The 56,226-nt window shown below is 67.6% G+C and carries 53 protein-coding genes (1 of these 53 cut by a window edge); 31 read left to right on the top strand and 22 right to left on the bottom strand.

Annotated elements, in window-relative coordinates; translation table 11 throughout:
• Positions 1-145: 145 nt before the first annotated feature.
• A complete protein-coding gene (locus WS75_RS14210; RefSeq protein ID WP_059681021.1) occupies positions 146-838 on the bottom strand; it encodes a CBS domain-containing protein in 693 nt (230 codons plus the stop codon).
• A 265-nt stretch (positions 839-1,103) separates the two neighbouring features.
• Here WS75_RS14210 and WS75_RS14205 point away from each other — a divergent pair, with 265 nt between their 5' ends.
• Together WS75_RS14205 and WS75_RS14200 are read left to right on the top strand one after the other, a co-directional pair.
• Entirely contained in the window at positions 1,104-1,373 is a 270-nt protein-coding gene (locus tag WS75_RS14205) for an E3 binding domain-containing protein (protein ID WP_059681020.1), read from the top strand.
• Positions 1,370-1,630: a hypothetical protein gene (locus WS75_RS14200; protein WP_059681019.1), complete on the top strand. Its 261-nt coding sequence runs from the start codon at positions 1,370-1,372 to the stop codon at positions 1,628-1,630. Before WS75_RS14205 ends, WS75_RS14200 begins: the two co-directional genes overlap by 4 nt.
• A 96-nt stretch (positions 1,631-1,726) precedes the next feature.
• Here WS75_RS14200 and WS75_RS14195 read toward each other — a convergent pair whose 3' ends face one another.
• Positions 1,727-2,257 (bottom strand): flavodoxin family protein, encoded by a 531-nt coding sequence (locus WS75_RS14195; protein ID WP_257129377.1) that lies wholly within the window; start codon positions 2,255-2,257, stop codon positions 1,727-1,729.
• Between the two features lie 296 nt (positions 2,258-2,553).
• The gene (locus WS75_RS32100; RefSeq protein WP_257129383.1) at positions 2,554-2,628 is read right to left on the bottom strand and encodes a hypothetical protein; all 75 of its coding nucleotides are present in this window, start codon (positions 2,626-2,628) and stop codon (positions 2,554-2,556) included.
• 244 nt (positions 2,629-2,872) lie between these two features.
• Between WS75_RS32100 and groL the strand changes: the two genes are divergently transcribed.
• Positions 2,873-4,507 carry a chaperonin GroEL gene (gene groL / locus WS75_RS14190; protein WP_059681018.1) on the top strand — a complete coding sequence of 545 codons (1,635 nt, stop codon included), beginning with the start codon at positions 2,873-2,875 and terminating at the stop codon, positions 4,505-4,507.
• A gap of 110 nt (positions 4,508-4,617) precedes the next feature.
• On the opposite strand, the gene WS75_RS14185 is transcribed toward groL, so the two are convergent.
• Positions 4,618-5,265, bottom strand: a complete 648-nt coding sequence (locus tag WS75_RS14185; RefSeq protein WP_059681017.1) for a BON domain-containing protein — start codon at positions 5,263-5,265, stop codon at positions 4,618-4,620.
• Positions 5,266-5,649: 384 nt separating this feature from the next.
• Between WS75_RS14185 and WS75_RS14180 the strand changes: the two genes are divergently transcribed.
• The 8 genes from WS75_RS14180 (at position 5,650) to WS75_RS14145 (ending at position 15,031) form a co-directional block, all read left to right on the top strand.
• On the top strand, positions 5,650-6,000 hold the full coding sequence (locus WS75_RS14180) for a hypothetical protein (RefSeq protein WP_059681016.1): 351 nt from the start codon (positions 5,650-5,652) through the stop codon (positions 5,998-6,000).
• A 69-nt stretch (positions 6,001-6,069) separates the two neighbouring features.
• On the top strand, positions 6,070-6,441 hold the full coding sequence (locus tag WS75_RS32095) for an HPF/RaiA family ribosome-associated protein (protein WP_082729594.1): 372 nt from the start codon (positions 6,070-6,072) through the stop codon (positions 6,439-6,441).
• 829 nt (positions 6,442-7,270) lie between these two features.
• On the top strand, positions 7,271-8,734 hold the full coding sequence (locus tag WS75_RS14170) for a carbohydrate porin (RefSeq protein ID WP_257129376.1): 1,464 nt from the start codon (positions 7,271-7,273) through the stop codon (positions 8,732-8,734).
• A gap of 68 nt (positions 8,735-8,802) precedes the next feature.
• The gene (locus tag WS75_RS14165) at positions 8,803-9,936 is read left to right on the top strand and encodes a hypothetical protein (RefSeq protein ID WP_059681013.1); all 1,134 of its coding nucleotides are present in this window, start codon (positions 8,803-8,805) and stop codon (positions 9,934-9,936) included.
• Between the two features lie 11 nt (positions 9,937-9,947).
• Positions 9,948-11,252: an iron uptake transporter deferrochelatase/peroxidase subunit gene (gene efeB, locus WS75_RS14160; RefSeq protein WP_059681063.1), complete on the top strand. Its 1,305-nt coding sequence runs from the start codon at positions 9,948-9,950 to the stop codon at positions 11,250-11,252.
• Between the two features lie 65 nt (positions 11,253-11,317).
• Entirely contained in the window at positions 11,318-12,352 is a 1,035-nt protein-coding gene (locus WS75_RS14155; RefSeq protein WP_059681012.1) for an iron ABC transporter substrate-binding protein, read from the top strand.
• A 2-nt stretch (positions 12,353-12,354) separates the two neighbouring features.
• The gene (locus WS75_RS14150; protein ID WP_059681011.1) at positions 12,355-13,953 is read left to right on the top strand and encodes an ABC transporter permease; all 1,599 of its coding nucleotides are present in this window, start codon (positions 12,355-12,357) and stop codon (positions 13,951-13,953) included.
• Between the two features lie 28 nt (positions 13,954-13,981).
• A complete protein-coding gene (locus tag WS75_RS14145; RefSeq protein ID WP_059681010.1) occupies positions 13,982-15,031 on the top strand; it encodes an ABC transporter ATP-binding protein in 1,050 nt (349 codons plus the stop codon).
• Positions 15,032-15,133: 102 nt separating this feature from the next.
• Here WS75_RS14145 and WS75_RS14140 read toward each other — a convergent pair whose 3' ends face one another.
• From WS75_RS14140 to WS75_RS14135, 3 genes are read right to left on the bottom strand one after another with little or no spacing between them, the layout of a single operon-like run.
• Positions 15,134-17,512 (bottom strand): exo-beta-N-acetylmuramidase NamZ domain-containing protein, encoded by a 2,379-nt coding sequence (locus WS75_RS14140; protein ID WP_373558504.1) that lies wholly within the window; start codon positions 17,510-17,512, stop codon positions 15,134-15,136.
• Positions 17,458-17,589: a hypothetical protein gene (locus WS75_RS34560; protein WP_257129375.1), complete on the bottom strand. Its 132-nt coding sequence runs from the start codon at positions 17,587-17,589 to the stop codon at positions 17,458-17,460. Before WS75_RS34560 ends, WS75_RS14140 begins: the two co-directional genes overlap by 55 nt.
• A gap of 32 nt (positions 17,590-17,621) precedes the next feature.
• On the bottom strand, positions 17,622-18,095 hold the full coding sequence (locus WS75_RS14135) for a hypothetical protein (RefSeq protein WP_059681008.1): 474 nt from the start codon (positions 18,093-18,095) through the stop codon (positions 17,622-17,624).
• A gap of 464 nt (positions 18,096-18,559) precedes the next feature.
• Between WS75_RS14135 and WS75_RS14130 the strand changes: the two genes are divergently transcribed.
• Positions 18,560-19,057, top strand: a complete 498-nt coding sequence (locus tag WS75_RS14130) for a lecithin retinol acyltransferase family protein (protein WP_059681007.1) — start codon at positions 18,560-18,562, stop codon at positions 19,055-19,057.
• 44 nt (positions 19,058-19,101) lie between these two features.
• Here WS75_RS14130 and WS75_RS14125 read toward each other — a convergent pair whose 3' ends face one another.
• From WS75_RS14125 to WS75_RS14110, 4 genes are all read right to left on the bottom strand, one after another.
• The gene (locus WS75_RS14125; RefSeq protein WP_059681006.1) at positions 19,102-19,290 is read right to left on the bottom strand and encodes a hypothetical protein; all 189 of its coding nucleotides are present in this window, start codon (positions 19,288-19,290) and stop codon (positions 19,102-19,104) included.
• Positions 19,291-19,335: 45 nt separating this feature from the next.
• Positions 19,336-20,592, bottom strand: a complete 1,257-nt coding sequence (locus WS75_RS14120) for a putative glycoside hydrolase (protein ID WP_059681005.1) — start codon at positions 20,590-20,592, stop codon at positions 19,336-19,338.
• Entirely contained in the window at positions 20,585-21,379 is a 795-nt protein-coding gene (locus tag WS75_RS14115; protein ID WP_059681004.1) for a polysaccharide deacetylase family protein, read from the bottom strand. The genes WS75_RS14120 and WS75_RS14115 overlap by 8 nt, the downstream gene beginning before the upstream one ends.
• A gap of 117 nt (positions 21,380-21,496) precedes the next feature.
• On the bottom strand, positions 21,497-22,432 hold the full coding sequence (locus WS75_RS14110; RefSeq protein ID WP_059681062.1) for a 1-phosphofructokinase family hexose kinase: 936 nt from the start codon (positions 22,430-22,432) through the stop codon (positions 21,497-21,499).
• Positions 22,433-22,640: 208 nt separating this feature from the next.
• Here WS75_RS14110 and WS75_RS14105 point away from each other — a divergent pair, with 208 nt between their 5' ends.
• A complete protein-coding gene (locus WS75_RS14105) occupies positions 22,641-24,437 on the top strand; it encodes an adenosylcobalamin-dependent ribonucleoside-diphosphate reductase (protein ID WP_059681003.1) in 1,797 nt (598 codons plus the stop codon).
• Positions 24,438-24,493: 56 nt separating this feature from the next.
• Here the strand turns inward: WS75_RS14105 and ftsH are convergent, their stop codons facing one another.
• From ftsH to WS75_RS14090, 3 genes are read right to left on the bottom strand one after another with little or no spacing between them, the layout of a single operon-like run.
• Positions 24,494-26,401: an ATP-dependent zinc metalloprotease FtsH gene (ftsH, locus tag WS75_RS14100; RefSeq protein ID WP_059681002.1), complete on the bottom strand. Its 1,908-nt coding sequence runs from the start codon at positions 26,399-26,401 to the stop codon at positions 24,494-24,496.
• A 33-nt stretch (positions 26,402-26,434) separates the two neighbouring features.
• The gene (locus WS75_RS14095; RefSeq protein WP_059681001.1) at positions 26,435-26,944 is read right to left on the bottom strand and encodes a BCAM0308 family protein; all 510 of its coding nucleotides are present in this window, start codon (positions 26,942-26,944) and stop codon (positions 26,435-26,437) included.
• A gap of 39 nt (positions 26,945-26,983) precedes the next feature.
• Entirely contained in the window at positions 26,984-27,631 is a 648-nt protein-coding gene (locus WS75_RS14090; protein ID WP_059681000.1) for a BON domain-containing protein, read from the bottom strand.
• 290 nt (positions 27,632-27,921) lie between these two features.
• Between WS75_RS14090 and WS75_RS14085 the strand changes: the two genes are divergently transcribed.
• The 10 genes from WS75_RS14085 (at position 27,922) to WS75_RS14040 (ending at position 39,604) form a co-directional block, all read left to right on the top strand.
• A complete protein-coding gene (locus tag WS75_RS14085) occupies positions 27,922-28,110 on the top strand; it encodes a DUF2964 family protein (RefSeq protein ID WP_059680999.1) in 189 nt (62 codons plus the stop codon).
• 222 nt (positions 28,111-28,332) lie between these two features.
• Entirely contained in the window at positions 28,333-29,826 is a 1,494-nt protein-coding gene (locus tag WS75_RS14080; protein WP_059680998.1) for an efflux transporter outer membrane subunit, read from the top strand.
• Positions 29,823-30,896, top strand: a complete 1,074-nt coding sequence (locus WS75_RS14075) for an HlyD family secretion protein (RefSeq protein WP_059680997.1) — start codon at positions 29,823-29,825, stop codon at positions 30,894-30,896. The genes WS75_RS14080 and WS75_RS14075 overlap by 4 nt, the downstream gene beginning before the upstream one ends.
• Complete coding sequence (rbbA, locus tag WS75_RS14070) at positions 30,893-33,715, top strand: ribosome-associated ATPase/putative transporter RbbA (RefSeq protein WP_059680996.1); 2,823 nt, start codon at positions 30,893-30,895, stop codon at positions 33,713-33,715. The genes WS75_RS14075 and rbbA overlap by 4 nt, the downstream gene beginning before the upstream one ends.
• Positions 33,716-33,717: 2 nt before the next feature.
• Entirely contained in the window at positions 33,718-34,842 is a 1,125-nt protein-coding gene (locus WS75_RS14065) for an ABC transporter permease (RefSeq protein WP_059680995.1), read from the top strand.
• 156 nt (positions 34,843-34,998) lie between these two features.
• Positions 34,999-35,220, top strand: coding sequence for a DUF2964 family protein (locus WS75_RS14060; protein ID WP_059680994.1), 222 nt, complete (start codon positions 34,999-35,001; stop codon positions 35,218-35,220).
• A complete protein-coding gene (locus tag WS75_RS14055) occupies positions 35,217-36,353 on the top strand; it encodes an ABC transporter permease (RefSeq protein ID WP_059680993.1) in 1,137 nt (378 codons plus the stop codon). Before WS75_RS14060 ends, WS75_RS14055 begins: the two co-directional genes overlap by 4 nt.
• On the top strand, positions 36,350-37,054 hold the full coding sequence (locus WS75_RS14050) for an ABC transporter ATP-binding protein (protein WP_179948907.1): 705 nt from the start codon (positions 36,350-36,352) through the stop codon (positions 37,052-37,054). Before WS75_RS14055 ends, WS75_RS14050 begins: the two co-directional genes overlap by 4 nt.
• Positions 37,051-38,136: an HlyD family secretion protein gene (locus tag WS75_RS14045; protein ID WP_059680991.1), complete on the top strand. Its 1,086-nt coding sequence runs from the start codon at positions 37,051-37,053 to the stop codon at positions 38,134-38,136. The genes WS75_RS14050 and WS75_RS14045 overlap by 4 nt, the downstream gene beginning before the upstream one ends.
• Positions 38,114-39,604 (top strand): efflux transporter outer membrane subunit, encoded by a 1,491-nt coding sequence (locus WS75_RS14040; protein ID WP_059680990.1) that lies wholly within the window; start codon positions 38,114-38,116, stop codon positions 39,602-39,604. Before WS75_RS14045 ends, WS75_RS14040 begins: the two co-directional genes overlap by 23 nt.
• Before the next feature lie 42 nt (positions 39,605-39,646).
• Here the strand turns inward: WS75_RS14040 and WS75_RS14035 are convergent, their stop codons facing one another.
• Positions 39,647-40,096: a hypothetical protein gene (locus WS75_RS14035; protein ID WP_059680989.1), complete on the bottom strand. Its 450-nt coding sequence runs from the start codon at positions 40,094-40,096 to the stop codon at positions 39,647-39,649.
• Positions 40,097-40,370: 274 nt separating this feature from the next.
• Here WS75_RS14035 and WS75_RS14030 point away from each other — a divergent pair, with 274 nt between their 5' ends.
• Positions 40,371-41,774, top strand: coding sequence for an MBL fold metallo-hydrolase RNA specificity domain-containing protein (locus WS75_RS14030; RefSeq protein WP_059680988.1), 1,404 nt, complete (start codon positions 40,371-40,373; stop codon positions 41,772-41,774).
• A 94-nt stretch (positions 41,775-41,868) separates the two neighbouring features.
• On the opposite strand, the gene WS75_RS14025 is transcribed toward WS75_RS14030, so the two are convergent.
• The 5 genes from WS75_RS14025 to WS75_RS14005 are packed head-to-tail and all read right to left on the bottom strand — an operon-like array spanning position 41,869 to position 47,017.
• A complete protein-coding gene (locus WS75_RS14025) occupies positions 41,869-42,909 on the bottom strand; it encodes a zinc-dependent alcohol dehydrogenase family protein (protein ID WP_059680987.1) in 1,041 nt (346 codons plus the stop codon).
• The gene (locus WS75_RS14020; RefSeq protein WP_059680986.1) at positions 42,906-43,937 is read right to left on the bottom strand and encodes a bifunctional enoyl-CoA hydratase/phosphate acetyltransferase; all 1,032 of its coding nucleotides are present in this window, start codon (positions 43,935-43,937) and stop codon (positions 42,906-42,908) included. Before WS75_RS14020 ends, WS75_RS14025 begins: the two co-directional genes overlap by 4 nt.
• Positions 43,934-45,754, bottom strand: coding sequence for a PHA/PHB synthase family protein (locus WS75_RS14015; protein WP_059680985.1), 1,821 nt, complete (start codon positions 45,752-45,754; stop codon positions 43,934-43,936). The genes WS75_RS14020 and WS75_RS14015 overlap by 4 nt, the downstream gene beginning before the upstream one ends.
• The gene (locus WS75_RS14010) at positions 45,751-46,497 is read right to left on the bottom strand and encodes a beta-ketoacyl-ACP reductase (protein WP_059680984.1); all 747 of its coding nucleotides are present in this window, start codon (positions 46,495-46,497) and stop codon (positions 45,751-45,753) included. Before WS75_RS14010 ends, WS75_RS14015 begins: the two co-directional genes overlap by 4 nt.
• Positions 46,487-47,017: a hypothetical protein gene (locus tag WS75_RS14005; RefSeq protein ID WP_059680983.1), complete on the bottom strand. Its 531-nt coding sequence runs from the start codon at positions 47,015-47,017 to the stop codon at positions 46,487-46,489. The genes WS75_RS14010 and WS75_RS14005 overlap by 11 nt, the downstream gene beginning before the upstream one ends.
• A gap of 190 nt (positions 47,018-47,207) precedes the next feature.
• On the opposite strand from WS75_RS14005, the gene WS75_RS14000 reads away from it, so the two are divergent.
• From WS75_RS14000 to WS75_RS13985, 4 genes are all read left to right on the top strand, one after another.
• Positions 47,208-48,047: a universal stress protein gene (locus WS75_RS14000; protein WP_059680982.1), complete on the top strand. Its 840-nt coding sequence runs from the start codon at positions 47,208-47,210 to the stop codon at positions 48,045-48,047.
• Between the two features lie 8 nt (positions 48,048-48,055).
• Positions 48,056-49,255: an acetate/propionate family kinase gene (locus WS75_RS13995; protein ID WP_059680981.1), complete on the top strand. Its 1,200-nt coding sequence runs from the start codon at positions 48,056-48,058 to the stop codon at positions 49,253-49,255.
• Between the two features lie 69 nt (positions 49,256-49,324).
• Positions 49,325-49,828: a universal stress protein gene (locus WS75_RS13990; protein ID WP_059680980.1), complete on the top strand. Its 504-nt coding sequence runs from the start codon at positions 49,325-49,327 to the stop codon at positions 49,826-49,828.
• Entirely contained in the window at positions 49,825-50,658 is an 834-nt protein-coding gene (locus WS75_RS13985) for a universal stress protein (protein ID WP_059680979.1), read from the top strand. Before WS75_RS13990 ends, WS75_RS13985 begins: the two co-directional genes overlap by 4 nt.
• 55 nt (positions 50,659-50,713) lie before the next feature.
• Here WS75_RS13985 and WS75_RS13980 read toward each other — a convergent pair whose 3' ends face one another.
• Positions 50,714-51,184 (bottom strand): universal stress protein, encoded by a 471-nt coding sequence (locus WS75_RS13980; protein ID WP_059680978.1) that lies wholly within the window; start codon positions 51,182-51,184, stop codon positions 50,714-50,716.
• A gap of 244 nt (positions 51,185-51,428) precedes the next feature.
• Between WS75_RS13980 and WS75_RS13975 the strand changes: the two genes are divergently transcribed.
• The 3 genes from WS75_RS13975 to fnr all read left to right on the top strand — a co-directional run bounded on the left by WS75_RS13975 (position 51,429) and on the right by fnr (position 55,265).
• On the top strand, positions 51,429-53,423 hold the full coding sequence (locus tag WS75_RS13975; RefSeq protein ID WP_059680977.1) for a PAS domain S-box protein: 1,995 nt from the start codon (positions 51,429-51,431) through the stop codon (positions 53,421-53,423).
• Entirely contained in the window at positions 53,420-54,067 is a 648-nt protein-coding gene (locus tag WS75_RS13970; RefSeq protein ID WP_059680976.1) for a response regulator, read from the top strand. The genes WS75_RS13975 and WS75_RS13970 overlap by 4 nt, the downstream gene beginning before the upstream one ends.
• Before the next feature lie 424 nt (positions 54,068-54,491).
• The gene (gene fnr / locus WS75_RS13965) at positions 54,492-55,265 is read left to right on the top strand and encodes a fumarate/nitrate reduction transcriptional regulator Fnr (protein WP_059680975.1); all 774 of its coding nucleotides are present in this window, start codon (positions 54,492-54,494) and stop codon (positions 55,263-55,265) included.
• A gap of 25 nt (positions 55,266-55,290) precedes the next feature.
• On the opposite strand, the gene WS75_RS13960 is transcribed toward fnr, so the two are convergent.
• Positions 55,291-56,226: the 3' portion of a zinc-dependent alcohol dehydrogenase family protein gene (locus WS75_RS13960; RefSeq protein WP_059680974.1), read on the bottom strand. 54 nt of this gene lie beyond the right edge of the window; only the last 936 of its 990 coding nucleotides appear in the window; its start codon lies beyond the right edge, outside the window — the gene reads right to left on this strand; the stop codon is at positions 55,291-55,293.

Raw genomic sequence — 56,226 nt, 5'->3', positions numbered from 1 at the left:
TTCGCCGAGCCGGTGCAGGTCGTCGCCGCGGATACCCGGGCCGCCGCCTTCGTCCCGTAGCACACTCGTGCGTCACTCGGCATCGGCGTGAGCACCGCCCTTTTCCCCGCTGATGTGTGTCGCCCGCGCGGTCGACCACTTACGTTTACATCGAGGGAAGCGTAAGAGGATAGACGAGATGGCTGATCACCTGTTTGACACCAGGTACAGTCTGGGCTGCCACGCACAGCGCTTTGCGCTCCTCTTCGCTGAAGATCACGCCCCATAGATGTACCTTGCCGTTCTTGACGATGATCTGGCCTCGAGTTAGCGCCCAGCGTTGGCCAGACATCGCATTCAGTATCGCCTCGCGTATCTCAACGTCCGCATGCACGAACGACTTCCGTTTGTCGTGCGTATCGCTGGCAAGCGCGCGCACGAGATCGGCTCGACTCACCAGGCCCGCCACCTTGCCGTTGTCGACGACCGGCACGCGCTTGATGCGGTGCCGTTCCAGCAATTCGGCAACTTCGGACAGCGGCGTGTCCTCCGAGACCGTGACGACGTCGACAGTCATCAGGTCCTTCACGGTCTGCGCGTGTTCCTTTGCATACTCGCTGGCCAATTCACGGCTGGACGCAAGAAGCTCCAGCCACCAGGAGTGGCGTCTCGCATGCGTGCCAATTTCGACGCGGTGCACGAGGTCGCCTTCGCTGACGATCCCGATCAACTTTCCGTCCGCATCGATTACGGGAACCGCGCTGATCGAGTGCTCCGCGAGCAGCTTTGCGGTCTCCCGAACGCTCATCTCCGGACTGGCGGAAATGACCGAGGTCGTCATCACGTCACGCGCTCGCATAAGGTTGCTCCTTCAATGCGTTGGCCCCTCGTCGGCTCGTCCGCGGCGAAAAGCTGCGCGCACTCACTGAGACCGGCTGGCCTGCTAGATGAATGCTTCACTCGGAAACCCGGGACAAGCTTGAGCGATATCAACCGGCAGCCGATTGCACGGCAGATGCGGCGATCCCGGCGTTCAAGCTGCGTCGTGATCCGCGATCAACGGTTCTTTGCACTTGCGACGCAAGTGTTCGCCACGGTCGAATCGGGAGTCGGACGGGCAACGCATGGCGCCCCCGATCCCGGATGTGCCAGCCGCGCGCAAGCTTGCGCAGCAGCACCCGGTCGATTCCGACAGTGTGACGGGCACTGGCCCGACAGGCTCGGTGACGCTTGCGGACGTCGAACGGGCAATCGCGGCGGCCGCCACGCCCCGGCGAGCGCTCTCCGGCAACGAGACGGGTTATCGCGGCTGCGTATCCGACGGCCATCGCGGTGCGCGGTTCCTGGTTGAACTGGGTGAATTGCTGCAGCACCCCGAGGAGTCGAACCGATGAACAATGCAGACATCCTTTCGGTCGTACTGGAAACGCTTGCATCCGTCGCGCCGGAACTCGACCCGTCGACGCTGCGTGCGGATCGTCCGCTGCGCAGTCAGGTCGATCACGATTCGATGGACTGGCGCAATTTTCTGACGGGCCTTCATGCGCGGCGGAAGGTGGATATCCCGGAGCGCGACTATGGTCGCCTGGTTATGCTCGACGAGGTCGTCGGCTATCTCGCGGCCGCAGACGCACACCGACCGGTGTCTTGAGGCCTGTCCATCGCGCAAGCTGGCGTTTGCGCCGGCGTCGGGACGTCCGCCGCACCGTTACACGAGGGCGCACGGAACCGTGCGCCCTCGCATGCTTCAGCGCGCCGCAGGCGTCGCGGCCGCTTCCGCCAGCCTGCGCGCTGCCTGTTCGGCAAATGCCGCCAGAATCGGGCTGGCATCGCCATGCAACGTTTCGCGCGGCGTCACGCGACATTCGGCGAGCGGCGACTTGCGTGCCAGCGTCCGCATTTGCGTTAGTGCGGAGTCCGCACCACGTTGCGCGAAGCTGCAAAAGAATGCGACACGCGGCAGGCGCCGCTGATTCGCGACGAGATACGCCCGCACCGGCGACGATACGCAGCCTGCCCAGACCGGGGAACCGATCACCACGAGATCGTACGCGGACGGGTCGCGCTTCGCCGCGACGATCTCCGCCGGCTTCTGGTTGATTGCCTCGACGAGCGAACGCAGATAGCCGAACGGGCCCGCGCGATCGCGTGTCACGACGATTTCCTCGACGTCGGCGTCGAGCATCTCGGCCAACGCGGACGCGGCCCGGCGGGTCGTGCCGGTGCGCGAATAGAATACGACGAGAACCTTGCCGGCATACATGACGACCTCCCTCATGCACGCTTGTCGGGTGGCGCGTGCGTCCGTTGAATCCATTCGCCATGACGCGCGGGCGATCTGCAGAAAATCGGTCCCGTGTGGGCGGATTGCACGCGACGGTGCAACAACTGGCGCAATGGCGCCGTGGCGGATATCCCGGTTATCGGCTCTGCATGCACGGCGAATGCAGGATCGCCTTTCATCGACCGTCCGAATGTCGGTGTTTCACGGCATGATCGAGCGGTCAAGAAGAAAACGGAAAGCATGAGCACCGGCGTCCCCCGGCATGCGTCGGTGGATGCCCGCAACCTGTTTCAGCCTGCCTTGACCTCGATCTTCTTCTCGGCCTTGCGCGTTTCCGGCGTCTTCGGCAGCGCGACCGTCAGCATGCCTTTCTGGAACGATGCCTCGATCTTGCTTCTGTCATTCTCGATTGGTGATGACCGCGGCACTTGACGGAGATCAACGCTCACGATCGAGAGACCGAAGGCGCTTGGGCGAGCACACGCGGTGCGAAACGCATTGTGCTCGTTGACCCAGGTCAATCGGCACGACGCGCCGGCAGGTGGAATAGCGGTACCGGCCGCCGATCCCGACGCGTCGTGCCCGGCTTCGTCGCACAGGAGGTGTATCGTGCCCGCAAAATCGCTTGTCTTTCACCAGGATGCTCGCCAACGGCTGCTCAAAGGCGTCAACGCGATTGCCGAGGCAGTCAAGATCACGCTCGGCCCGGGCGGGCGCAACGTGATCGTCGAGCGGGCCGGCGCCGCGCCGCTGGTCGCGAACTCGGGCGTCGTCGTCGCCGGCGCTGTCGACCTGCCCGACCCGTTCGAGGAAATGGGCGCCCAGTTGTTGCGCGAAGTGGCGACCCGCACGAGCGAAGTCGCCGGCGACGGCACGACCACTGCCACCACCCTGGCACAGGCAATCGTTGCAGAAGGCATCAAGTGCGTCACCGCCGGGCACGATCCGATGGCGCTCAAGCGCGCGATCGAAGCGGCCGGCCGCGACGTGGTTGCCGAACTACACCGCTTGTCGAAACCGTGCGCGAGCGCGGACGAGATGCGCCAGATCGCGACGATTTCCGCCAGCGGCGACAGCACGATCGGCGCGCTCGTCGCACAGGCCGTCGAGCGAGTGGGCAGGGACGGCGCGATCAGCATCGAGGACGGCACGAAGCTCGACGACGAGCTCGAGACGGCGGACGGCTCGCTGATCGATCGCGGCTATCTGTCGCCGCTGTTCGTCGATTCGGACGATCATCGCGTCGTCCTTGACGAGCCGCGCATCCTGCTCTGCGACATGAACATCAGCGCGATCGCACAACTGCTGCCGGTACTCGAGGCGCTCAGCAGCACCGGCAAGCCGCTTCTCGTCGTCGCGAACGAAGTGGAAGGCGAAGCGCTGGCGACTCTTGTCGTCAACCACCTGCGCGGCACGCTGAAATCGTGCGCGATCCGCTCGCCCGGATTCGGCGAGGCACGTGCCGAGCAGCTTGCCGACCTCGCCGCGCTCACTGGCGCGACGGTCATTTCCGCTCAGGCCGGCCGGACGCTCGAGCGCACGACGCTGGACGATCTCGGTGCCGCGCGGCGCGTCGAGATCACGCGCGAGACGACGACCGTCATCGCCGGGCGAGGCGAACGCCAGCACATCGACGACCGCGTCCAGGCGCTGCGAACACGTATCGGGACGACACCGGCCGGATACGAGCGCGACGCGCTGACGCGCCGGCTGACGAAACTCGCGGGCGGCGTCGCGGTGATTCGCGTCGGCGCCGCGACGGAAACCGCGCTGCGCGAGCGCAAGAATCGCTTCGAGGATGCATTGCACGCGACGCGTGCCGCGATGGAGGAAGGCATTGTGCCGGGCGGTGGCGTCGCACTGCTGCGTGCACGGCGCGCGCTTGAAGGCAATGGCGCATACCTGACAGATGTGCAGCGCACCGGCGCGCGGATCGTGCACGACGCACTGGCGTCCCCGCTGCGTCAGATCGCCGAAAATGCCGGAGCGGACGCACAGGCCGTCGTACACGCGGTCGATGTCGCAACCGGTGCGTTCGGCTATGACGCGGCGACGGCGACATATGGGGACATGATTGCTGCCGGAATCGTCGACCCAGTCAAGGTCGCGCGTTCGGCGCTACGGAACGCGATCTCGGTCGCGTCGCTGCTGCTCACGACCGATTGCATGATCGCGCATCGCCCACGCACGGCCCCATCACCGGGCACCGCGCAATCGGGAAACTGGGGCGACGAACTCCGCTGAGCCATTCGCATGCCGCCGGTTGATCTCGTACGACTCGCCAGCAGCCGGGTATTGATTCAAGCCACGTATTGCGTCAGTTTTACTGAATAGTGAGTCAGATATCCGTCAGGTCAGCCAATCGTCAGATGATCGACAACTTCCCGGACACCCTTGACTGACCATGCCGCACCGCACGCGGCGCGTTTTTCCGCCATCGAATCGACCGTGCCGGTCAGCGTGACGACACCGTTCGCGACCTCGATGGAGATCGCCGCACATTTGCGCTGTGCGCGGCGAGCCAACGCATCGGCAATCTCGGTGCAGATGTCCCCCGAGGTATGGGCCGCGCGCACTTGAATGCGGTTTGCGACGCCGACGACGCCGGCCATCCGGCTCACCAGCGCCTCTGCCGCTTGACGCTGAAAACCCCACTCCACCTCGCCGTCGAGCGTCACGCGGCCATGGTCGACCTCGACACGGATCGACTGGTCCTGCAACGCTTCCTGCCAGTCGAGCGCGGACATGATCCTGGCTTCCAGTTCCGCGTCCGGGCGACTGGCTGACGGCGCGGCGATTTCGAGTTCCAGCAGCAGCACACGCACGCCGCCGACGCGCTGGACCGCCTTCTGCGCCGCGAACTTCTGCGCCCAGCTCGAGACCATGCCAAGCAGCGTCACCGCACCGTCGCGCACCGTGACCTCGATCTGGCGCGCGTCGACAGCCGGATCCCGGGACAGTTCCTGTTCGACATCGTATTTGAGTTTCGCGTCGGACTTCATGTCGGTCTCCTGTCGGACTGCCTGTTCAGCGGATCGGCTTCGCGTCGATGGCACGATCGGAATTGCTCTCTTCCAGCCGATCACGGGGCGCGATATCGCGGCGCTCATGTCGCCGATCGGTCGACCGATGCCGGTCGTAACCGCGTCAGGCTCGCATTCACAATGAAGGGTGCCGTACGCACGCCGTTGATGTTGGTCAAACCTTGTCGTTCGCGTTACGCCCTGGCCTGGACACTCTCCCGATGAAATCGCCGCGTTGCCGCGGGCCGACGCGGTCTATGAAAGTCGCCGTTGATGCGTATCAAGCGGCGGTCGCCCCGGAAGCCTAGGCTGAAAACGTGGACGACATCGTCCTGACGTATGCGTTCAGGTTGGGAGGCAACCATGCAGACCGGACATCATTTCCTACCCGAGTTTCGGCATGCGACCTTGCCGACCTATTTCGTTTCCTACGTGTTTCCCCTGCTGCTGGCCGGCTACGAGGTGTATCGCATCAGCTATTGGGTGAGCCGGCATGGCTGGAATTTCGCGCAACTGCCGCAGGCCGGCTACGAGTTCACGCTGATGCTGTTCGTATTTGCACTGCAGGTGATTCTCGACGGGTTGTTCTTCATTACGGCATGGTCAGGCAAGCATCCGGACGTCGGGCATCGGCTCGCGAACATGACGCTCGGTGTTCTGTGCTCGGCAGTGGTCATCGCGTTCGATGTCGCTCTTCAGATCGCCACGTTCTGAATCGGAATCGCTGGACCGCCGGCACGACGAGGCACGACCGGCATTCATCAACCATCAACGGATCAAGCAATGAAGCCACCTTACGAACTGGTATTTCAAGGCATGCCGCGCTCGGACGCGCTCGAGGCAGAAGCCGCCCGCCATGTATCCAAACTCGATCGACTCCGGCTGGACATCTCGCATTGCAGGGTCAATGTCGTGCTGGACGAGAAGCACGATCATCAGGGGAAACCGTTCAATATCCGGATCGAAATCACGATTCCCGGACATCAACTGGTATCCAGCAAAGAACACGACGAGGACGTCTATGTCGCGCTGCGCAATGCCTTCAGCAACGTCACGAGAATGCTCGAAGACACGGGACGCAAGCAGCGAGGCCGCGGCAAACGGCACGATGAACATCCGGCCGGTCCTGCCACGCAATCCGAGGCGCACAAATAGCGTGCAGTTGCGCGATCGTGCGCCCGTGGACAGCCGCGCAACGCGCGCGCCGATCGGTGCCTGCCACGATGGTGCGCAGACGCTCCATCGCGAGTCCGACTGAAACTAGCGCCCGTTCCGGCATTCTGTCGTCCATCCTCCGCATGTGGAGCCACGGCATGCGTCGCGCATGAGGCAGGCCGTAGAAAATGGAAGCCAACGTTTCCTAAAATCGGGAAGCGGAGGCTCTCGCCTGGAAGCGGACGTACTTGCGGCACATCAGCGAACTCGGGAAAGCTTCGGGCCCGAGCGCCTGCAGCAACATCTCGAGGAACGCGGCGTGCGAACCGGAGCGCTTCTATCTGAATCAGACCGCTGCTTAACCCGTTGGCCTCCACGCATTCCGTCCGACCTCAAACGGGGGCCGGGTGTTTGTCGATGAGTGGTTTCGGTGCGTGGTGCATGCGGATCTCGATCCGGCCGCTCCCGGACGAAAATTCTGCCTGGGTTGCATAGGGCTCAGTGTCTCGCCGTGGTCAGACTCGTTCGACACTGCATCGAATAGCTTTGCCGGCCGGCAGGTGATATCTCGATCCGTACGATCATATTGCCCTGATGTTTACAAAAATATTCAATCCGAAAGCCTGCGAGCCGACATTTGAAAGGAATGCGATTGTATTTGGTAATGTAGATGCGAATCATTCGCGTTTACATTGACTTTCGCATTTAACACTCCGACAATGCGGCCCGTCGCGTTCATCTCAGTGCCCCATCAATGGCGCCGAGCGTTCATGGAGCGCGTTAAAGCAGAACTATAGACAAGTGGACTCAGGGGTTGGATATGAAGGTTATGTTGTTGCACGGACACCGCGCACTCGCCAGAATGCGCCCCGCTGCCTGTGCAGTTGCCGTCGCGTGGGCATCGCTGGCGAGCACGGTCGCATTCGCCGGCACGCCGGTCGACGCGCAACCCGAATCGCCCGAGGCTGACCTCGCAATCCAGGCAAAGCCGACCAACATGCTGACCGGCATCTGGACTCGCCAGAGCCTGCTCGGCGACATGGGCGGCATCCGTCCGTGGCTCGGCAAATACGGCGCAACGCTGCAGATCACGGAAACGAGCGAATATCTCGCGAACCTGCGCGGCGGCCTGAAGCGCGGCGGCACCTATGATGGCCTGACGACCGCGACGCTGTCCGTCGATACCCAGAAGGCGATCGGCCTGCCGGGCGGCACGTTCAATGCCAGCGCGCTGCAAATTCACGGCCGCAACTTGAGCCAGTACAACCTCGGCACGCTCAACACCGCGAGCGGCATCGAAGCGCAGGACACGACGCGCCTGTGGGAGCTGTGGTACCAGCAGTCGTTCCTCGACAAGCGCGTCGACGTGAAGATCGGCCAGCAGAGCCTGGACCAGGAATTCATGGTCAGCACGTATGCGAACACGTTCGTCAACACGATGTTCGGCTGGCCCGCGCTGCCTTCGTACGACCTGCCCAACGGCGGTCCCGCGTACCCGCTCGCGGGCCTCGGCGTGCGCGTGCGCGCGCAGATCACGCCGAAGCTCACCGCGCTCGCAGGCGTGTTCGACGGCGATCCGCTCGGCAACAACCCGAGCAACCTGAGCGGAACCAACTTCAACCTGCACAACGGCGCGCTCTATATCGGCGAGTTGCAGTATGCGCTGAACCAGCCGTCCGACGGCGAGATGGACACCGGCCATTCGAACGGGCTGCCCGGCACGTACAAGATCGGTGTCTGGTATCACAACGGCCGCTTCGCAGACCAGCGCATCGGCACCGATGGCCTGTCGCTCGCCGATCCCGCCTCGGCCGCCAATGGCACCGCGCAGCAGCACCATGGCAACTACAGCTTCTACGCGGTCGTGGACCAGATGGTCTGGCGTCCAGACCCGACCGGGGCGAGAAGCCTCGGCGTGTTCGCGCGCGTGATGGGGGCACCGGGCGACCGCAACTTGGTGAGCTTGTCGGCCAACGCGGGGATCGTGCTGAAGGCGCCGTTCGAAGGTCGCGATAACGACAGCGTGGGTCTGGCCGTCACCTACATCCAGGTCGGCAATCATGTGACGTCGCTCGACCGCGACCAGCTCGCATTCTCGGGCGGCCCGTACGGCGTGCGCACCCGTGAGACAACCGTCGAGGCGACCTACCAGTATCAGGTCAACCCGTGGTGGGTCATCTCGGCGGACGCGCAGTACACGTTCAATGCAGGCGCCGGCCAGAATCCGAACGACCCGACCCAGCCGCTGCGCAATACGTTCGTGCTCGGCGCGCGCACCGTCATCACGTTCTGATGTCGCCGTCGTCCGCTTTGCGCCCATTTCCGCGCGCCGGCCTCAGGCGCGCTCCCAGGAGACTCCAAATGATCGAATCCGTCCCGCTTCGTCGCCTCGTGACGGGTGCACTCGCCGCGGCCGCACTGACGGCCGCTGCCGGCGCACTCGCCGAGCCGCAAGGTTTCCTCGAAACGCTGCACCGCCATACGACACTCGTCAACACCGTCCCGGACAACGGCGACCAGAACCCGTACGCGATCGCGGTCGCGCCGGTGTCGGCCGGCACGATCCAGGCGGGCGACGTGCTCGTCGACAACTTCAACAACTCGGCGAACCTGCAAGGCACCGGCAGCACGATCGTCAACTACCGCCCGTCGACGAAGCAGATGAGTCTGTTCGCGTCGATTCCGCGCGACCTGAAGGCGTGTCCGGGCGGCGTTGGCCTGTCAACCGCGATGACGATGCTGAAATCCGGCTGGGTGATCGTCGGCAGCACGCCGAGCAACGACGGCACGACCAACACCAAGGGCGCCGGCTGCCTGATCGTGCTCGATCCGCAAGGCAAGGTCGCGTCGACGTGGTCGACGCCGAACATCAACGACCCGTGGGGCAACATGGCCGTGGTCGACCGCGGCGACAGCGCGACGCTGTTCGTCAGCATGGCCGGCTTCGGCGTGGGCGGCGCGGACGGCAATCCGCCTGTCTACAAGCAAGCGACCGTGCTGCGTCTCGACCTCGACGTGCCGGCGGGCAAGCCGCCCGTGATCAAGCAGGAAACGGTGGTCGCGAGCGGCCTCGGCGCGCAGGCCGACAAGGGCGTGTTCCTGGTCGGCCCGACGGGCCTCGCGCTGTCCGGCGACCAGAAGAAGCTGTACGTGTCGGACGCGATCGGCAACCGGATCGTCGAGATCGACGACCCGCTCACGCGCGACACCAGCGCCGGCGTCGGCCGCCAGATCACCGCCGACGGCTTTCTGCGCCGCCCGCTCGCGCTTGCGACCGCGCCGAACGGCCACCTGCTCGCGACCAACGCGCAGAACGGCCAGGTCGTCGAGATCGACCCGGTCGCCGGCAAGCAGATCTACGCGCGCTGGATCAATACCGACAAGGCACAGACGCCCCCCGGCAACGGCAACCTGTTCGGCATCGCCATGACGCCGGAAGGCGACGGCTTCTACTACGTCGCGGACGACGTCAACACGCTGCTGCTCGCGAAGTAATGGAGCCGACCATGACAGACGATTCCAACCAGCCACCCCGCCCCGCGCGGCGCGGCTTCCTGAAGGCGGGCGGCGCCGCGATGGCCGCCGGCCTCGCGGCGGCGTCGATCCCGGCCGCGAAGGCCGCGGATGCGCCGGCACCCGCCACTGCACCCGCTTCCGCGCATGACGGCGTTGAGCCGTTCTATGGCAAGCACCAGAGCGGTATTACGACGCCGCAGCAACGTCACGCGTATTTTGCGGCGCTCGACCTGACGACGGCCCAGCGCGCGGACGTCATCGCGCTGCTGAAGACCTGGACCGACGCCGCCGCACGGATGACGCGCGGCGACACCGCGCAGGCGCTCGTCACGACCGGCGGCGACGAGGTTGCGCCGGCCGATGGGGGCGATGCGCTCGGCCTCGGCCCCGCACGCCTGACGATCACGTTCGGCTTCGGCCCCGGTATGTTCACGCTCGCCGGCAAGGACCGCTACGGCCTCGCGAAGCATCGCCCCGCCGCACTCGTCGACCTGCCGCGTTTCAACGGAGACCAGTTGTTGCCCGAGAAGACCGGTGGCGACCTGTTCATCCAGGCGTGCGCCGACGATGCGCAGGTTGCGTTCCACGCGGTGCGCCAACTCGTGCGCCTCGGTGCAAAGGCAACGCAAATGCGCTGGGGCCAGGCCGGCTTCACGTCGGGCAAGCCCGGCGAGACGCCGCGCAACCTGATGGGCTTCAAGGACGGCACGATGAATCCGCCGATGTCCGATCCGGCCGCGATGAACAAATTCGTGTGGGCTGGCAGCGAAGGCCCGGCGTGGATGAATGGCGGCACCTACACGGTCGTGCGTCGGATCCGCATCACGCTCGAGCACTGGGACAACACGGAGCTCGGCTTCCAGGAGCAGGTGGTCGGCCGTCACAAGTACAGCGGTGCGCCGCTCGGCCAGAAGAACGAGTTCGAGGCACTCGATCTCGACGCGGCCGACAAGGACGGCAACCCGGTCATCCCCGAGAACTCGCATGCGCGCCTCGCGTCACCGCAGTTGAACGACGGCGCGCAGATCCTGCGCCGCGCGTACTCGTACAACGACAGCACGAACTTCTACATCGAGCGTTGGCCGCCGTGGCGCCAGCAGACCGAGTACGACGCGGGGCTGATGTTCGTCGCGCACCAGCGCGACCCGCGCAAGGGCTTCATTCCGATCAACGAGAAGCTCTCGAAGCTGGACATCATGAACCAGTTCACCACGCACGTCGGCAGCGCGATCTTCGCGTGCCCGCCGGGCGCGCAACCGGGTTCGTACATCGGCGCCGCGCTGTTCGAGGCGTGACGACGCACAATGCAAGCCCAGGCAGGCCTTCCCGGCCCGTCCGGGCGCACTCAGCTAAAGACACAATGAACACTTCTTCCGTTAGCCGTCCGCTGCGGCATCTGATTTCTGCGGCCGCCGCCGCGCTCATGCTGACCGGCGCGCTGCACGTCACGCGCGCGCACGCCGCGACGCTCACGCTGTACAACGCGCAGCACGAGCAGGTTGTCAACCAGCTCGTCAAGGACTTCGAAGCGCAGAGCGGCATCACCGTGAAGGTACGTTCGGGCGAGGGCCCTGCGCTCGCGGCGCAGCTCGTGGCCGAAGGCGACCGCACGCCGGCAGACGTGTACTTCACCGAGAACTCGCCGGAGCTCATGCTGCTCGACCACAAGGGCTTGCTTGCCAAGACCGGCAGCGCTGCGCTCCAGTCGGTGCCCGCGCGCTTCAATCCGGCCGACGGCAACTGGGTCGGCGTGCTCGCGCGCGAGAACGTGCTCGTCTACAACACCGCGAAGATCCAGCCGCAGCAGTTGCCGGCATCGCTGCTCGATCTCGCGAAGCCCGAGTGGAAGGGCAAGGTCGGTGTCGCGCCGAGTGACGCGGACTTCTTGCCGGTCGTGAGCGCGGTGCTCGCGCTGCACGGCGAAGCCGCGACGCTGCAATGGCTGAAGGGCCTGAAAACCAACGCGCAGATCTTCGACGACGACGAAGGCGTGACGGCGGCGGTCAACCGCGGCGGCGTCGTGACCGGCATCATCAACAACTACTATTGGGACCGCCTGCACGCGGAGCTTGGCGACAAATCGACCCGCAGCGCGATCCACCACTTCGGCAACGGCGACGTCGGTGCAGCCGTCAACGTATCGGGTGCCGCGGTGCTGAAGGCGTCGAAGCACCAACCGGAAGCGCAGAAGTTCGTCGAGTACCTGGTCAGCGAGCGAGCGCAGAAGTTGATGGCCGGCGGCCATGTCAGCTTCGAGTATCCGCTGCGTCCGGGCGTCGCGCCCGATCCGATCCTGAAGCCCTTCAACGAACTGAGCCCGCCGGCGCTGACGTTTGACCAGCTCGGCGATGACAGCCAGGCCGGCAAGCTGCTGCGCCAGGCAGGTCTCCTCTGACCATGGGCGACGCCGTGTCCCACACGGCGAGTGCCACGTGCGACGGCAAACGCGCCGCGACACGGCGGCGCCCGTCGCGCTCGCTCGTCGCGGCCGCCGCGTGTGGGCCGCTCGCGATCCTGCTGCCGCTCGGCTTCACGCTGTATCGCGCAGCGACCTTCGGCTTCGACGACGCGATCGAGCTGTTGTGGCGGCCGCTCGTTGGCGAGCTGCTCGTCAATACGCTGTCGATCACGCTCGCCGCGACCCTCGCGTGCGCGCTGCTCGGCACGGCGCTCGCGTGGTTCATCGAGCGCACTGACCTGCCGGCGCGACCGCTATGGACGGCGATCGCGGCCGCTCCGCTCGCGGTGCCGCCGTTCATCACGAGCTACGCGTGGGTGTCGCTGAGCCTCGACCTCCAGGATTTCCTCGGCGCGCTGATCGTGCTGACGTCCGCCTATTTCCCGCTCGTCTACCTGCCGGTGGCGGCGGCGCTGCGCGAACTCGATCCCGCGCTGGAGGAAAGCGCGCGCACGCTTGGTTGCTCGCCGTGGCATACCTTCTTCCGCGTCGTGCTGCCTCAACTGCGGCCTGCGCTATGCGGTGGGATGCTGCTCGTCGCGCTCGGCGTGCTGTCCGAGTTCGGCGCATTCCAGTTGGTGCGCTTTCGCACGTTCACGACCGAAATCTATGCGGAATACCGCACCGCGTTCGACGGTGGCGGCGCATCGCTGCTCGGCTGCGTGCTGATTGCGCTATGCCTGCTGTGCCTCGCGATCGAGGCGCGCGCGCGCGGCCATGCCGGCTACGGTCATACGCACCGCGCCGCGCGCCGGGTCGCGATGCGCTATCCGCTCGGACGCTGGCGCGGGCTCACCGTCGCGGTGTTCGCCGCGCTCTCGGCCGCGACGCTCGGCGTGCCGCTCGCGATGATCGGCTACTGGCTCACGCAACAGGGCGCAGCCGCCGTGACGCCGGCCGACGTGTCGCCCGAGCTGCTGTGGCAGGCCACACTCGCGTCGAGCGACTATGGCCTCGCGGCCGCGGCCGTCACGACTGTGCTCGCGCTGCCGCTCGCATTCCTGCTGGTGCGCCATCCGGGCCGCGTCGCGACGCTGCTCGAACGTACGGCGATGACCGTGCAGGGCGTGCCGGGAATCGTCGTCGCGCTCGCGATCGTGTCGATCACCGTGCGGTTGCTGCAGCCGCTCTACCAGAGCGCGCCGGCGCTCGTCGCCGCCTACGCAATCCTGTTTCTGCCGCTCGCGGTCGTCAGCGTGCGCGCGGCGCTGTCGCACGCGCAGGTCCGGCTGGAGGAAACCGCGCGCGCGCTCGGTCTCGGCTGGCGCGCAACGCTCGTGCGCGTCGTGCTGCCGCTCGCGGCGCCCGGCCTCGGCGCAGCCGCGACGATGGTATTCATCTCCGTCGTGACGGAACTGAACGCGACGCTGCTGCTGTCGCCGATCGGCACCCGCACGCTTGCAACCCAGGTGTGGAGCGATACGGCGACGCTCGCGTTCGCTGCCGCCGCCCCGTATGCGGCGCTCCTCGTCGCGCTGTCGCTCGGCGCATCGGGATTGCTGTTCCTGCTGCTCGGCCGCGCATCGGTGCGCGACTGAGCGCCCTCTCTTTTTCCCTGCCCCGACTATGAGCGAAGTACGCATCTACGGCCTGTCCAAATCGTTCGGATCGCATACGGTACTGCACGATATCGACCTCTCGGTGCAGCGCGGCTCTCGCCTGGCGCTGCTCGGCCCGTCCGGCAGCGGCAAGACGACCCTGCTTCGCGTGCTGTGCGGCTTCGAGTGTGCCGAGCGCGGCACCGTGGAGATCGACGGACGCCGCGTGGCTGGGCCCGACATGCACCTGCCGCCCGAACAGCGCCGGATCGGTTACGTACCGCAGGAAGGTGCGCTGTTTCCGCATCTATCGGTGGCCGACAATATTGCGTTCGGGCTGCCGCGCGCGGCGCGGCGGCGCCATCATCGCGTCGACGCATTGCTGGAGATGGTCGGGTTGCCCGCGTCGTATGCGAGCCGCGCGCCGCAACAGCTGTCCGGCGGGCAGCAGCAGCGCGTCGCGCTGGCGCGCGCACTCGCACCCGAGCCATCACTCGTGATCCTGGACGAACCGTTCTCGGCGCTCGACACGTCGCTGCGGCACGAAACGCGCTGTGCGGTCGCGGATGCGCTCGCCGCGGCCGGCGCCACGTCGGTGCTCGTCACGCACGACCAGCCCGAAGCGATGACGCTCGGGGACGAGGTCGCGGTCCTTTGGCAGGGACGGCTCGTGCAGACCGCCACGCCGCAGACGCTGTACCGGCGCCCTGTCACGCGCGAGGTCGCGTCGTTCGTCGGGCAGGCCGTGCTGCTTCCCGGCCATGTACGCGACGGACGCATCGTCTGCGCGCTCGGCCAGCTGGCGCTCGTTGCACCGCTGCCCGATGGGCCGGCCGACGCGATGCTCCGGCCGGAGCAGATCCTCGTCTTCCCGAGCACGCACGAGGGTAGCGCAAATGGCTGCGCGGCGCGGATCGAATCCGTGCAGTTTGGCGGACAGACCGCCGAAGTCGTCGCGCGTCTGCTGGATTCGCTTGACACACTCGTGCGCGCACGAGTGCCCGGCCACCGATGCCCGGCCGTTGGAGAGCATGTGGTGCTGACGGTCGACGGGGAAGTCATGGCCTACAAAGACTGACGGCGCTTGCCCAAATCGTCTGGAGCGGTCTACGCCAGTAAAAAGCACTGACATCAAGACGATCCCGATCGGCGTCACGTTCGCCGCCTGTTTTCCATCCGTTCAGTACAGCAGAAATGCTGCTCTCTCAGGCGCGAACGCCGCGTTCTGCGCGACAACCACGCGCTCGATCTCGTCGAGCGACCGCCCTGCCTCCAGCATGTCCGCCACCTCGCGCGAACCGACCGATGCACGGATCGCATCGATCCGGAACCGCGCCGGATAACGCCGGTGCAGCGCCAGTGCGAGCGCCAGCCCGATCTCGCCCGGCCGCGCCGCGCCGGGCGGCCGTTCGATGCGCACCCCTTCGCATACCCTGCCGCGATACGGCCCCTCCGCAGGCACGAAACGGACCGTCGAGAACGTCGCGTCCAGCCGCATCGCGCGAAGATCGCCCGCGAGGATGCGCCCGTCGATCCACGGCGCGCCGACCACGTCGAACGGTGTCTCGGTGCCGCGCCCGACACTGACCGCCGCGCCCTCGATGAGCCCCGTCTCCGGGTACAGCGCCATCGCGGCGCCATCGCGCAGGTTCGGCGATGGAGGCACCCGGCCGAGCCCGGTATCGCCAAAGCGCATCGCGCGCACGTAATTCGCCATCGGCACCACGGTCAGCGCCGCACCGATATGCAGGCGGTCATTGAACAGTCGCGCCAGTTCGCCGAGCGTCATGCCGGGCTGGAGCGGCAACGGGTAATAACCGGTGAACGTGGCCGGCCCGGCATCGGCCACGGGGCCGCCGACCACATCGCCGCCCAGCGGGTCCGGGCGGTCGAGCACGAGCACCGGGCGATGCGCGGCGGCGCCGGCCTCGAGCGCGTAACCGAGGGTGGCCAGGTACGTGAAGAAGCGTACGCCTGCGTCCTGCAGGTCGAGCACCAGCACGTCGGCATCGGCGAGCAGTGCGGGCGCGATCCTGCGGCGATCGCCGTAGAGACTGTGAACGACCACACCGGTCGCGGCGTCGACCGTGTCGCCGAACGTCTCGTCGACGTCGGTGCCGAGCCCGTGCTCGGGCGCGAACAGCGCGACGAGCCGCGCGCCCGGTGCCTGCGCGAGCAGGTCGACCGTGCGCCGGCCGAACCGGTCGAAGCCGCTGCGGTTAGTCACGAGCGCAATGCGCTTGCCTGCGACGGCCGCGAAGCCGCTCGCCGCGAGCACGTCGATGCCGGCCAGAACCGGCCCGCGAGATACCGGCAACCGTGCGACCTGCGCGAGCGCCGCCGCCATCGAGGGCACGCGCGTCGCGATCCACGACGACGTCACGGGCGCGGCCCCGCTCGAGACGATGCCAAGCACGAGCGAGCGCAGTGGCATCGCCGTGCCGGTTTCGTCGGGATACAGCCGGCTCGTGAGCACGATCGCGAAGCGGCGCGTCACGGGATCGATCCACAGCGCCGTGCCCGTGTAGCCGAGGTGTTGCAGCGCGCCGACCGGCGGCAGCCGGTAGCGGTTCGCGACGAGCGGCGGCCCGACCGCCCAGCCGGGCGTGTGCAGGTCGCCTTCCGCGTCGAGCGTGGCCGGCGTCTCCAGCGCGGCCACGCTGCGCTGCGTCAGCACGCGCACCGGGCCGAGCGCACCGCCGTTCAGCAGCATGCGCGCGAAGCGCGCCAGATCGTCCGCACTCGCGAACAGGCCCGCATTGCCGGCAACGCCGCCCATCGCGGCCGCGACGGGATCGTGGACGCTTCCCCGGAGCAGGCGGCCATCGCGAACGATGGTGGGCGCCACGCGCGCGAACAGTGGCGCTGGTGGCCGGAACGCGGTGCTCGCCATCCCGAGTGGCGCGAACACATACGCGGCGCACCACGCGTCGAGCGGCCGGTGCGACACACGCTCGACGATCTCGCCAAGCACCACGTAGTTGACGTCGCTGTAGCGCACCTGTGTGCCGGCCGGCGTGCCGGGCGTCATCGCGACGATGTCGGCCAGTACGGCGGCACGGCTGCGCAGCGCCCGGGACGACGACACGCCGGCCGGCAGCCCCGACACATGCGCGAGCAACTGGCGGATCGTGATGCCGGCCTTGCCGTGCGCGCCGAACGCGGGCCAGTAGCGTGCGGCCGGCGCGTCGAGGCTCACCATGCCGCGCTCCGCGAGTTGCATGATCGCGACCGCCGTCGCCACCGGCTTGGTCAGCGACGCAAGATCGAAGACGGTATCGACCGTCATTGCCTCGACCTGCTCGCCCGTCACGCGCAGGCCGCGCGCGACACGCACCCGCACGCCGTTTGCGTCGCCTGTCACGACCACCGCGCCGGCAAGATGGCCATCGGCGATCTCGGCCGCGATCGCCTCGTCGATCGCGGCGGTCTGCTGCTGCGCCACGGCCGTGTCGGATTCCGCGTGCGCACCGGCTGACGCAAGCGTGAACAGCAGCGCGCCGGTCAGCGCGGCAGCACAGCGGGATCGTAGCGATCGAGCCTGTTCCACGGCATCCATTCCTTCGTGCCGAGCGCATCGGCGGAGTCGAGCGGCGAGCGGAGGCCCGCGACGTCGATGACGCGAGCGCCGCGCATCGCCGTCGCGCGGCGCCTGAGCGAACGCGCGGCTAGCGGGCCGGTTGCTCCTGCGATCCGGAACATTCGCCACACAGACGCATCGCGCCCTGTCGTTCGGGGTTGCGCCAGTAAAAGCGCACATCGACGGCGCCGCGCACCGGTACGACGACGTGCCGGACTTCCTGAACGGCCCTGTCGCGCGCGGACACGGTATATCGCCCCGGCGGCACGCGCGCGAACAGGAACGGGCCCATCGTGTGTGCGTCGAGAATCGTCGACTTGCCGGACGACAGCGTGACATCGACATCGGAAAGATAATGACCCCTCTTCGAGGTGAACGTGATCCGCAGGTTGTAGCGCGGCGCGACATCGCGAAATGCCGTGACCTCGTCCTGACCGATTCCGCCGGTGATATAAGCGACACCGTTGCGCACGATAGGCTCGGTCGACGTTTGAGCCAGCACGTTCGCACCGATGTTCAGCAGACAGGCTGCCAGCAGCATCTTCACGGTTCCGGTCCACATCTTCACTCTCCTGATTGAGCACGCATGGCTGCGATGCCGCCCGTTCACGCGCGGAGCGGGCTGCGTGCGATGACGTCGCGCAGTTGTGTCGACGACGATGTCAGCGTCGCGCGGAACGTCGATTTCCCGTTGACTCAAGTCAAGTGCGCGCCTGTCGAATCCGAACGAAGTCGGATGGGTTCCCGCGAGACAGTCATCGCACCTCATCTACCCGTGCGGCACGCGTGAAAACAGGGAGGAGCGGCATATTGACGGCGCAATCGTCCGTGACGGCTGTCAGCCGATATTGCATGTCCCGTCGGAAATTTCCGACACGGCGGCCCGACGTCGGACAGCAAGTTCAGGCCACGCTGATTGTCCCGTGCGGTTTCACTGTCAATACTGGAGACGTGACAGGACGCAACGTGTTTCGCGGCCGGCGCGTGACTCTTCCGCCCCGCCGCCGCAGGACCGAGGAGCTCGCGATGATCGATTCGACCGCAGCGCACGCCGACGACGCCACGCTGGATGGCGAACCGCCGGTCGGTGCCCACCTCGTGACCCGCCGCCCCGGCTATCTCCATCACGGGATCTACATCGGCGGCGGCAACGTGATCCACTACGCGGGATGGTCACGCCACGCGAGCGTCGGACCGGTCGAGGTCGTCACCCTGGACAGCTTCCGTGCCGGCTTCGGGCTCGCGGTCATTCGCCACGCGCGCACGCTGTACGACGGAACGGAAGCCGCGCGCCGCGCGGCATCGCGCCTTGGCGAATGCCAGTACCGGCTGCTCACGAACAACTGCGAGCATTTCTGCCTGTGGTGCCTGTTCGGTGTGGGGCGGAGCGAGCAGGTCGCATCGTGTCTGCGCAACCCGGTGCACGGCATCGCGGTCGCCGTCATGCTGATGGCGTGCGTTCTGGCCGCGCGACTGCATCCGGCGATGGCCGGGCGCGAATACCCGGCACGGTATACGGCCTAGTTTCGACGGCAGGGCCGTCGTTCAGTCATTCGTCAACTTGACCGTCACCCGCGGCCACGAAAGACAGCATGCGCACGCCCCCACCGTTTCGCCTGCGCGATCGCAATGCGGATCGCGCTGCCCTCGGTGCGTCCCTGCCGCAGCAGCGCGTTGGCAATCTCGATCGCCTTGCCGCGAACCGGCGGCGGCATATTCCGCATCGAAGGCGGATAACGCTCGTCATTCCACGGCATGATCGATTCGGCTCCTGAACGTTCGTGCCGGTCCGCCGCTGCCGCTCAGCGCGGCAACGCGGCGGGATCGTAGCGATTGCGCGGATTCCACAGCATCCAGCCGTCCGTGCCCGCCGCATCGGCCGCGTCGGCCTGTGCGCGGATCTCGTCGGCATCGAACGGCCGGCGATCGAACGCATAGTCGCGAAACGCCTGGAGCCACGGCCGAAACCGGACACCGTCCAGCCCGGTCCGGCGCTTCGCCTCGGCCAGCGACCGCGCGACGATCTCGCCGGCATGTTCGGTGGGCTTCCGGCAGCCGGGCAAGCCCCACGTAAAGCCCGATGGATAGAGCATCGGCGACACATAGTCTACGACCGGTCCGAGCGCATCGAGCCGCTGCCCGATCGAGGTGTCGTCGCTGTTCCAGCAGACGTACCCGAAAATATCCGCCGACACGTAGAGGTTATACGGACGCAGCCGTTCCCGCGCACCGATCAGGAATCCGGTGATCGCCTCGACCCGATTGGCCTCGGTATTGGGCTCTGCGAACCGAAGGCCGTTGGCGTCGGGAAAACGCAGGTAGTCGAACTGGATCTCGTCGAAACCCATGCGGGCGGCCTCTTCCGCGACGTCGTAGTTGTGTTGCCAGGCCGCGCGCGACGTCGGGTCGATCCAGCGCTGATGCTCGCGGTCCAGCCAGATCTCGCCGGCTGCATCGCGCACGGCCCACTCGGGATGGGCGCGAGCCAGCGGGTCGTCCTTGAACACGACGATGCGGGCAATCAGGTAGAGACCGCGCGCATGGAACGTCCGCAGCAGCTCCGGCAGATCGGGCGGACGAACGATGGCGCCGGCGACATTGCTCGCGGCACCGGAGATCTCACGCGCCAGGCTGCGATATGGCGTTACGCCGCTGTCGCCCTTCACGTCGATGACGAGCGCGTTGATCGCCGTCTTGTCCTGAAGGGACAGCGCCGTCTCGCGCAGCGTGCGGTCCGCGACGCCGTATGCGGACAGATAGACGGCTTTCGGACGCACCGGCGTCATGCGGATCGTCTGTGTGCCCCCGGCGGGTGCCAGTGTGACTTCGGTTCGCGCGTAGCCCGGCGCACGCACGCTCAGGCGTGTAACCGCCGCGTCGATCTCCAGTGAAAACGCGCCATCTCGATCCGCGGTCCGGTTCGCGCCCGACGCATGGCCGATCGCGCCGGCGAGCGGGTGCCCGTTCGTCGCATCGACGACGGTGATCGTGACGGGCGTCGCGTGGGCGGCGAATCCGGCGAACGACACGAGCAGAGAGGCGATCAGGCGTTCAATCACGACTTCCCCCGGCGGTTCTCAGCAATCCGTTCATGCATCGTGTGTCGCAGGCGTCCGTCATCAGATAGCGCGGCAGCGCCATTGCCGGGTCGGTCACGCGCACGGGGCGCGCATCGAGCGTGAATGCCGCGATATAGCCGTGGCGAGCGGCCAACTGGTCGGTCTGCGCATCATGGACGCCGAACGGCCAGGCCAGCATCCGGACCGGCTTGCCGGTTTCGGACTCGAGCCGTTCGCGGGACCGGCTCAACTGGAACGACACGAAGCGCAGGTAGTCGTCCGGCGTGAGGCGGGCGCGTTCGGTGCGGAAATTCGGATGCCAGTACGTGTGGGACTCGATGTCGAACCCGCCGGACTGCCCGAGCGTGCGCAACTGGTCCCATGTCATCGCATAGCTGGCGTTGGAAATGGCCGAGGGATAGATGAACAGCGTGACCGGCATGGGATGTGTAGCCAGCAATGGGCGCAGCACGTCGTAGACGGAGCGATGGCCGTCGTCGACGGTGATCGCGACCGCGCGCGCCGGCACGGCGTCGGCTTCGCCGCCATGCCATCGCACGACGTCGGCGAGCGGCACGATGCGGTAGCCGTTCGCCTCGATCGCCTGCAGCTGGTGGCGGAACGTTTCTGTACGCACCGTCATCGAATCCAGTCGCGCGGTGGCGAACCGATGGTAGACCAGGATCAGCACACGCTGCGATGGCGAATCGACGGTCGCGACGTCGGCGCGCGAAACCGGCGGCACGCACGACAACAGGAGCAGGCAGGCGAGCAGGCGAAAGGCCATGGCGGATCTCGTGGAATGGCTGCCCCATTTTTCGCGATCGCGGCGCGAAAACCGCTGAGCCAGATCAACGATTGATCGTGCGAGGCGCGATCGTGCGCGCGTCAGGCCGCCTGGTCGTCAGCTTGCCTGCGCAACCAGTTCGGCGTGAATCCGTTCGACGTCGTCGCGCGTGCACAGCGCCGTGCCCGGATGCTCGACCGAAGCAGCCGATGCCGCCAGCGCATAGCGGCACGCTTCGTCGAACGGCACGCCGCGCGCCAGCGCCCAGACCATGCCGCCGACGAAACTGTCGCCCGCGCCGACCGTGCTGCACACCGCTGCCGGCCTGCCGGGCAGGCGCCGCGCGCCGTCGCGCGTGACGACCCATGCGCCGCGCGCACCGAGCGTCAACGCGACGATGTCGGCTTGCCCGCGCGCCACGAGTTCGCTCGCCTTCCGGCATGCCGACGTGTCGTCGAGCGGTTCGCCGGCCAGCGCGCTCAGTTCGGCGAGACTGGGCTTCACGAGATGAACACCGGCCTCGAGGGCCGCTTGCAGCGCCCGGCCCGCCGCATCGACCACGACCCGGCTGCCCCTTTCCCGGGCCGTCCGCGCGAGCGTTGCATACAGGTCGTCGGGCACGCCGGGCGGCAGGCTGCCGCTCAGCACGAGATAGCGCGGCGCAGGTTGCATGGCGTCGATGCGGGCTGCGCAGTCGCGCCACTCGGCCTCCGTGACCAACGGCCCCGGCATCAGGAACCGGTATTCGCGCCCGGTCGCGGTCTCGGTCACGCAGACGTTCTCTCGCGTCTCGCCGGCGATCCTGATGCGCACCGCCGGCAGGCGCTCGGCTTCGAGCAGCAGCGTCAATACGTCGCCGGTCGGCCCGCCCGCCAGGTACAGCGCGACGCAATCGCCCCCGAGGCGGTAAATGGTTCGGGCGACGTTGATCCCGCCGCCGCCGGGGTCGCGCCGCGGCCGTGCGCAGCGCAGCTTGTGCGTATCGACGATGTGCTCGACGGACGTCGCGACATCGACGGCCGGATTCAAGGTAACGGTAACGATATCGGTCATGTGCGTGGTTCGCAGTCGATGGCTGGCGCGGCGGCGCGGCGATTCGCGGCAACCGCCGCGTGCCGGCCGTGGCTCCACCTTACGTTCGACGCCGGTGACGGCGTTGACCGCCGTCAAGCGATGTCGCGAACGGACCCGGTTGCGCTCGATCAACGACACGTTCGGGCAGGCTCCTACAGTGAATCATTCAACGTCGCCGAGCCCCGTCATGGACGAGCAGCCGCTTTGCACCACCGTGTTCGCCGAACGCTACGCGCAGCCCGGCGAGACGTCTCGTGCGGCCGTCTTCCATCGCGTCGCCCATGCACTGTCGCTCGCCGAGCCGGCCGAGCTCCGCGCACAGGTGGAGCGCGCGTTTTTCGTGAACCTGCAGCGTGGCGCGATCGGCGCGGGCCGCATCCTCGCGAATGCCGGCGCGCATACCGGCGGCACGATGATCAATTGCTTCGTCCATCCGCTCGCGATTCCGGCCGACACGCCCGTTGATGCCCTCGACGCAGCGCTCGCGCATGCGCTCGACGACGCACGGGTCACGCTGTCGATGGGCGGCGGCATCGGCTACGACTTCTCGCCGGTGCCGCCCGCCGACGCGTACGAACGGCGCCTGTCATCCGGGCGCGGCGCATGCGCGGCGATCGACCGCTTCGATACGATGTGCCGGGCTCTGCCGTTTTCCGGCCCGCGCCGGGGCGCACAAATGGGTGTGCTGCGCTGCGATCATCCGGACCTCGTCGCATTCGTCATGGCCAAGCGCGGGCGCTCGCGCTGGCCGACGTTCAACCTGTCGGTCGGCGTCACGGACGCGTTCATGGAGGCGGTCCGGCACGACCTGCCGTGGGCGCTCGTCCATCACGCACCGCCAGGCTACGTATCCGGCACGCCGCCCGGGCGGCCGGACGGACGTTACCTTTACGCGACGGTTCAGGCCCGCACGCTCTGGCACGAGATCGTCAACGCCGCGCGCGACAGCGCCGAACCCGGGCTGTTGTTCCTCGACACGATCCGCGACGCGAATCCGCTGCGCGAGCACGAGCGGATCGACGCGACGAACCCGTGCGGCGAACAGCCGCTGCCGTCCTACGGCAGCTGTGTGCTCGGGCCGATCGACCTGTCGCGGTTCGTTCTGCATCCGTTCGGTGTCGACGGGAAGCCGCGCTTCGACTTCGCGACACTCGCCGACGCGGTGCGCATCCAGGTCCGCATGCTCGACAACGTGCTCGACCTGACCGCGTGGCCGCTCGCCGCGCACGAGCACGAGGCGCGGCGGACACGGCGCATCGGGGTCGGCGTGACCGGGCTGGCCGACGCGCTGATGATGCTGCGGCTGCGCTACGACAGCGTGGAAGCACGCACGCTCGCACGCGGGATCGTGCTGACGATGCGCGAGCATGCGTTTGCCGCATCGGCCGCGCTTGCAGCCGAGCGCGGCGTGTTTCCGGCCTACGACCCGGCCGCCTATCTGACCGGCCCCGCGTATCGCACGCTGTTGCCGCTGAAGGTGCATCACGCGATCGCGCGGCACGGGCTGCGCAACAGCCATCTGCTGTCGTTCGCGCCGGCCGGCAGCGTGAGCCTCGCGTTCTGCGACAACTGTTCGAACGGGATCGAGCCGGCCGTCGGCTGGACGCAGCGTCGCATGGTTCGCACCGCCGACGGGGAGGTCCGGTCGTTTCGGGCGGAGAATCACGCTTACAGGCTGTTCCGCGAGCTGCATGGCGAGAGCGTCAAGCTGCCGGGCTATTTCGTCACGGGCGCGGAGATCGCGCCGGCGGATCATGTCGCGATGCTCGCGGCGCTGCAGCCGTGTGTCGACGCCGGTATCTCGAAGACCGTGACGATGCCCGGCCAGTGTTCGCTCGCGGAGGTCGACGCGTTGTTCTTCCAGGCATGGCGCGACGGGCTCAAGGGCATCACGGTTTTCCGGCCCGATCGGCGGCTCGCGTCGGTTGTGACCGATGACGCGGCGCACGTGCGGCGCGACGGCCCTGTCTGCATCGGTTGTTGAACGATGACGATAGCCGGCGGCAGGTGTCCGGCGGCACGATCGCGGCGGTCGTGCCTTCAGGCGGAGACGCCCGTGGTCGTTTCCGAGTCGGTTTCCGCCGGCCGGGGCGTGTCGCCGGCATCGTCCGCCGGCGCGATGAGCGCCACCAGCATGTCGTGATCGATCGATTCGTGCTGCAGCAAGCTGCGCGCGATCCGTTCGAGCGCATCGCGGTGTTCGCCGAGCGTTACCGTGACCCGCGCATGCGCATCCTCGAGCAGCGCGCGCACCTCTTCGTCGATCAGTTGCGCCGTGTGCTCGCTGCAGTGACCGTCGCCCGGCGTCCACACGCCCGGCGCCGCGCCCTGGCGCGCGCCATCGTCGAGCGTCGCGAGGCCGACCTTCTCGCTCATGCCGTACTGCATCACCATGTGACGGGCCAGCGCGGTCGCCCGCTCGAGATCGTTCTGCGCGCCGGTCGACACGTCGCCGAATACGATTTCCTCGGCCACGCGTCCGCCGAGCAATACGTCGAGCCGGTCAAGCAATTCGCTCCTGCGCAGCACATAGCGATCCTCGGTCGGAACCTGCTGTGTGTAACCGAGCGCCGCGATGCCGCGCGGGATGATCGACACCTTCTTCACGGGATCGCAGTGCGTGCGGCTTTGCGCGACGAGCGCATGCCCCGACTCGTGGTACGCGATGGTCCGCTTTTCCTGTTCGTTCATCACGCGGCTCTTGCGCTCCATGCCGGTCATCGCGCGATCGATGGCTTCGTCGAAATCGGCCATCCCGATCGCGGGCTTGCCCAGTTCGGCCGCATGCAACGCGGCTTCGTTGACGACGTTCGCGAGATCGGCGCCGACGAAGCCCGGCGTGCGCTGCGCCAGCTCGGCCAGGTCGACTTCCGGCGCGAGCTTCACGCGCTTCGTATGCACGGCCAGGATCTGCTTGCGCCCGTTCAGGTCCGGCCGGTCGATCGCGATGTGACGATCGAAACGCCCGGGGCGCAGCAGCGCGGGATCCAGGATCTCCGGCCGGTTGGTCGCGGCCATGATGATGACGCCCGAATTGGCCTGAAAGCCGTCCATCTCGACGAGCAACTGGTTCAGCGTCTGCTCGCGCTCGTCGTTGCCCGACATCAGGCCGACACCGCGCGCCTTGCCGAGCGCATCGAGCTCGTCGATGAACACGATGCACGGCGCGCTCTGCTGCGCCTGTTCGAAGAGATCGCGCACGCGCGCCGCGCCGACGCCGACGAACATCTCGACGAACGCCGAGCCGCTGATCGTGAAGAACGGCACCGCGGCCTCGCCGGCGACCGCACGGGCCAGCAGCGTCTTGCCGGTACCGGGCGCACCGACGATCAGCACGCCCTTCGGGATCTTGCCGCCGAGCCGCTGGTAGCGTTCGGGGTTGCGCAGGAACGCGACGATCTGCTGCAACTCGGCCTTCGCCTCGTCGATGCCCGCGATATCGTCGAACGTGATGCCGGTTTCCTTCTGCATGTATACGCGGGCGCGGCTTTTGCCCATGCCGCTCAGGTCCCTCATCCCGCCCGGCCTTCGCATCATGAAATTCCAGATCAGGACGAAGCCGATCAACGGGAAGATCCACGACGCGAGTGTCCCGATCCAGCCCGTATCCGTCGCGCCGCGGTAGCGAATCCCGGCAGTCGTCAGCGTGGCGACCAGGCCTTCGTCGCTCACCCGGTTCGTCGTGAAGCGCCACGGCGGGCCGGCTTGCTTCACCTCGGCCGCGTCGGACGCGGGCAGCGCGGCGCCGGCCTCCGGCATGCGCAGCGTGCCGGAGATCGACGATTGGCCGATCTCGAGATCGTCGACGAGCCGTGCGTCCACCAGGTGGTGAAAATCGCTGTAGGAAATCGACGTCGCCGCCGGCTGGCGCGCCAGCAGTTGAACCGCGACCAGCACGGCGAACGCGATCGGGATCAGCAGCCCGGAGTAGTCGAATGATTTTTTCATGGGATCGAACCTGACCGGTGGACTACCGCCCGCTCACGCGTCGTCGCGCTTCCAGTGCGCTCGCAGCATGTCCTCGCCGTCGCGATAGTTGATCTCGAGATCGCCGTGGTGCGCATGCAGCAACGCTTCGCCGAGGCGCCGGACCATATGCACGCCCGTCGTTCGAACGATGAGCGAATCGTCGGATTTCTCGATGTCCATGATGCGTTCGAGCGCGTGCTCGCTCGTCTCCAGATCGGCCTGACGCTCCAGCAACTCGAGAATCGTCGACCGGTGCGCGCGCAGATACTCGCCGTTCAACACCAGCTCGCCCGCTGGCACGTTTTCCCGCATGCGCTTGCAGGCCGGGCATTCGAGCTGGCGCCGGTCGAGCGTGGTCGCGGACCAGGTCCAGCGGCCCGCGTCGCAAACCGCGCCGCAGCCTTCGCAGATGCGGTCGCCTGTCGGCCGCTTCGGATCACGGTAACTGTCCTTCGTATGCGGCTGCATGCGCTTGTCGCGGCGCAGATGGTTCCGGCCGGGGCCGGTATGCGAACGGTTCATCGCAGTTTCTCCTGGTAGTAGACAGCACGTGCAAGGCGGTCAGGAAACGGTCAGCCGGTCGACGACCTGCCGGACGCCCTTCACCGACCCGGCCGCACCGCATGCGGCGCGCTTTTCGGCCAGCGACGCGACCGTGCCCGTCAGCGTGACGATGCCGTCGGTTGCATCGATCAAAATTCCCGCGGTTTCGCGCTGCGCACGGCGCGCAAGCGCCTCGGCGATCCGGGCGCCGACGTCCGGCACCGTATGGTCGGCGCGCACCCGGATGCGGTTCGCCACGCCGACGACGCCGATCATCCGGCTCACCATCGCTTCCGCCGCCCGGCTCTGATACGCATGATCGACTTCGCCGTCGAGCGTCACGCAGCCGTGATCGACCTCGACGCCGATCTTGAGATCGCGCAGCGCATCCTGCCATCCGAGCGCGAACGTGATCGCGATCGCCAGTTCCTGGTCCGCGCAGGCGCTCTCCGGCGGGGCGACGTTAAGTTCGAGCACCAGCGCGCGCGCATCGGCGATGTGCAGTGCCGTTTTCTGCGCCTCGAGCTTCTGGGCCCAGCTGTCGACCGTGCCGCGCAACGTCACGATCCGGTCGCGGACCTCGACGTCGATCCGGCGCGCGTCGATCGCCGGATTCCAGAACAACGCCTGCTCGACATCCTGCTTGAGTGCTGCATCGGACTTCATGTCGGTCTCCCGTCGGCCCGTGCCGGCCGCAAAGCTTGCGAGCGGATGCGTGCGGCACCGTGTTCAGCATCGCGCACGGCCGCGCCGGCGGCTTGACGAGGATCAATCAAAGGCGGGCTGGCGGCGGAGTCTGGCGGGCAGGCGATGGCCGGTTTTGCCCGTTGACTCAGATCAACCGCGCGACGAGGCGCGACGCGATCATGAATTCGCGGACGTCGCGAAAACCGCGGCAACACGGACGTTTCGCATTCGTACGACCGTCGACGTCCACCGCTTTCCGGGAGACCGTCATGATCCGCAAGCCGTACCGCATCGTGCTCGCGACGCTCAGCGTGTTCATCGCGATTGCGTCGCTGGTCGGCATCGTTCACGGGATGCTGTTCGACGAGAAAGTGTTCAGGTACTCGATCGTCACGCTGATCTCCAGCATCCTCGCGTTCGTCGTGCTGCTCAATCCCGGCCCGGGCGACCGCCCGTGACGGGTACCGCGCGGTTCGGTCCGGCACGCCATCGCGAAACCGGCCGACGCACGCTGCGACACGTGCGTCAAGCGAGGGACCGCTCGAAACGCATTCCCGCCCGAGTGACACAGATCAAGGGGAAACCCGGTATTCGTCGGATATAAGTGAATCCGAATCGGCGACGCCTGAGCGGCGGCGCCATCCCGTATTCCTGCATTTCCGTATTCGACGAGGCATCCCATGCGCGCTGCCGCGCCTCCCGTTCGCTTTCATCCTGCCGTCGTGCGGCGCCTGCGTGCCATTGCGCTCGCGGCGGGCATGGGTCTGCTGTCGGGATGCCTGTCGCTTGCGCCACCGGACGAGCGTCCGGACGCACCGATTCCCGCATCCTTTCCGGATCCTTCCGCCGACGCGACAGCGGCGGCGCCCGTGCCCGAGTGGCAGGCTTACTTCGTCGACGCGCGCCTGCGTGCGTTGATCGGGCAGGCGCTCGCCAACAACCGGGATCTGCGCGCGGCGGTCGCACGCGTCGAGCAGGCTCGCGCGGTCTATGGCATCCGCAGCGCGGATCAATGGCCGACGATCGGTGCGGGCGCGGCCTATGCCCGGTTTCGCACGCCGGGCGGCTTCCTCTCTCCGGCGCCCGTCATCAGCCAGGTGTATGAAGTCCAGCTGGCCGAGACGCAATGGGAGATCGATTTCTGGGGCCGCGTGCGCAACCTGAAAGCAGCGGCGCTCCAGCGCTACCTCGCGAGTGATGCGGCCCGGCAGGCGGTGACGCTGAGCGTCGTCACCGGCGTAGCGGACGCGTATCTGACGCTGTGCGAGATCGACGAACGCATCGCGCTGACCCGCGCGACGATCGACACACGCCGCGAATCGCTGCGGATTTTCCGGCTCCGTCACGCGGCCGGCGCGATCTCGCGCCTCGACCTGACGCAATCGGAGATCCTGCTGCAGCAGGCGGAATCGCTCGGCGTCCAGTTGCAGCAAGCCCGCGCGGCGGCGGCCGATGCGCTCGCGTTGCTCGTCGGTGCGCCGCCCGCGGCGGCCGCCACGCCGCTGGCGCTCGACGACGGTGCGGTGCTGCCGTCGCTCGCCCCCGGCCTGCCTTCATCGCTGCTGACCCGGCGTCCGGACGTGATCGCGGCCGAGCACGAACTCCAGGCGACCCGCGCGAACATCGGCGCGGCGCGCGCGGCGTTCTTTCCGCGCATCGCATTGACGAGCGCGATCGGTTCGGGAAGCAGCGCGCTGCATGACGTGCTGTCGTCCGGCGCGGGCGTGTGGTCGGTGATTCCCAACGTCACGCTGCCGCTCGTCGACGGCGGCCGCAATCGGTCGAATCTCGCGCTCTCGCACGCGCAACGCGACGAGGCGCTCGCGCAGTACGAGAAGACGCTGCAGCGCGCGTTCCGTGACGTGTCCGATGCGCTCGCGGCGCGCCACTGGCTGGCCGACCAGGTCGCCATCGAGCGCGCCACGCTGGCGTCGCAGGCCGAGCGGGCACGCCTCGCGAAGCTGCGCTACGACAGCGGGGCGACCCGCTTCCTCGAAGTGCTCGATGCGCAACGGGACCTGATGAACGCCGAACAGCAGCTGGTCATGACCCGTCGTGCGCTGCTCTCGAGCCGCGTCGCGCTGTACGGCGCGCTCGGCGGCGGCGTGATCGACACCGGCAAGACCGCCGCGGCAACGGCTCCTCTTTCGACAGACTCGGACAACACACCATGAAAACCATCCCGCGCCCTCTTCTGATCGGTGTCGGTGCGGCCGTGCTCGCGATCGGCCTCGCGTACTACGGGTGGACGCGCTGGCGCGACGGCCAGACGGATGCGGGGCTCGTCAGCGGCAACGGCCGCATCGAGGCGACCGAAATCGACGTCGCGACCAAGCTGCCGGGGCGCGTCACTGCCATGCTCGTCGACGAAGGCGACTTCGTGACGGCCGGCCAGCCGCTCGCACGCATGGACGTCGTCGTCCTGCAGGCGCAGCTCGACGAGGCACGGGCGCGGGAGCAGCAGGCGGTGAACACCGCGGCGAGCATCGACGCGCAGGTCGCGCAGCGTCGCAGCGACAAGGCCGCGGCCGCGGCCGTCGTCGTGCAGCGGGAAAGCGAGCTGGACGCGGCCACGCGGCGGCTCGCGCGGTCCGAAACGCTGTCGCGCGACGGTGCGTCATCGATGCAGGAGCTGGACGACGATCGCGCGCGCGCCGGCAGCCTGCGCGCGACGGTGAACGCCGCACGCGCCCAGGTGGAAGCGGCGCAGGCCGCCGTCGACGCAACCCGGGCCCAGCTCGTCGCGGCGCGCTCGGCCGTGACGGCCGCGCAAGCGACCGTGGCGCGCGTGCAGGCCGACATCTCGGACAGCCAACTGACTTCGCCGCGCGACGGGCGCGTCCAGTACCGGATTGCCGAGTCGGGCGAGGTCCTGCCGGCAGGCGGCAAGGTGCTCAACGTCGTCGACCTGTCCGACGTCTACATGACGTTCTTTCTGCCCGAAGCGGTCGTCGGCCGGGTTCCGCTCGGCGCCGACGTGCGGATCGTGCTCGATGCGGCACCGGAATACGTGATTCCCGCACGCGTGTCCTATGTGTCGAGCACCGCGCAGTTCACGCCGAAGACGGTCGAGACGGCCACCGAGCGGCAGAAGCTGATGTTCCGGGTCAAGGCGCGCATCGATCGCGATCTGTTGCAGCGCCACCTGAAACTCGTGAAGACCGGGTTGCCGGGCGTCGCATGGCTGAAGACCGACCCGCACGCGGGCTGGCCGGATCGCCTCGCGATCAGGGTGCCGCAATGAATGCGACGACGCCCGTCGACACGGATACGGGATCGATCGACGGTTCGTCGGTGTCGGCCGATTCGCGCATGGTCGCCCGGCTGTCCGGCGTCTCGCTGCGCTACGGCGACACGTACGCGCTCGACGACGTGACCCTCGACATCCCCGCCGGCTGCATGATCGGGCTGATCGGGCCGGACGGCGTCGGCAAGTCGAGCCTGCTCGCGCTTGTGTCCGGCGCGCGCGCGATTCAGCAGGGCCGCGTGTGGACGCTCGGCGGCGACCTGTCGTCGGGCCGACATCGCGCGCGCGTATGCCGGCGCATCGCCTACATGCCGCAAGGCCTCGGCCGGAACCTGTACGCGACGCTGTCGGTCGAGGAAAACCTGCAGTTCTTCGCGAGACTGTTCGGCCACGATGCCGCGGAGCGCCGCCGCCGGATCGACGCGCTGACGCGCAGCACCGGCCTGCAGCCGTTCCTGGATCGCCCGGCCGGCAAGTTGTCCGGCGGCATGAAGCAGAAACTCGGCTTGTGCTGCGCGTTGATTCACGATCCCGACCTGCTGATCCTGGACGAACCGACGACCGGCGTCGATCCGCTGTCGCGCGCGCAGTTCTGGGAGCTGATCGGACGCATTCGTGCCGCCCGCCCGGCGATGAGCGTGCTGGTCGCCACCGCGTACATGGACGAGGCCCGACGTTTCGACCAGCTGATCGCGATGGACGCGGGCCGCGTGCTGGCAACCGGCAGCCCCGGCGAGCTGCTCGAACGCACCGGTTGCGACACGCTGGAAGCCGCGTTCATCGCGTTGCTGCCGGAGGCCCGCCGGCGCGGACACCAGCCGGTCGTGATCGAGCCGTTCCAGCCCGATCAGGCGGCCGGTTACGCAATCGAGGCCGACGCGCTGACGATGCGGTTCGGCGATTTCGTCGCGGTCGATCACGTGAGCCTGCAGATCCGCCGCGGCGAAATCTTCGGCTTTCTCGGCTCCAACGGCTGCGGCAAGTCGACGACCATGAAGATGCTCACCGGCCTGCTGCCCGCGTCGGAAGGCACGGCGACGCTGTTCGGCCGGCCGATCACCGCGAACGACATCGACACGCGCAGGCGCGTCGGCTACATGTCGCAAGGTTTTTCGCTCTACGGCGAACTGACCGTCCGGCAAAACCTCGTGCTGCACGCGCGCCTGTTCGGCGTACCGGAACCGGATGTGCCTGCACGCGTGACCGAAATGATCGCGCGCTTCGGGCTCACGGACGCCCTCGACGCGCTGCCCGAGCGCCTGCCGCTCGGGATGCGGCAGCGGCTGTCCCTCGCGGTGGCGATGGTGCACAAGCCCGAGTTGCTGATCCTGGACGAGCCGACGTCGGGCGTGGACCCGGTCGCACGGGACGACTTCTGGCGGCTGATGATCGAGCTCGCGCGCAACGATCGCGTCACCATCTTCATTTCGACGCACTTCATGAACGAGGCCGCGCGATGCGACCGCATCTCGCTGATGCATGCGGGCCGCGTGCTCGCGAGCGCCGCGCCCGAGGAACTGGTGCGCCTGCGCGGCGCGGCTACGCTCGAGGACGCGTTCATCGGCTACCTGAGCGACGCGCAGAAAGCGGATGGCGCGGGCGGTTCGGACGGCACGACGGCCGATGCGCCGTCCGACGCCGGCTGGCTCGCCGCGCCGCCCGCTGCGGCGGCCGCCGGCGATGCGGCGGCATGGTTCAGCCCGGCGCGCGCCGGCAGCTATCTGTGGCGCGAAGTACTGGAACTGAGACGCGACCCGTTACGCGCGACGCTGGCGCTGTTCGGCTCGCTCGTACTGATGTGCGTGATCAGCATCGGGATCAGTCTCGACGTCGACAACCTGACGTTCGCGGTGCTCGACCGCGATCAGTCGATCCTGAGCCAGGACTATGCGCAGAATCTCGCCGGTTCCCGCTACTTCGTGCCGCGCGCACCGCTCGCGGACGACCGCGACATCGAGCGCCGCATGCGCAACGGCCAGCTGTCGCTCGCGCTCGAGATCCCACCCGGCTTCGCGCGCGACGTCGCGCGCGGCCGCCGCGTGGAGATCGGCGCATGGGTCGACGGCGCGATGCCGATGCGCGCGGAGACGATCCGCGGCTACGTGGCCGGCATGCACGAAAACTGGCTGCGCGACCAGGCGAAGCGCCGGCTCGGCGTGTCGCTCGTCCCGGCCGTGGACATCGCGATCCGCTATCGCTACAACCCCGACGTCAAGAGCCTGCCCGCGATGATTCCGGCGATCATGCCGATGCTGCTGCTGATGCTGCCCGCGATGCTGACCGCGCTCGCCGTCGTGCGGGAACGCGAGCTCGGGTCGATCGTCAACCTGTACGTGACACCCGTCACGCGTGCCGAATTCCTGCTCGGCAAGCAGGCGCCGTACGTCATGCTGGCCATGTTGAACTTCCTGCTGATGGTCGTGCTGGCCGACGTCGTGTTCGGCGTGCGGATCAAGGGCAGTTTCGCGACGCTGGCGGCCGCGGTGCTGATATTCAACGTCGTGGCCACCGGCATCGGGCTGTTCGCGTCGACGTTCACCCGCAGCCAGATCGCCGCGATCTTCATGACGATCGTCGGCACGCTGATTCCCGTCGTGCAGTTCTCGGGCCTGCTCACGCCGCTGTCGTCGCTCGAGGGCAGCGGCAAGTGGGTCGGCACCGTCTATCCGGCCACCTACATGCTCGCGATCAGCCGCGGCGTCTACAACAAGGCGCTCGGGCTGGCCGACCTGTCGTCCCAGTTCTGGCCGATGCTCGCGGCCGTGCCGGTCATCCTGGTCATGACCGGCGTGCTGCTGCGCAAGCAGGAGCGCTGACCATGTCCCGCCTGCTCGTCGTTTTCCGGCTCGGGGTCAAGGAACTGTGGAGCCTCGCGCGCGACCCGATCCTGCTCGCGCTCATCATCTATACGTTCAGCGCGTCGATCTACGTCGCCGCCACCGCCCGCCCGGAAACGCTGCACAAGGTGCCGATCGCGATCGTCGACGAGGATGCGTCGCCGCTGTCGGCGCGCATCGCGGCGGCGTTCTTCCCGCCGCAGTTCGCGCCGCCGCCGATCGTCGACGCCGGCGCGGCCGATCGCGGGCTGGACGACGGCGACTACACATTCTCGCTCGACATTCCACCCGACTTCCAGCGCGACGTGCTCGCCGGCCGCCACGCGACGGTCCAGCTCAACGTCGATGCGACCCGCATGACGCAGGCGTTCACCGGCGGCGGTTACATCCAGCAGATCGTGGCGGGCGAGATCGATGCCTTCGTGCAGCGCCATCGCGGCACGTCCTTGCCGCCCGTCGATCTCGCGATGCGGATGCGCTTCAACCCGAATCTCGACGAAGTCTGGTTCGGCGCGCTGATGGAGCTGATCAACAACGTGACGATGCTGTCGATGATCCTCACCGGGGCCGCGCTGATTCGCGAGCGCGAGCACGGCACGATCGAGCATCTGCTCGTCATGCCGGTGAGCGCGGCGGAAATCATGCTCGCGAAGGTCTGGTCGATGGGGCTCGTCGTCGCGGCGGCGGCAGTCGCGTCGCTGACGCTCGTCGTGGGCGGCGCGCTGCACGTGCCGATTCCCGGGTCCGTGCCGCTGTTCGTGGCCGGCATGGCGTTGCACCTGTTCGCGACCACGTCGATGGGGATCTTTCTCGCGACGCTCGTGCGCAGCATGCCGCAGTTCGGCATGCTGCTCGTCCTCGTGCTGCTGCCGCTGCAACTGCTGTCGGGCGGGCTGACGCCGCGCGAAAGCATGCCGCCCGTCGTGCAGGACATCATGCTGGCCGCGCCGACCACCCATTTCGTCGAGCTCGCGCAGCGCATCCTGTATCGCGGTGCCGGGCTCGATGCGGTGTGGGCCCAGTTTGCCGCGCTGTTCGCGATCGGCTGCGTGCTGTTTCTCCTTTCGCTGACGCGATTCCGCAAGACGATTGGTCAGATGACTTGATCGACGCGTCGCGCCCGCGACGCCGGGATTTGTCCGTTGATACAGATCAATCGTGCCGGAGCGCGGCACGCGATCATGACGCCATGTCTTGCGCAACCAGTGGCAGCTACGTTGACGGCAACGCCGTCAACGGCGGCCGCTTCCCGGGAGAACGTCATGATGGGACTGCCATACCGAAGCGCGCTCGCGACGCTCTGCGTGTTCATCGCGCTCGCTTCGCTGCTGGGCGTCGTGCATGCGATGCTGATCGACGAGACGGTTGTTCCGTACGCAATCATCGCGCTGGTGTCGGGCGTCGTCGCGTTCATCGCGCAGCTCGATCCCGCGTCGTCCGCACATCGGCGGCACGGACGGGACGCGCTGGATTCGTCATCGTGAACGGTATCCTCCGGCTCGCGTTCAAGCTGCTCGTCAACGACAGTGCGAAATTCACCGCGTTGACCGTCGGCATCACCTTCTCGGTGCTGCTGATGATCGAGATGACGTCGCTGTTCGCCGGCATCCTGAACAAGTCGTCGGCGTCGGTCATCAACATTGGCGCGAAGGTCTGGGTGATGGACCCGGCCGTGAAGACGATCGCGAACAGCATCGGCATGCCCGACTACGTGCTCGACGCCGTGCGCAGCATCGACGGCGTGAAGTATGCGGTGCCGCTCTACTCCGGCGGCGCGCTCGTCAAGCTGCGCTCCGGCACCTATCAGGCCGTGACGGTCGTCGGCCTCGACGACGCCAGCCTGCTCGGCCGCCCGACGATGCTGCAGGGCCGCATCGAGGACATCTACGCGGAAAACGGCTTCATCGCGATTCAGGATCCGGAGTTTCCGAAGCTCGAAAATCCGTCGGTCGGCACAGATTTCGAACTGAACGATCATCGCGGCGTGATCGTCGGCATCGCGAAGGTCGCCGCGAGCGGCCTGTTCGGCACGCCGACGCTCTACACCACGTACGCGCGCGCGATCCGCTACATTCCGTCGCCGCGCTTCACGACCTCGTACATCCTCGTCGAGCCGAAGTCGGATGCGGACGTTGCACACATCAAGGCGGTGGTGACGTCGCTCGGCTATCGTGCATACACGCGCGACGAATTCATCGCGCAGATCGCGCGCTTCTACAAGTACGAGACGGGCCTTGGCACCAACATCATGCTGATGACGATCATCAGCTTCATCATCGGCCTGTCGATTTCAGGGCAGACGTTCTACGCGTTCATCCTCGAGAACCTGGACAAGTTCGGCGCGCTGAAGGCGATCGGCGCGAAGAGCCGCGAACTGGTCGCGATGATCCTGTTCCAGGCGACCTTCACCGCGCTGACCGGCTACGGTATCGGCGTCGGGCTGTGCGTGCTGATGATCACGCTCGCCAAACTGAGGATTCCGGACTACGCGGCGCTGATTACTTACGGCAACCTGTCGCTCGCGTTCGGCATGGTGGTCGTGATCGCAACGATCTCGAGCTATCTCGGCGTGCGGCGCGTGCTGCGCATCGAGCCGTTCGACATCTTCCGGGGCTGACGATGGCCGGCATCGCGATCGACGCCCACGGCGTCAGCAAATGGTTCGGCGAAGGCGACGCGCGCACGCAGGCGCTGCGCGACGTATCGATCCAGGCGAACTTCGGCGAGATGCTGCTGATCGTCGGGCCGTCCGGCAGCGGCAAGACCACGCTGCTCAGCGTGATCTCGGGCATCCTTCGGCCCGACGACGGCTCCGTGTCGATCGACGGCATCGACCTGTGGGCGCAGTCGAACGATTCGATCGCCGATTTCCGGCTGAACCGGATCGGCTTCGTGTTCCAGGACTACCACCTGTTCCCGCGGCTCACGACCGCGGAAAACGTCGCGATCCCGCTGATCCTGAAGCGCCGGCCGTGGGATGAAGCGATCAAGGAAGCGCACGCGTACCTGGACGTCGTCGGGCTCGCGAACCGCGCGCAACTTCCGCCCGTCAAGCTGTCCGGCGGCGAGCAGCAGCGCGTCGCGATCGCGCGCGCGATCGTCAGCCAGCCCGACCTGCTGATCCTCGACGAGCCTACCGCGTCGCTCGACGGCGACACGGGCCGCATGATCATCGACTTCGTCAAGCACAAGGTGCTGAGCGACACGCGCTGCATCGTGATCGTCACGCACGACGCGCGGATTTTCGAATACGCGGATCGCATCCTGCGGATGGAGGACGGCAGGCTGAGCGGGATCGAGCGCGGAGGTGCGCGATGAAACACCGGCTCGTGTTCGTGCTGGCCGTGCTCGGCTTCCTGGCAAGCATCGCCGCCGCGTGGCTCTACGGCCGCCAGGAGCCGCCGCAGCCGCCGGTATTCAAGCCGGCCGCCAATCCGTATGCGCGCGGCGTCTATGCGAACGGCATCGTCGAGAGCGAGCAACCGGCCGGCGCGAACGTGAACGTCTATCCGGACGTCTCGGGCGCAGTGACGCGCATCCTCGTGCACGACGGCGATCCGGTGAAGGCCGGCGACGCGTTGCTGACGATCGACGACGCGGTGCAGCGCGCCACCGCCGCCCAGCTCGCGGCGCAGGCCGACGCGGCCGTCGCCCTGCTCGACGAACTGAAGGCCCAGCCGCGCCGCGAGGTGCTCGACGTGGCCAGTGCGCAGACCGCGGCCGCGCAGGCGAGCCTGAAGCTCGCCCAGGACCAGTACGACAAGCAGCGGCACGCGTACGACATCGATCCGAAGGCGGTGAGCCGCGACGCGCTCGACACGGCCGCGAACGCGGTGCGCGTCGCGGCGGCCAACCTGGACGTCGTGACGCGGCAGTATCGTCTGACGAAAGCCGGCGCCTGGAACTACGACGTGCGCAACCAGGAAGCGCAGGCCGTCGCGCTGCGGCGCGCGGCGGATGCGGCGGCCGCCCTGCTCGCCCGCTACACACTGCGCGCGCCGGCCGACGGCACGGTGCTCGCGATGAACGCGGCCGTCGGCTCGTACCTGACTTCGCAGGGGCTGTACGACACCTACACGCAGGGCAACGCGCCCGTCGCGGTGCTCGGCACACCGGTCGACCGGCTGCAGGTGCGCTGCTACATCGACGAAATCCTGATCCACCAGCTACCCGACCTGCACGCGTTGAAGGCGCACATGTTCGTGCGCGGCACGTCGGTCGAGGCCGATCTCCAGTTCGTGCGCGTGCAGCCGTACGTCACGCCGAAGATCGAGCTGTCCGACCAGCGCACCGAGCGCGTCGACGTGCGCGTGCTGCCGGTCATTTTCCGTATCGTGCCGAACAGGAACGTGCGGCTGTTTCCCGGGCAGATCGTCGATGTCTACGTCGCAGGCAAATAACGGAGCCCGTCGTGCACGGGCGCTGCGCCGCGGAGCCGGCGCGCTGGCCGTCGCCGTGCTGCTCGCCGGCTGCATGGTCGGGCCGAATTTCGTCCCGCCGCCCGCGCCGCGTGTCGGGCGCTTCGTGCCGCCCGACGACCCGCGCGCAGCGTCCGGCCCCTGGACCGGCGATGGACGGACGCAGGCCTTGTCCGCGGATACGGCGCTCACGCGCGACTGGTGGACGCGCTTCGGCAGCCGCGCGATCGACTCGACCGTCGACGCAGCACTGACCGGCAGCCCGACGCTCGATCTCGCCGAAGCGACGCTGCGGCGCAGCGAGCACGCGCTGCGGGCCGGCCAGGGGATCTTTTTTCCGCAGGTGGATGCACAGGCCGGCGCGTCGCGCCAGCGCGCCACGCCGCTGCGCACCGGCCAGGCATTGCCGGCATCGATCTTCAACCTGTTCACGCTGTCGGCGACGGTCAGCTACACGCTCGACCTGTGGGGCGGCGAACGGCGCCAGGTCGAAGCGCTCAAGGCCGACGTCGATGCGCAGCGGCAGGCGCTGGCGGGCGCGTATCTGATGCTGACCGCGAACGTCGTCAATACGATGGTCGCGCGCGCGGCCTATCGCGACGAAGCCGCGGCGACGCGCGAGATGATCGGCCTGCTCGACGAGCAGATTCGTCTGACGCGCGTGCAGGTGGCGGCCGGCGCGGCGGCCTACGTCGCGGTGCTGACGCTGGAATCGCAGCGGGCATCGCTCGAGGCGACGCTGCCCGCGCTCGACCAGAAGCGCGCGCAGGCCGACGATCTGCTCGCGCTGCTGGCCGGCCGCTACCCGGTCGACTGGCAGACGCCGGACCTGTCGCTCGACGGGATCGAATTGCCCGCCAGCCTGCCCGACACGGCGCCGTCGTCGCTGGTCCGCCGCCGCCCCGACATTCTGCAGGCCGAAGCCCAACTGCACGTGGCCAGCGCGCAGGTCGGCGTCGCGACGGCCGCGCTCTACCCGAACCTCACGCTGTCCGCATCGGGTGGGTTCGAAAGCGTCGTCGCCGGCAAGCTGTTCGCGCCGGCCGGCCGCGCATGGAGCGTCGGCGCCGGACTCACCGCGCCGCTCTTTCACGGCGGCACGCTGCTGAACCAGCGGCGCGCCGCGCAGGATGCGTATGACGAAGCCGATGCGACCTACCGCCAAGTGGTGCTGTCGGCGTTTTCGCAGGTGGCCGACACGTTGCGCGCGCTTGCGAACGACGCGGCGGCGCTCGATGCGCAGGCGCGCGCAATGGCTGCTGCCCGTGACGCGCTGAAGCTCACGCAGGCCGGTTACGACGCGGGGATCGCCGGTTACGTCCAGTTGCTGGTCGCCGACGTGCAATACCATCAGGCGCGGATTGCGTGGCTGCAAACGGTCGCGCAGCGCCTGCAGGACACGGTCGCGTTCTACGTCGCGCTCGGCGGCGGCTGGGGCGACGCGGGCTGACAGGCGCGCCGCACGGGTATTCAGCTCCGTTTTCAGGTCCATTCAGGCCGTCTGCGGCGCGACGTCGGGCCGCTGCCACGGCGGCAATTCCGCCCAGCCGAGCGGCCCGTAGACGGTGCCGCCGGCGGCCTCGATCCTCTCGACGAACGTGGCGAGCGTCGCCCCGGCCGGCACGGTCAGCGTCAACGCATCGACGAAATCCTCGCTGCGCAGCCATGGCGCCGCGCCGTGGTTGATCTGCTGGACGCTCCACGCATGCCCGTGCCGCCCGGCCTCGGGCGGCAAAAGACTCGGCGCGTCGAACGCGACCCGGAGCAATTGCGCGCGCGAATCGCTGTACGGCGGTTTCGCGGCATCCTGGTACGGCACGTCCGCCCAGCGCTCGCCGCATTGCTCGTCGAGCGGCAAGATTGTGAACCACGCCCACGGCGAGCGGACGAAGCACAGCCGGTAAAGGGGCCCGGCGCCATCCAGATTGGCGATCAACGTCATGATGGGTTCATCCCGAAAGACTCGTGATGCCGATACGCGGCACGCGCACGGCATGCGCGGATAACGGGGTCACGACACGACCCCGCCTGCGCGCACGAAATCACTATCCTGCCGCCGCCGCGGCTCAAGGTTGATCGTCGTCAAACCGCGCGCCGTCGGGGAATCTCGCGCGGACGGCATGGGGATCCATCAATTCCTGATTTCGGTCAACCGCCGCGCGCGCGTTCGGCATGTAATCGACTTACTGTTCCGTCGACTCCCGGTGAGGCAATCCATGAAACTGACATTTCTCGGCGCGACCGAAACGGTGACCGGCTCGAAGTATCTGGTCGAGCACGGCGGCCGGCGTGTCCTGGTCGATTGCGGCCTGTTCCAGGGGACGAAGAACCTGCGGCTGCGCAACTGGCGGCCGCTGCCGCTCGCGCCCGACACGCTGGGCGCGGTCGTGCTCACGCACGCGCACATCGATCACACCGGCTATCTTCCGGTGCTGGTACGCGAAGGCTATCGCGGGCCGGTGTACTGCACGGCGGCCACTGCCGAACTCTGCGACATCATGCTGCGCGACAGCGCGCGGCTGCAGGAAGAGGAAGCCGACTTCGCGAACCGGCACGGTTACTCGAAGCATCATCCGGCGCAACCGCTCTACACGCTGGACGACGCGCAGCGCGCGCTACGCCTGCTGAAGCCCGTCGCCTTCGACGAATGCACGGCGCTGGGCGGCAGCCTGTCGTTCCGCCTGCTACCGGCCGGGCACATCCTCGGCGCGGCGAGCGTCGTGATGCACTGGGATCACAAGGTGCTCGCGTTCTCGGGCGACCTCGGCCGGTATCACGACCCGATCATGCAGCCGCCGCGCCCGCCCGCGCATGCGGACTATCTGGTCGTGGAATCGACATACGGCGACCGGCTGCATCCGGCGTCGGATCCCGAGAACGAACTGGCCGCGATGTTCGACAAGACCTTCGCGCGCGGCGGAGTCGTCGTGATGCCCTGCTTCACCGTCGGCCGCGCGCAGGAAATCCTGCACTACATCGCGCGGCTCAAGGCGTCCGGCCGCATGGCGCGCGTCCCGGTGTTCCTCGACAGCCCGATGGCGACGGACGTGACCGAGATCTATCGCCACCATATCCTCGAGCACCGCCTGACCATCTCCGACGCGAACGCGCTCGGCCACGCGGCGACGATGATCCGCTCGATCGACCAGTCGAAGGCGATTGCCGAACACCACGGCCCGATGGTCATCATCGCCGGCAGCGGGATGGCGACGGGCGGGCGCGTGCTGCATCACCTGACCCGCTATGCGCCCGATGCGCGCAACACGATCGCGCTGGTCGGCTACCAGGCCGCCGGCACGCGCGGCGCGGCGCTGGCGGCGCACGAGCCGACGCTGAAGATTCATGGCGAGTACGTCCGCGTGCGCGCTCAGGTCGAGTCGATCACGACGCTGTCGGCCCATGGCGACTACGAAGAGATTCTGAAGTGGCTCGGCACGATGCAATGCGCGCCCGTGCGGACGTTCGTCACGCATGGCGAACCCGCTGCTGCGGACGCCATGCGCCGGCGCATCGCGGAGAGCCTGCACTGGCGGTGCGAGGTGCCGACCTACGGGCAGTGCGTCGATCTGGACGAGGCTGAATCCAGCAACACGCAGGAACCCGCCGCGCTGTCGTCCTGACGGCCGGCGAATCGCGGACGAATCGCGGGCGAAATGCCCGCCGCGCGTGACGGGAGGCGGAGGCCGCCGGTTCCCGCCGCGCACGGCCCGGCAATCAGCCGACTTCGATGATGACCTTCAACGCGTGGGTTTGCGCGGCGCGCCCGAACGTGTCGTACGCGCGTTCCACGTCGTCGAGCGAGAACCGGTGCGTGATCAGGCGCGCCGGATCGAGGCGTCCGGCGCCCACGGTTTTCAGCAGCATCGGCGTGCTGACCGTGTCGACGAGCCGCGTCGTGATCGAGATGTTGCGATCCCACAGCTTCTCGAGGTGCAGGTCGGCCTTGACACCGTGCACGCCGACGTTCGCGACGACCCCGCCGGGCGCCACGAGCGACGTGCACATCTCGAACGTCGCCGGAATGCCGACCGCTTCGATCGCGCAATCCACGCCCACGCCGTCGGTCAGCTTCATGACTTCCGCCACCGGGTCGCCGCTGCTGCCGTCGAAGCAGTCGGTCGCGCCGAAACGCCGTGCAACCTCGAGCCGGTTGCTGTCCGGGTCGATCATGATGACCCGCGCGGGCGAATAGAACTGCGCGGTCAGCAACGCGGCCAGCCCGATCGGCCCCGCGCCGACGATCGCGACCGAGCAGCCCGGCTGCACCTTGCCGTTCAGCACGCCGCATTCGAATCCGGTCGGCAGGATGTCGGACAGCATCACGAGCGCGTCCTCGTCCGAAACGGCCGGAATCCGGTACAGGCTGGTCGGCGCATGCGGGATGCGCACGAACTCGGCCTGCGTGCCGTCGATCCGGTTGCCGAGTATCCATCCGCCGGTCGTGCAATGCGAATACAGTCCGCGGCGGCAATACTCGCAGCGGCCGCACGACGAGATGCACGAAATCAGCACGTGATCGCCCGGCTTCAGCGAATCGACCGCGGCGCCGACCTGCTCGACGATGCCGACGCCTTCATGACCGAGAATGCGGCCCGGTTCGCACGTCGGCACGTCGCCCTTGAGAATGTGCAGATCGGTGCCGCAGATCGTCGTGCGCGTCACGCGGACGATCGCGTCGGTGGGCGATTGCAGTTCCGGTTTGGGCCGCCGTTCGAGCGCCTTGCGCCCCGGGCCGTGGTAAACAAGTGCTTTCATCGCGATTCCTCCATCGAAAGGGGGGCCTGTTCAGGCATCGGGGCGGCGTCAGGCCGGACCTGAGCCAGCAACACCGCGAGCGCACACGAGGCGACCCGGACGGCGACGCCGTCGGCGCGGCTCGTCAGCACGATCGGCACGCGCGCGCCCACGACGACGCCCGCGTTCGCGGCACCGCCCAGGTATTCGAGCTGTTTCGCGAGCATGTTGCCCGCTTCGATATCGGGCACGACCAGGATGTCGGCACGGCCGGCAACCGGCGAGTCGATCCCCTTCTCGCGCGCGGCCCGCTGCGATATCGCGTTGTCGAACGCGAGCGGGCCGTCGACGATCGCCCCCGTGATCTGCCCGCGCTCGGCCATCTTCGCCAGGGCCGCCGCGTCGAGCGTCGAGCGCATCGCCGGATTGACGGTCTCGACCGCGCACAGCACGGCCACGCGCGGGCACGCAACGCCCAGCGCATGCGCGACGTCGATCGCGTTCTGCGTGATGGACGCCTTCTGCGCGAGATCCGGTGCGATATTGACGGCCGCGTCGGTCAGCAGGAACGGGCGCGGATAGGCGGGCGCCTCGATCAGGAAACAGTGAGACATGCGCTTGTCCGTGCGCAGGCCCGATTCCGCGGCGACGACCGCGCCCATCAGCTCGTCGGTATGCAGGCTGCCCTTCATCAGCGCGCCGACGCGGCCCGACTTCGCGAGCTCCACCGCCCGGGCCGCCGCCGCATGGCTGTGCGGCACGTCCTCGATCGCCCATTTCGCCAGATCGACGCCCGCCTCGGCCGCCACGCGCGTCACCTTCGCACGCGGCGCGACGATCAGCGGCTCGATCGTCGCGCCCAACGGCGACGCATTGATCGCGGCAAGCGCGACGAGACTGGCCGCGTCGCACGGATGCACGACGGCCACCTTCAGCGGCGGCGCATGGCGCGCGCGCTCGATCAGTTCGGGAAGTTCGCCGTCCGCGCGCGGCAACAGCCCGGGCAGGCACGCGCCGACGGACACATCCGGATGCAGGTTCATGTTCATGTCTCGAGCACGTAGGTGCCGGGTGCCGCGCCGAAGCCGGCGGCCGGCACCCGCGCCGGCACGTCGCCCGACGAATGCGCGCGCAACCAGTCGTGCCAGCATGTCCACCACGATCCGTCGACTGCGGGCGTTTCGCGCACGAAATCATGCCGGCTGCGGTAAGGCGCGCCGGGCTCGCGCGTCGCGCAGCGATAGTGGCGCCCCGGATGCCCGGGCTCGGACACGATGCCGGCATTGTGGCCGCCGGAGGTCAGCACGAACGTCAGCGCGTGGTGCGTGAGCAGATGCAGCTTGTAGACGGAATGCCAGGGCGACACGTGATCGCGTTCGGTCCCGACCACGAACGTCGGCGCGTCGATATCCGACAGCGCGACCGGTCGGCCGTCGACGCAATAGCGGCCGGCCGCGAGATCGTTGTCGAGAAAGAGCCGCGTCAGGTATTCCGTATGCATCCGATACGGCATGCGCGTGGTGTCCTCGTTCCACGACATCAGGTCATTCGGCTTGGTGCGCTTGCCGAGCAGGTATTCGCTCATTAAGCGCGACCAGATCAGGTCGCGCGCGTTCAGCAGCTGGAACGCGGCGGACATCTGCGCGCCGTCCAGGTAGCCCTGCCGCCACATCAGCGCATCGAGCGCGGACAGTTCGCTCGCGTCGATGAACAGGCCGAGTTCGCCGGGTTCGCTGAAATCGGTCTGGGCCGCCAGCAACGTCACGGACCGCAATGCGTCGTGCTGCCGCCCGTCGCGCGCGAGCGCCGCCGCACCGATCGCCAGCAGCGTGCCGCCGAGGCAGTAGCCGACCGCGTGGACGGCTTCGCCGCAGATCGACCGGACGGCGTCGAGCGCCGCCATGCACCCGTCACGCAGATAATCGTCGAGCCCGAGCTCGCGCGCCTCCGCGCCCGGATTGCGCCACGACACGGCAAACACCGTGTAGCCGGCGTTGACCAGGAAGCGGATCAGCGAATCGTGCGGTTGCAGGTCGAGGATGTAGTACTTCATGATCCACGACGGCACGATCAGGATCGGCTCGCGGGCCACGGTGGGCGTCGTCGGGTCGTATTGCAGCAGCTCGCACAGCGCGTTGCGCCACACGACGCGGCCCGGCGTGATCGCCACGTCGCGCCCCGGCAGATAGCTGCGTGTGTCGCGGGCCCGCGTGCCGCTCGTGCGATCGAGCAACGCATTCGCGTCGTCCAGCCAGTGCCGGAAGCCTGCCGCGAGATTCGCGCCGCCGCTGCGCATCGTCGCGTCGAGCACGACCGGGTTGGTCGCCAGGAAATTGCCCGGCGAGCACGCGTCGAGCCACTGTCGCGCGATGAATCCGACCAGTTCCTCGTGGTGCCGTTCGACACCCGGCACGCCGCGCGTCGCGTCGCGCCACCAGCGCTGGATCGACAGGAAGCCGTCGCGATACGCGCTAAACGGCCATCCGGCCCACGCGGGCGCGGCGAAGCGCGGATCGGCCTGCCCGGCGTGCACGGCCAGGCCGCTCGTGTCGGCCTCTTCGGCCTCGCCCTTGCCCCGGCTTGCGGCCGGTGCAGCGGCAGCCAGCCACGCCTGCGTCGCAAGCTCGAAGCATTTTCCCGGCGACACGGCCAGATGCGCGCCCCAGTCGAGCATGGCCAGCGCGATCGACACGGGCGACAACCCGAAGGTCATCGCGGCCACGTTCGCATGCGCGGCGCGGTTCCATTGTTCGGCGGGCGACGTGCTGACCGGCGTGCATTCGGCCGTGTGCGATGCCGGTTCGCTCGTACCCGTTGGCCGCATCGATTCGTGCTCGATCGGCAAGCGCATGACGGATGCTTTCATCGCATGTGCATGCCGCCGTTGACGTCGAATTCCGCGCCCGTCGCGAAAGCCCCCGCGTCGGAACACAGGAAGGCGACGAGCTCGGCGATTTCGCCGGGGTTGCCAAGGCGGCCGACCGGAATCTGCGGCAGGATCTTCGTGTCGAGCACTTCCTTCGGCACCGTCTCGAGCATCGCGGTCGCCAGATAGCCAGGCGCAACCGTGTTGACCGTGACGCCGTGGCGCGCGAGCTCGAGCGCCAGCGCCTTCGTGAAGCCGTGGATGCCAGCCTTCGCGGCCGCATAGTTCGCCTGCCCGTATGCGCCGCGCGAACCGTTCACCGAGCCGATGTTCACGATCCGCCCGAAGCCGGCCTCGATCATCCCCGGCACGAACGGCTTCGTCATGTTGAACATGCCGTCGAGGTTGGTGCGCAGCACCGCATCCCACATGCTCTTGGTCATCTTCACGAAGGTGGCGTCGTGCGTGATCCCGGCGTTGTTGACGAGCACGTCGACGCGCCCGAACTCGGCCAGCACGCGGGCCCCGCAATGCTGGCACGAATCGTAGTCGGCGACGTCGACCTCGAACGCATGGAACGTCCTGCCCGCCTCGCGTTCGTGCGTGAGCCACGTCGCGACGTGGTCGTTGCCTTCCGTGTGCGACACCGCCACCGTCATGCCGGCATCGTGCAGGCGACGGCTGATCGCGGCGCCAAGCCCGCCCATGCCTCCCGTGATGAATGCGACACGCTCAGCACGCATGGCCGTTCTCCAGTGCGCCGGCGATGCCGTTCAGGCGGCGGGGGGACCCCGGCGCCGCGCCGGCCGCGTCCTCGATCCCGCGTTCCAGTGCCGTCATCCAGTCTGCCCACGGCATGCTGGCTTCGTTGACCACGGCCAGTCGTTCCAGATCGGGCAACCAGTCGGTCTGATAACGCGACAGCGCGCCTGCACCGTATTCGCGCGCCCAGGTGCGCCATGCGCCGGCGCTCTCGTATTGCGCCCGCATGCACAGCTCGGTGGCATCCTGCCAGATCGCGACGCTCGCGATCGCGTAGTCGCGCATCACCTGCCGGGCCGCCTCGCCGAAGGCCGTCCACTCCTGCGTGTCCGCAAGCGCCTGCTGCAGATGACGAACCGCATCGCGGTCGCGCTCGATGCGCCGCCCTGCCAGCGCATGCCATTCATGCTGCCAGTCGCGGTTTTGCGCGACCATGCGCAACGCGAGATCGCAGCCCGCGCGGCAAACGTCATTCGGTGTCGTCAAAGCGTACGTACTCATCGGCTTTCCTCTTTCGATCCGGTCAATGGGTTGGCATTGCGCCTCATGCCGCCTGCCCGGGATCGGCATCGCGACCGCTTCACTGTGCGGGCATCGCGCAAGGGAGCCGTTGATCTGAGTCAAGTACGCGGAAACCCTGCTCCGTAGACTGGATTGCACTGGCGGTTCCCCCGTCGATGGAGCGATTCCGATGAGCTACAAGAGCATAGTCGTGCACCTCGATTCGAGCGCCCGCGCGCATTCGCGGCTCGAGTTCGCGTTGCGTCTTGCCCGGCGCTTCGGCGCGCATCTGACCGGCCTGTACGCGGTCTACACACCGGAACCGCATTCGTTCTACGTGATGGCCGGGTCCGCCGATTACTTCCGTGAACACCGGGAACAGCGCGACGAACGGCTCGCCGCGCTGGAACGCCTGTTCCATGCGGAGACGGCCCGCGCGAAAGTGCAGGCCGCCTGGGTGCGTGCCGACGATCGCGCGAACCTGGCCGTGCCGCGCGCCGCACGCCTGGCCGACCTCGTGATCGCGGGCCAAAGCGACCCGAACGATCCCGAGACCTTCATCGACGACCAGTTTCCGGAAAATCTCGTGTTGTCCGCCGGTCGCCCGGTGCTGTTCGTGCCGTACACCGGCGAATTCCCGTCGATCGGCGAACGGGTGTTCGTCGCGTGGGACGGCAGCCGGGAAGCGGCCCGCGCCGCGCACGATGCGATTCCCTTTCTCGAACACGCGAAGCGCACGACGGTCGCCGCCGTGATCGACGGCGATTCGGAAGCGGCAACCACGCGTATTCCGGCCGCCGACGCCGCGCTGATGCTGGCGCGCCATGCACGCGACGTGAACGTGCTCGATATCGATACCGGCGCCGGCCCGGCGATCGGCGATACGTTGCTGTCGCGCGCTTATGAAACGGGTTCCGACCTGCTCGTGATGGGCGCCTACGGCCATCCGCGCTGGCGCGAGCTGGTGATGGGCGGCGCCACGCGCACGGTGCTGGCGTCGATGACGCTGCCCGTGCTGATGTCGCACTGAGCCGGCCGATGCGTACGCTCGCACTGCTCGTCGTGAATGCCGGTTCGTCGAGCGTCAAGTTCTCGATCTTCGCGTATCCGCCGCACGGCGATCCCGTGCGGCAGCCGCTGCACGGCGGCGAAGCGGTCGCGGCCGGCAACAGCGTGTCGATCCGGTTCGATGCCGATTCGGAAGGCTCGTTGCCGCTCGTCGGAGGCGATCCCTACCGCGCCGTGCTCGCGCAGATCGCGATGTGGATTCGCATCCGGTTGCCGCATATCACGCTGGGCGCGATCGCACATCGCGTCGTACACGGCGGCGTGCGATACGTGGAGCCGATGGTCGTCGACGGTGAAGCGCTGGACGCGCTGCGCACGTTGACGCCGCTGGCACCGTTGCATCAGCCGCACAGCCTGGATGCGATCGACGCGCTGCGCGACGCGTTTCCCGACGTCCCGCAGATCGCCGTGTTCGACACGGCGTTTCATCGCACGCTGCCGCGCGTCGAGCAGTTGCTGCCGTTGCCGCACGCGTGGTTCGACCAGGGTGTGCGCCGCTACGGGTTCCATGGGCTGTCGTACGAATACCTGTCCATCGCGCTGGCCGAATCGTTCGGCGCACGTGCGCATGGCCGCGTGATCGCCGCCCATCTCGGCAGCGGCGCGAGTCTGTGCGCGCTGCGCGACTGCCGCAGCGTCGCGACGACCATGGGCTTCTCCGCGCTCGACGGATTGATGATGAGCACCCGCTGCGGGACGCTCGACCCTGGCGTTGTCCTCCATCTGCTCGAGATCGGCAAGCTGTCCGGCGACGCACTGGGACACCTGCTGTATCACGAGTCGGGGCTCAAGGGCGTGTCGGGGGCATCCGGCGATCCGCGCGTGCTGCTCGCTTGCGAAGCGGCCGGCGACGAGCAGGCCCGCGACGCGCTGGCGCTGTACGTCCATCGCATCGTGCGCGAGACCGGCGCGCTGACCGCGCTGCTGGGCGGCCTGGACATGCTGGTCTTCACCGCCGGCATCGGCGAACACTCGGCAGAGCTGCGCGAGCGGATCTGCGCGTCGCTCGGGTGGCTTGGCATCGCGCTCGACGCGCGCGCGAATGCCGCCCACGCGCATGTCGTTTCGTCCGCGTCGAGCGCGGTCACGGTGGTCGTCGAGCCGACCAACGAAGCGTGGGTCGCGGCGCGCGCCGCGGTACGCGTGCTGCGCGGCAACCGCGACGATTGATCCAGATCAGCGCGATCGGCGTGCGCGCGCCGATGATGATTGCATCAACATCCGTTCAGGGGAATCGTCATGTACTCGAACATTCTGGTTGCGCTCGACGGCAGTGATACGTCGTCCCGCGCACTCGACGCCGCGCTGAACCTCGCGTCGGAGACGGGTGCACGGCTGACCCCCGTCTATGTCGTCGATTTCCTGGTGCCGGCCTACGACACGTACGGATACGACCCGTCGATCCTGATCGATGCGTTCCGCGAGGAAGGGCTGCGCGTCACGGACGACGCGGCGAAACGCATGAAAGCGCGCGACGTGGCCGGCACGCCGCGGATCTCCAATGTCGCGCCGGCCGGTGAAGACGTCGCGCAAAACATCGTCGGTCTCGCCGGCGAGATCGACGCCGACCTGATCGTGATGGGCACGCACGGCCGGCGCGGTTTCCAGCGCCTCTTCCTCGGCAGCGTGGCCGAACGCGTGCTGCGTCAGGCCAAGTGCCCGGTCCTGATGATTCCGGCGAGCTGCGCGGCGAAGGCGTCCGCCGAGACCACCACGGCATCAACCGAAAAGGAGCCGTCATGAGCTACAAGACCCTGCTCGTTCATCTCGACGACAGCGAGCGCTGTGCGACGCGCATCGACCTCGCCCTCGAACTCGCGGGGCGCTGGAACGCCCATCTGATCGGCCTCTACGTGGTTTGCCAGGACCTCTTCGAGCCGTTGCGACGGCCCGGCGAACCGCTGAAGCTGGCGGTCTACGAACGCTTGTGCGAACAGCGGCGCAAGGACGCGGAAGAAAGGTTCCTGATCGCCGCCGAACGCGCCGGGCGCAGCGTCGAATGGCAGGCGCCGACCGGCAACGTCACCGACGCAGCGGTCCTGCATGCGCGCCACGCCGATCTGCTGGTGCTCGGCCAGGAGAACCCCGACGACCGCTTGACCTACGTCGCACGGCATTTCCTCGAGGACGTCGTGATGGGCAGCGGACGCCCGGCGCTCGTCGTGCCCTACGCGGGCGACGTGCGAACGCTCGGCGAGAACGTGCTGATCGGCTGGGACGGCGGGCGCGAAGCCGCGCGCGCGATGGCCGACGCACTGCCGCTGCTCGCCCGCGCGCGCTTCGTCAACGTCGAGACGGTCAGCCGTGGGCAACCCGATCCGGACAAGACGCCGGCGGGTGTGGACGTCGCCGCGTATCTCGAACGGCACGGCATTCGCGCGTCGTTCTCGACGACGCCGCGCGAACGGTCGGTGAGCGTGGGTGCGACGCTGCTGAATCGGGCGACCGACCTGCACGCGGATCTGCTGGTGATGGGCCTGTACAGCCATGCGCGCATGCACGAACGCGTGCTGGGCGGCGCGACGCGCACGATCCTCGAGACGATGACGGTGCCGGTCCTGCTGTCTCACTGAGCGAACCAAAACGGGGCCAGCCACTCGCGGCTGCCCCCGTTTCCTGCCCCGACCGTCACAACATGCAGGCGCCTGCGCTCGGCCCCTCCCGTACGACCAGCACCGGCCGGTCCGCAATTCGCACCAGCGATTCGGCGACGCTGCCGAGCAACGCACGGCGCACGCCGCGCCGGCCATGCGTGCCCATCACGATCAGATCCGCATCGCATTCGGCGGCGGCTCGCGCCAGCACGTCCGAGATGTCCTCGCCGCACGCGTCGATCGTTTGCGCGATGCCACGCACGCCGGACAGCTGAAACGCGGTTTCCGCGTCCGAGACCGCGATAGCGGCCTTGTCCGCGTCCAGTCCGGCCGGGTCGCGCTGGTCGATATAGCCGCTGTCGACGTCGGCCAGCCGCGGCGCATCCGATACCACACACATGGCGATGACCAGGCTGCCCGAATCGCGGGCGAGCGAAATCGCCTCGTCGAGCGCGAGCCGCGCACTGCGGCTGCCGTCGAGTGCCGCAAAGATCCTCTGGTACATGGTGCCTCCCTGCCGTCCTCCGGGTTCGACCGGTTCGTGAAACCAGTCTGATCCCGACGGGCGCCTTTCCGTTGACACGGGTCAAGCACGCACGCTGCCGCACGTACCGGTCGGTCCCGATTGGCGAACGTCAGGAAAACGCGCACAATTCCGGGCAATATCGCAGTTGCGGCCCGCCCCGTTGTTCGTGCCTCGCGTCCGGCCCGCCGCCAGCCACCGACGAAGTCGGTCAGGATCAACGGCAATGACAACGAATTCGCCCCCCTTCAGGGCCGGGCCGGCGTCGCACCGGGTCCGGCCGGCGCGATATGCAGCCATGGCCGCGCTGCTGACGCTGGCGCTTGGCCTGACTGCAACGTTTGCGGCGTCCCGGGTACTGCAGAACGGTGCACAGCACGTCGCCCAGGCGAGGTTCGAGCAAACCGCGATACTCGCGACGGCCGACCTTCGGCGCACGCTCCTCGGCGCGGCTGCCGTATTGCGCAGCGCGCGCGGCTTTGCGTCAACCCTGCCCGCGCCGCAATCCGGGGCTGCGTGGCCCCGCTATCTCGCCAGTCTGAATCTGGACGGATTGCAGTCGCCGGTCCGCAGCCTCGGGAGAATCGAGCCGAGCGCGGCGGAGGACAATCAGGCGATCCGGCAGGCGCTGCAGCGCGCGGCGGAAACCGGCAAGGTCGCGCTCGCCGCGAACGCGAGCCAGGACAGCGCCGATGCGATGATTGCCCGGACGGAGCTGACGCTGTACCTGCCGATTTACGGAAACGCTCAAGATATCGCTTCGTCGGGGCCGCAGCACGCGACGGCCATCGGGTACGTTTTTGCGGCGCTGAACCCGGATCGCCTCGTCGATTCGTCCATTCTCGACCGGTTGCACCTGGAAATCACGGCCGACGATCCGGCCGCGCCGGTGTACTCAGGAGGTTTCGGCGTCGGCGACTCGACTGCCGCACGCGACATGCTCCAGCGAACCGATTCGCTGACGTTCGGCGGCACGCCGCTCTCGCTGCGTTACAGCGCGCCGCGCGCCGACACGTCCGGCTTCGTGATGGCCGTCCTGCTGGCCGGCACCGTGCTCTCGCTGACGCTGGCCGCGCTCGTGCAGCAGGTTCTCGCGAAGCGAGGGCTCGCCGGTATACCCGCCGGCGACAGCCAACCCACCGAGGCACGGATGATGGGCATCATCCGGTCGTCGATGGAGGCCATCATCACCGTCGACGAAAGCCAGACGATCGTGATCTTCAACCCGGCTGCCGAACACGTGTTCGGCGTCTCAGCGATGGAGGCGGTCGGTGCGCCGCTGTCCCGTTTCATCCCCGAGCGCTTCCGCGCCGCGCATGCGCGACACGTCGAGCAGTTCGGCGTGACGGGCGTGTCGGAGCGCCAGATGGGGCGGCAGCGCGTGCTGTTCGGCTTGCGCGGCGACGGCACCGAGTTTCCGATCGAGGCGTCGATCTCGCAGATTCGCGACGGCACCGGCAAGCTGTACACGGTCATGCTGCGCGACGTGACCGAGCGCATGCGCGCGGAAAACGCCCTCAAGCAGTCACGCGAGGAACTGCGCGACCTGTCCGCCAACCTGCAGAACGTGCGCGAGGAAGAGAAGAAGCGCATCGCCCGTGAGTTGCACGACGACCTCGGCCAGCAACTCACCGCGCTCAAGATGGATCTCTCGGCCGTCGAGCTGGGGCTCGGTGGTATTGTCGCCCCCAACACCGGTGTGCGCGAGCAGTTGGGCGGCATGCATCGCCTGATCGATTCGATCGTTGCGTCCGTGCGGCGCATCGCGGCCGATCTGCGGCCGGTGATGCTCGACGACCTGGGCCTCGTCCCGGCGATCGAATGGCTTGCAAACGATTTCACGCGCCGCTACCGGATCACGGTCGACCGGGACATCGCGCCCGTCGATACCGCGTTCACCAGCACCGGCGCGACCACGCTGTTCCGCATCGTGCAGGAGGCGCTGACCAACGTCGCGCGACACTCGGACGCGACGAACGTGAAGCTGGCATTGAAAGTGGAAGACGGCTATTGCATGCTGCGCATCGCGGACAACGGTCACGGCGCGCCGGAACACCCCCGCGATGTGCAGGACCGCCCGTCGTTCGGCCTGATCGGCATCCGCGAGCGCGCGCACATGCTCGACGGGACGGTGACGATCGACAACCGCCCGGGCGCGGGATTCACGATCACCGTGGCGCTGCCGCTTCACGCCATCCAGCAAGGAGACGTGCTGTCATGATCAGGGTACTCATCGCCGACGACCACGCACTCGTCAGGGAGGGTCTTCGGCACATCCTGCAGAGCGCGAGCGGTTTCGAGGTCGTCGGGGAAGCGCAGGACGGCGCCTCGACGATCGCGCTCATGCGCGACACGAGCGCCGACGTGCTGGTGCTCGACCTGTCGATGCCCGGCCGCAACGGTGTCGAACTCATCAAGCAGATCAAGGACGAGAAGCCGGGATTGCATATCCTCGTGCTGACGATGCACGCCGAACAGCAATATGCGGTGCGTGCGTTCCGGGCGGGTGCCTCGGGCTACATGACCAAGGAAAGTGCCAGCGCCGAACTGGTCGCCGCATTGAGCAAGATCGCGGCCGGCGGCGTCTACGTCAGCCTGACCATGGCCGAGCAGTTCGCGCAGAGTCTGAACGAGCCGACCGATCTCCTGCCGCACCAGCGCCTGTCCGACCGCGAGTTCGACGTCTTCCGGCGCGTCACCACCGGCGAGTCGATTTCCGAGATCGCGCAGGCGCTCTGCGTCAGCGTCAAGACCGTCAGCACATACAAGACGCGGATCCTAGAGAAGATGCAGATGCCGAACGACACGGCACTCGTGCGTTACGCGATGCGCCACAAGCTATTCGACGACCCGGACGATCTCTGACGGCGGCATCTGGCATGGCCGCGTGCCGGTCTTGATGCCCCGAAACGATCGCTGACGACGGCCACGCGGGCGCGGCGACACGGCGCCCGCCATCGGCGTCCGGCGCACGCCGGCGACGCTCGCGACAAGCTGCCGCGCCTCTGTAGGAACCGCCCTACAAGACTTCCATCTCACCTACGCCAACTTCAATTCCGGCTGATTTCCTTGACGTTGCGCAACATCCATACTGCACATCAAGAAAAGCGAACAAACGTGCCTCCCGGAGCCAAGGCAGCATCATCGACGAGACCGGCATATCGGTCTCCCGGCGCGTCCGGTGGGGTTTTCCCGACAGGAAGGCGGCAGAGACCAAGGCCGCCGGTATAACGGTCAGCGCCACCCCGCCCGACGGCGAGCCGCCGCTGCCCCCGAACTGGAGCCGATCATGCAGAGCAGTGCCGAAGTCTCGACGGCCATGCCGTTACGCACGTTCATCCCGCTGCACGCCGTCGAACCGACGGATCAGCCCAAGCGCGCCGCGTCCCGTTGTTCGACGTGTGCATTGCGTACCGTCTGCCTGCCGCCCAATCTTTCGCCCGCGGATTTCGCGCGTGTCGACGCGATGATCTGCACGACGCGCCACGTCAGGCGCGGCGAAACGCTGTTTCGCTCGGGCGACGCATTCAACAGCATTTATGCAGTGAGAACCGGATCGTTCAAGACCATCGTGATGCATCGCGACGGCGACGAGCAGATCACCGGCTTCCAGATCGTCGGCGAATCGCTCGGGCTCGATGGCGTGCACACCGGGCACCACAACGGCGACGCGATCGCGCTCGAGGACAGCACGGTCTGCATCATCCCGTTCGGCCAGCTCGAGCAGATGTGCCGCGAAGTGCGGCCTATGCAGCATCACGTGTATCAAATGATGAGCGCCGAGATCGTGCGCGAATCCTCCCAGATGCTGCTGCTCGGCACGATGAGTGCCGAGCAGCGCGTGGCCGCGTTCCTGCTGAATCTTTCCGCGCGCTTCAAGGCGCGCGGCTACTCGGCCGCGGAATTCGTGCTGCGGATGACGCGCGACGAGATCGGCGAATATCTCGGCATGAAGCTCGAAACGGTCAGCCGCATGCTGTCGAAGTTCCAGCACAAGGGGCTCGTCGCAGCGCAAGGCAAGCAAATCCGGATCGTCGATTCGGACGGCCTGCGGCAGATCTGAGCGCGCCGCGACGCCGTCGAGGCGATCAACCGCGCATGCCCAGCACGGCGGCGCCCGATACGCGCCCGCCGCGCAGGTCGTCGAGTGCGCGGTTCGCATCCGTCAGCACGTAGCGCACCGCCTCGACCCGCAGCGGCGTCGCGGCGGCGATCCGCATGAATTCGACCGCGTCCGCACGCGTCAGATTGGCCACCGATGCGATGCGGCGCTCGCCCCACAGCCACGCGTACGGAAAGCCCGGGATGTCGCTCATGTGAATGCCGCCGCACACGACGATCCCGCCTTTGTCGACCGCGCGCAGCGCGGCCGGCACCAGTGCGCCCACCGGCGCGAAAATCAGCGCGGCATCGAGCGGCTCCGGCGGCGCTTCGTCGCTGCCGCCGGCCCACGCGGCACCCAGCGACAGCGCGAGCTGCTGCGCCGCCATGTCGCCGGGCTTCGTCAGCGCGAACACCTTGCGTCCTTCGAAATGCGCGACCTGCGCGACGAGATGGGCCGCCGCCCCGAAACCGTAGATGCCGATGCGGCGTGCGCTGCCCGCCATGCGCAAGGTCCGATAACCGATCAGGCCGGCGCACAGGAGCGGCGCCGCCTCCAGGTCGGAATAGCGTTGCGGCAGATGCACACAATAGCGGTGATCGGCGACCGCGCACTCGGCATAGCCGCCGTCGATCGTATAGCCGGTGAATCCGGGGCTGTCGCACAGGTTCTCGCGGCCGGACGTGCAGTACGCGCAATGCCCGCACGTCGACCCTAGCCAGGGAACGCCTACGCGGTCGCCGACGGCGAAGGCCGTCACGCCTTCGCCCAGCCGGCGCACCGTTCCGACGATTTCGTGCCCGGGAATCAGCGGCAGCTTCGGATGCGCGAGCTCGCCGTCGACGACGTGCAGATCGGTCCGGCACACGCCGCACGCATGTACGTCGATCAGCAGCTGGCCCGCCGCGGGCGACGGATCCGG

It is taken from the genome of Burkholderia sp. FL-7-2-10-S1-D7, from assembly GCF_001524185.1.
Classification (GTDB): Bacteria; Pseudomonadota; Gammaproteobacteria; order Burkholderiales; family Burkholderiaceae; genus Burkholderia; species Burkholderia diffusa.
Note: the sequence above shows the minus strand (reverse complement) of the source record. Positions and strands in the feature narration are given on the sequence as shown.

What these genes read in the sequence shown, in the direction of transcription:
- WS75_RS14210 (WP_059681021.1), bottom strand. Translation starts at nt 838, where the DNA reads ATGCGAGCGCGTGACGTGATGACGACCTCGGTCATTTCCGCCAGTCCG.
- WS75_RS14205 (WP_059681020.1), top strand. Translation starts at nt 1,104, where the DNA reads ATGGCGCCCCCGATCCCGGATGTGCCAGCCGCGCGCAAGCTTGCGCAG.
- WS75_RS14200 (WP_059681019.1), top strand. Translation starts at nt 1,370, where the DNA reads ATGAACAATGCAGACATCCTTTCGGTCGTACTGGAAACGCTTGCATCC.
- WS75_RS14195 (WP_257129377.1), bottom strand. Translation starts at nt 2,257, where the DNA reads ATGAGGGAGGTCGTCATGTATGCCGGCAAGGTTCTCGTCGTATTCTAT.
- WS75_RS14185 (WP_059681017.1), bottom strand. Translation starts at nt 5,265, where the DNA reads ATGAAGTCCGACGCGAAACTCAAATACGATGTCGAACAGGAACTGTCC.
- WS75_RS14180 (WP_059681016.1), top strand. Translation starts at nt 5,650, where the DNA reads ATGCAGACCGGACATCATTTCCTACCCGAGTTTCGGCATGCGACCTTG.
- WS75_RS32095 (WP_082729594.1), top strand. Translation starts at nt 6,070, where the DNA reads ATGAAGCCACCTTACGAACTGGTATTTCAAGGCATGCCGCGCTCGGAC.
- WS75_RS14170 (WP_257129376.1), top strand. Translation starts at nt 7,271, where the DNA reads ATGTTGTTGCACGGACACCGCGCACTCGCCAGAATGCGCCCCGCTGCC.
- WS75_RS14165 (WP_059681013.1), top strand. Translation starts at nt 8,803, where the DNA reads ATGATCGAATCCGTCCCGCTTCGTCGCCTCGTGACGGGTGCACTCGCC.
- efeB (WP_059681063.1), top strand. Translation starts at nt 9,948, where the DNA reads ATGACAGACGATTCCAACCAGCCACCCCGCCCCGCGCGGCGCGGCTTC.
- WS75_RS14155 (WP_059681012.1), top strand. Translation starts at nt 11,318, where the DNA reads ATGAACACTTCTTCCGTTAGCCGTCCGCTGCGGCATCTGATTTCTGCG.
- WS75_RS14150 (WP_059681011.1), top strand. Translation starts at nt 12,355, where the DNA reads ATGGGCGACGCCGTGTCCCACACGGCGAGTGCCACGTGCGACGGCAAA.
- WS75_RS14145 (WP_059681010.1), top strand. Translation starts at nt 13,982, where the DNA reads ATGAGCGAAGTACGCATCTACGGCCTGTCCAAATCGTTCGGATCGCAT.
- WS75_RS14140 (WP_373558504.1), bottom strand. Translation starts at nt 17,512, where the DNA reads ATGGATGCCGTGGAACAGGCTCGATCGCTACGATCCCGCTGTGCTGCC.
- WS75_RS34560 (WP_257129375.1), bottom strand. Translation starts at nt 17,589, where the DNA reads ATGCGCGGCGCTCGCGTCATCGACGTCGCGGGCCTCCGCTCGCCGCTC.
- WS75_RS14135 (WP_059681008.1), bottom strand. Translation starts at nt 18,095, where the DNA reads ATGTGGACCGGAACCGTGAAGATGCTGCTGGCAGCCTGTCTGCTGAAC.
- WS75_RS14130 (WP_059681007.1), top strand. Translation starts at nt 18,560, where the DNA reads ATGATCGATTCGACCGCAGCGCACGCCGACGACGCCACGCTGGATGGC.
- WS75_RS14125 (WP_059681006.1), bottom strand. Translation starts at nt 19,290, where the DNA reads ATGCCGTGGAATGACGAGCGTTATCCGCCTTCGATGCGGAATATGCCG.
- WS75_RS14115 (WP_059681004.1), bottom strand. Translation starts at nt 21,379, where the DNA reads ATGGCCTTTCGCCTGCTCGCCTGCCTGCTCCTGTTGTCGTGCGTGCCG.
- WS75_RS14110 (WP_059681062.1), bottom strand. Translation starts at nt 22,432, where the DNA reads ATGACCGATATCGTTACCGTTACCTTGAATCCGGCCGTCGATGTCGCG.
- WS75_RS14105 (WP_059681003.1), top strand. Translation starts at nt 22,641, where the DNA reads ATGGACGAGCAGCCGCTTTGCACCACCGTGTTCGCCGAACGCTACGCG.
- ftsH (WP_059681002.1), bottom strand. Translation starts at nt 26,401, where the DNA reads ATGAAAAAATCATTCGACTACTCCGGGCTGCTGATCCCGATCGCGTTC.
- WS75_RS14095 (WP_059681001.1), bottom strand. Translation starts at nt 26,944, where the DNA reads ATGAACCGTTCGCATACCGGCCCCGGCCGGAACCATCTGCGCCGCGAC.
- WS75_RS14090 (WP_059681000.1), bottom strand. Translation starts at nt 27,631, where the DNA reads ATGAAGTCCGATGCAGCACTCAAGCAGGATGTCGAGCAGGCGTTGTTC.
- WS75_RS14085 (WP_059680999.1), top strand. Translation starts at nt 27,922, where the DNA reads ATGATCCGCAAGCCGTACCGCATCGTGCTCGCGACGCTCAGCGTGTTC.
- WS75_RS14080 (WP_059680998.1), top strand. Translation starts at nt 28,333, where the DNA reads ATGCGCGCTGCCGCGCCTCCCGTTCGCTTTCATCCTGCCGTCGTGCGG.
- WS75_RS14075 (WP_059680997.1), top strand. Translation starts at nt 29,823, where the DNA reads ATGAAAACCATCCCGCGCCCTCTTCTGATCGGTGTCGGTGCGGCCGTG.
- rbbA (WP_059680996.1), top strand. Translation starts at nt 30,893, where the DNA reads ATGAATGCGACGACGCCCGTCGACACGGATACGGGATCGATCGACGGT.
- WS75_RS14065 (WP_059680995.1), top strand. Translation starts at nt 33,718, where the DNA reads ATGTCCCGCCTGCTCGTCGTTTTCCGGCTCGGGGTCAAGGAACTGTGG.
- WS75_RS14060 (WP_059680994.1), top strand. Translation starts at nt 34,999, where the DNA reads ATGATGGGACTGCCATACCGAAGCGCGCTCGCGACGCTCTGCGTGTTC.
- WS75_RS14045 (WP_059680991.1), top strand. Translation starts at nt 37,051, where the DNA reads ATGAAACACCGGCTCGTGTTCGTGCTGGCCGTGCTCGGCTTCCTGGCA.
- WS75_RS14040 (WP_059680990.1), top strand. Translation starts at nt 38,114, where the DNA reads ATGTCTACGTCGCAGGCAAATAACGGAGCCCGTCGTGCACGGGCGCTG.
- WS75_RS14035 (WP_059680989.1), bottom strand. Translation starts at nt 40,096, where the DNA reads ATGACGTTGATCGCCAATCTGGATGGCGCCGGGCCCCTTTACCGGCTG.
- WS75_RS14030 (WP_059680988.1), top strand. Translation starts at nt 40,371, where the DNA reads ATGAAACTGACATTTCTCGGCGCGACCGAAACGGTGACCGGCTCGAAG.
- WS75_RS14025 (WP_059680987.1), bottom strand. Translation starts at nt 42,909, where the DNA reads ATGAAAGCACTTGTTTACCACGGCCCGGGGCGCAAGGCGCTCGAACGG.
- WS75_RS14020 (WP_059680986.1), bottom strand. Translation starts at nt 43,937, where the DNA reads ATGAACATGAACCTGCATCCGGATGTGTCCGTCGGCGCGTGCCTGCCC.
- WS75_RS14015 (WP_059680985.1), bottom strand. Translation starts at nt 45,754, where the DNA reads ATGAAAGCATCCGTCATGCGCTTGCCGATCGAGCACGAATCGATGCGG.
- WS75_RS14010 (WP_059680984.1), bottom strand. Translation starts at nt 46,497, where the DNA reads ATGCGTGCTGAGCGTGTCGCATTCATCACGGGAGGCATGGGCGGGCTT.
- WS75_RS14005 (WP_059680983.1), bottom strand. Translation starts at nt 47,017, where the DNA reads ATGAGTACGTACGCTTTGACGACACCGAATGACGTTTGCCGCGCGGGC.
- WS75_RS14000 (WP_059680982.1), top strand. Translation starts at nt 47,208, where the DNA reads ATGAGCTACAAGAGCATAGTCGTGCACCTCGATTCGAGCGCCCGCGCG.
- WS75_RS13995 (WP_059680981.1), top strand. Translation starts at nt 48,056, where the DNA reads ATGCGTACGCTCGCACTGCTCGTCGTGAATGCCGGTTCGTCGAGCGTC.
- WS75_RS13990 (WP_059680980.1), top strand. Translation starts at nt 49,325, where the DNA reads ATGTACTCGAACATTCTGGTTGCGCTCGACGGCAGTGATACGTCGTCC.
- WS75_RS13985 (WP_059680979.1), top strand. Translation starts at nt 49,825, where the DNA reads ATGAGCTACAAGACCCTGCTCGTTCATCTCGACGACAGCGAGCGCTGT.
- WS75_RS13980 (WP_059680978.1), bottom strand. Translation starts at nt 51,184, where the DNA reads ATGTACCAGAGGATCTTTGCGGCACTCGACGGCAGCCGCAGTGCGCGG.
- WS75_RS13975 (WP_059680977.1), top strand. Translation starts at nt 51,429, where the DNA reads ATGACAACGAATTCGCCCCCCTTCAGGGCCGGGCCGGCGTCGCACCGG.
- WS75_RS13970 (WP_059680976.1), top strand. Translation starts at nt 53,420, where the DNA reads ATGATCAGGGTACTCATCGCCGACGACCACGCACTCGTCAGGGAGGGT.
- fnr (WP_059680975.1), top strand. Translation starts at nt 54,492, where the DNA reads ATGCAGAGCAGTGCCGAAGTCTCGACGGCCATGCCGTTACGCACGTTC.